General features: G+C 65.8%; 56 protein-coding genes (2 of these 56 running past the window's edge). 30 read left to right on the forward strand and 26 right to left on the reverse strand.

Annotated features, from left to right (window positions below; all coding sequences use genetic code 11):
* From BS38_RS24115 to BS38_RS0101685, 4 genes are all read right to left on the reverse strand, one after another.
* Window positions 1-557, reverse strand: the 5' portion of a protein-coding gene (locus tag BS38_RS24115; RefSeq protein ID WP_197024871.1) for a hypothetical protein. Its footprint begins 82 nt before the window's first position; the window shows 557 of its 639 coding nt (coding positions 1-557); it begins with the start codon at window positions 555-557; its stop codon lies off the left edge, out of view.
* Window positions 547-738 (reverse strand): hypothetical protein, encoded by a 192-nt coding sequence (locus BS38_RS0101675; protein WP_156037036.1) that lies wholly within the window; start codon window positions 736-738, stop codon window positions 547-549. The genes BS38_RS24115 and BS38_RS0101675 overlap by 11 nt, the downstream gene beginning before the upstream one ends.
* Before the next feature lie 75 nt (window positions 739-813).
* On the reverse strand, window positions 814-1,566 hold the full coding sequence (locus BS38_RS24120) for an HNH endonuclease family protein (RefSeq protein ID WP_043437354.1): 753 nt from the start codon (window positions 1,564-1,566) through the stop codon (window positions 814-816).
* 123 nt (window positions 1,567-1,689) lie between these two features.
* On the reverse strand, window positions 1,690-2,196 hold the full coding sequence (locus tag BS38_RS0101685; protein WP_156037037.1) for a hypothetical protein: 507 nt from the start codon (window positions 2,194-2,196) through the stop codon (window positions 1,690-1,692).
* 113 nt (window positions 2,197-2,309) lie between these two features.
* Here BS38_RS0101685 and BS38_RS0101690 point away from each other — a divergent pair, with 113 nt between their 5' ends.
* Both BS38_RS0101690 and BS38_RS0101695 read left to right on the forward strand, forming a co-directional pair.
* Window positions 2,310-2,783 (forward strand): hypothetical protein, encoded by a 474-nt coding sequence (locus BS38_RS0101690; protein WP_028269232.1) that lies wholly within the window; start codon window positions 2,310-2,312, stop codon window positions 2,781-2,783.
* Window positions 2,780-2,971: a hypothetical protein gene (locus BS38_RS0101695; RefSeq protein ID WP_028269233.1), complete on the forward strand. Its 192-nt coding sequence runs from the start codon at window positions 2,780-2,782 to the stop codon at window positions 2,969-2,971. Before BS38_RS0101690 ends, BS38_RS0101695 begins: the two co-directional genes overlap by 4 nt.
* 75 nt (window positions 2,972-3,046) lie before the next feature.
* On the opposite strand, the gene BS38_RS0101700 is transcribed toward BS38_RS0101695, so the two are convergent.
* Window positions 3,047-3,229, reverse strand: a complete 183-nt coding sequence (locus BS38_RS0101700; protein ID WP_028269234.1) for a hypothetical protein — start codon at window positions 3,227-3,229, stop codon at window positions 3,047-3,049.
* Window positions 3,230-3,454: 225 nt separating this feature from the next.
* Between BS38_RS0101700 and BS38_RS0101705 the strand changes: the two genes are divergently transcribed.
* The 4 genes from BS38_RS0101705 (at window position 3,455) to BS38_RS0101720 (ending at window position 7,468) form a co-directional block, all read left to right on the forward strand.
* Window positions 3,455-4,756, forward strand: a complete 1,302-nt coding sequence (locus BS38_RS0101705; RefSeq protein ID WP_028269235.1) for an SAM-dependent methyltransferase — start codon at window positions 3,455-3,457, stop codon at window positions 4,754-4,756.
* Between the two features lie 43 nt (window positions 4,757-4,799).
* Window positions 4,800-5,999: an L-2-hydroxyglutarate oxidase gene (lhgO, locus tag BS38_RS0101710; RefSeq protein WP_028269236.1), complete on the forward strand. Its 1,200-nt coding sequence runs from the start codon at window positions 4,800-4,802 to the stop codon at window positions 5,997-5,999.
* A 142-nt stretch (window positions 6,000-6,141) separates the two neighbouring features.
* Window positions 6,142-6,513, forward strand: coding sequence for an STAS/SEC14 domain-containing protein (locus BS38_RS24125; RefSeq protein WP_051628660.1), 372 nt, complete (start codon window positions 6,142-6,144; stop codon window positions 6,511-6,513).
* A 58-nt stretch (window positions 6,514-6,571) separates the two neighbouring features.
* A complete protein-coding gene (locus BS38_RS0101720; protein ID WP_028269237.1) occupies window positions 6,572-7,468 on the forward strand; it encodes an HNH endonuclease in 897 nt (298 codons plus the stop codon).
* A 54-nt stretch (window positions 7,469-7,522) separates the two neighbouring features.
* On the opposite strand, the gene malQ is transcribed toward BS38_RS0101720, so the two are convergent.
* A complete protein-coding gene (gene malQ, locus BS38_RS0101725; RefSeq protein ID WP_081818775.1) occupies window positions 7,523-9,676 on the reverse strand; it encodes a 4-alpha-glucanotransferase in 2,154 nt (717 codons plus the stop codon).
* A gap of 78 nt (window positions 9,677-9,754) precedes the next feature.
* Complete coding sequence (locus BS38_RS0101730) at window positions 9,755-10,273, reverse strand: hemerythrin domain-containing protein (RefSeq protein WP_028269239.1); 519 nt, start codon at window positions 10,271-10,273, stop codon at window positions 9,755-9,757.
* A gap of 175 nt (window positions 10,274-10,448) precedes the next feature.
* Here BS38_RS0101730 and BS38_RS0101735 point away from each other — a divergent pair, with 175 nt between their 5' ends.
* From BS38_RS0101735 to BS38_RS0101755, 5 genes are read left to right on the forward strand one after another with little or no spacing between them, the layout of a single operon-like run.
* Complete coding sequence (locus BS38_RS0101735; RefSeq protein WP_028269240.1) at window positions 10,449-10,814, forward strand: TraR/DksA family transcriptional regulator; 366 nt, start codon at window positions 10,449-10,451, stop codon at window positions 10,812-10,814.
* Window positions 10,811-11,560 carry a M50 family metallopeptidase gene (locus BS38_RS0101740; RefSeq protein ID WP_028269241.1) on the forward strand — a complete coding sequence of 250 codons (750 nt, stop codon included), beginning with the start codon at window positions 10,811-10,813 and terminating at the stop codon, window positions 11,558-11,560. The genes BS38_RS0101735 and BS38_RS0101740 overlap by 4 nt, the downstream gene beginning before the upstream one ends.
* Window positions 11,561-11,569: 9 nt before the next feature.
* Window positions 11,570-12,652, forward strand: coding sequence for a glutathione S-transferase family protein (locus BS38_RS0101745; protein ID WP_028269242.1), 1,083 nt, complete (start codon window positions 11,570-11,572; stop codon window positions 12,650-12,652).
* A 36-nt stretch (window positions 12,653-12,688) separates the two neighbouring features.
* Complete coding sequence (locus tag BS38_RS0101750; protein ID WP_028269243.1) at window positions 12,689-13,828, forward strand: EstA family serine hydrolase; 1,140 nt, start codon at window positions 12,689-12,691, stop codon at window positions 13,826-13,828.
* 47 nt (window positions 13,829-13,875) lie between these two features.
* Window positions 13,876-14,997: an FUSC family protein gene (locus BS38_RS0101755; RefSeq protein ID WP_028269244.1), complete on the forward strand. Its 1,122-nt coding sequence runs from the start codon at window positions 13,876-13,878 to the stop codon at window positions 14,995-14,997.
* A 1-nt stretch (window position 14,998) separates the two neighbouring features.
* Here the strand turns inward: BS38_RS0101755 and BS38_RS0101760 are convergent, their stop codons facing one another.
* The 3 genes from BS38_RS0101760 to BS38_RS0101770 are packed head-to-tail and all read right to left on the reverse strand — an operon-like array spanning window position 14,999 to window position 18,628.
* Window positions 14,999-15,910, reverse strand: a complete 912-nt coding sequence (locus BS38_RS0101760; RefSeq protein ID WP_028269245.1) for a MaoC family dehydratase — start codon at window positions 15,908-15,910, stop codon at window positions 14,999-15,001.
* On the reverse strand, window positions 15,907-17,247 hold the full coding sequence (locus tag BS38_RS0101765) for a 3-oxoacyl-ACP reductase (RefSeq protein WP_028269246.1): 1,341 nt from the start codon (window positions 17,245-17,247) through the stop codon (window positions 15,907-15,909). The genes BS38_RS0101760 and BS38_RS0101765 overlap by 4 nt, the downstream gene beginning before the upstream one ends.
* Window positions 17,248-17,257: 10 nt before the next feature.
* On the reverse strand, window positions 17,258-18,628 hold the full coding sequence (locus BS38_RS0101770; RefSeq protein ID WP_028269247.1) for an acetyl-CoA C-acetyltransferase: 1,371 nt from the start codon (window positions 18,626-18,628) through the stop codon (window positions 17,258-17,260).
* 63 nt (window positions 18,629-18,691) lie between these two features.
* Between BS38_RS0101770 and BS38_RS24130 the strand changes: the two genes are divergently transcribed.
* Together BS38_RS24130 and BS38_RS0101780 are read left to right on the forward strand one after the other, a co-directional pair.
* Window positions 18,692-19,459 carry a TetR/AcrR family transcriptional regulator gene (locus BS38_RS24130; RefSeq protein ID WP_081818776.1) on the forward strand — a complete coding sequence of 256 codons (768 nt, stop codon included), beginning with the start codon at window positions 18,692-18,694 and terminating at the stop codon, window positions 19,457-19,459.
* Entirely contained in the window at window positions 19,456-21,570 is a 2,115-nt protein-coding gene (locus BS38_RS0101780; protein ID WP_028269248.1) for an acyl-CoA dehydrogenase family protein, read from the forward strand. Before BS38_RS24130 ends, BS38_RS0101780 begins: the two co-directional genes overlap by 4 nt.
* A gap of 96 nt (window positions 21,571-21,666) precedes the next feature.
* On the opposite strand, the gene glgA is transcribed toward BS38_RS0101780, so the two are convergent.
* Window positions 21,667-22,863, reverse strand: a complete 1,197-nt coding sequence (glgA, locus tag BS38_RS0101785; RefSeq protein WP_028269249.1) for a glycogen synthase — start codon at window positions 22,861-22,863, stop codon at window positions 21,667-21,669.
* A 102-nt stretch (window positions 22,864-22,965) separates the two neighbouring features.
* Between glgA and glgC the strand changes: the two genes are divergently transcribed.
* From glgC to BS38_RS0101800, 3 genes are all read left to right on the forward strand, one after another.
* Window positions 22,966-24,363 (forward strand): glucose-1-phosphate adenylyltransferase, encoded by a 1,398-nt coding sequence (gene glgC / locus BS38_RS0101790; protein ID WP_028269250.1) that lies wholly within the window; start codon window positions 22,966-22,968, stop codon window positions 24,361-24,363.
* A gap of 67 nt (window positions 24,364-24,430) precedes the next feature.
* A complete protein-coding gene (locus BS38_RS0101795; RefSeq protein WP_028269251.1) occupies window positions 24,431-25,882 on the forward strand; it encodes an SDR family NAD(P)-dependent oxidoreductase in 1,452 nt (483 codons plus the stop codon).
* Window positions 25,883-26,018: 136 nt separating this feature from the next.
* A complete protein-coding gene (locus BS38_RS0101800; RefSeq protein ID WP_028269252.1) occupies window positions 26,019-26,483 on the forward strand; it encodes a pyridoxamine 5'-phosphate oxidase family protein in 465 nt (154 codons plus the stop codon).
* 21 nt (window positions 26,484-26,504) lie between these two features.
* Here the strand turns inward: BS38_RS0101800 and BS38_RS0101805 are convergent, their stop codons facing one another.
* Entirely contained in the window at window positions 26,505-26,948 is a 444-nt protein-coding gene (locus BS38_RS0101805; RefSeq protein ID WP_028269253.1) for a universal stress protein, read from the reverse strand.
* A gap of 270 nt (window positions 26,949-27,218) precedes the next feature.
* On the opposite strand from BS38_RS0101805, the gene BS38_RS0101810 reads away from it, so the two are divergent.
* Window positions 27,219-27,983 carry a response regulator gene (locus BS38_RS0101810; protein WP_028269254.1) on the forward strand — a complete coding sequence of 255 codons (765 nt, stop codon included), beginning with the start codon at window positions 27,219-27,221 and terminating at the stop codon, window positions 27,981-27,983.
* A gap of 33 nt (window positions 27,984-28,016) precedes the next feature.
* On the opposite strand, the gene BS38_RS0101815 is transcribed toward BS38_RS0101810, so the two are convergent.
* Window positions 28,017-29,597 carry a GAF domain-containing sensor histidine kinase gene (locus BS38_RS0101815; protein WP_231510992.1) on the reverse strand — a complete coding sequence of 527 codons (1,581 nt, stop codon included), beginning with the start codon at window positions 29,595-29,597 and terminating at the stop codon, window positions 28,017-28,019.
* Window positions 29,598-29,866: 269 nt separating this feature from the next.
* Between BS38_RS0101815 and BS38_RS0101820 the strand changes: the two genes are divergently transcribed.
* Window positions 29,867-30,352, forward strand: coding sequence for a pyridoxamine 5'-phosphate oxidase family protein (locus BS38_RS0101820; protein WP_043437359.1), 486 nt, complete (start codon window positions 29,867-29,869; stop codon window positions 30,350-30,352).
* Between the two features lie 19 nt (window positions 30,353-30,371).
* Here BS38_RS0101820 and BS38_RS0101825 read toward each other — a convergent pair whose 3' ends face one another.
* The 3 genes from BS38_RS0101825 to BS38_RS0101835 all read right to left on the reverse strand — a co-directional run bounded on the left by BS38_RS0101825 (window position 30,372) and on the right by BS38_RS0101835 (window position 33,784).
* Window positions 30,372-31,223 carry a transglutaminase family protein gene (locus BS38_RS0101825; protein WP_028269257.1) on the reverse strand — a complete coding sequence of 284 codons (852 nt, stop codon included), beginning with the start codon at window positions 31,221-31,223 and terminating at the stop codon, window positions 30,372-30,374.
* Window positions 31,220-32,146, reverse strand: coding sequence for an alpha-E domain-containing protein (locus BS38_RS0101830; RefSeq protein ID WP_011691978.1), 927 nt, complete (start codon window positions 32,144-32,146; stop codon window positions 31,220-31,222). Before BS38_RS0101830 ends, BS38_RS0101825 begins: the two co-directional genes overlap by 4 nt.
* Before the next feature lie 81 nt (window positions 32,147-32,227).
* The gene (locus BS38_RS0101835) at window positions 32,228-33,784 is read right to left on the reverse strand and encodes a circularly permuted type 2 ATP-grasp protein (RefSeq protein ID WP_028269258.1); all 1,557 of its coding nucleotides are present in this window, start codon (window positions 33,782-33,784) and stop codon (window positions 32,228-32,230) included.
* 233 nt (window positions 33,785-34,017) lie between these two features.
* On the opposite strand from BS38_RS0101835, the gene BS38_RS0101840 reads away from it, so the two are divergent.
* A complete protein-coding gene (locus BS38_RS0101840; protein WP_231510999.1) occupies window positions 34,018-35,028 on the forward strand; it encodes a putative sulfate exporter family transporter in 1,011 nt (336 codons plus the stop codon).
* Window positions 35,029-35,116: 88 nt separating this feature from the next.
* Entirely contained in the window at window positions 35,117-37,744 is a 2,628-nt protein-coding gene (gene pepN / locus BS38_RS0101845; protein ID WP_028269260.1) for an aminopeptidase N, read from the forward strand.
* A gap of 51 nt (window positions 37,745-37,795) precedes the next feature.
* On the opposite strand, the gene BS38_RS0101850 is transcribed toward pepN, so the two are convergent.
* From BS38_RS0101850 to BS38_RS0101870, 5 genes are all read right to left on the reverse strand, one after another.
* Window positions 37,796-38,905, reverse strand: coding sequence for a lipoate--protein ligase family protein (locus BS38_RS0101850; protein WP_028269261.1), 1,110 nt, complete (start codon window positions 38,903-38,905; stop codon window positions 37,796-37,798).
* A gap of 90 nt (window positions 38,906-38,995) precedes the next feature.
* Entirely contained in the window at window positions 38,996-39,253 is a 258-nt protein-coding gene (locus BS38_RS0101855; protein ID WP_011691973.1) for a type B 50S ribosomal protein L31, read from the reverse strand.
* A 141-nt stretch (window positions 39,254-39,394) separates the two neighbouring features.
* A complete protein-coding gene (locus tag BS38_RS0101860) occupies window positions 39,395-40,204 on the reverse strand; it encodes a TrmH family RNA methyltransferase (RefSeq protein WP_028269262.1) in 810 nt (269 codons plus the stop codon).
* 47 nt (window positions 40,205-40,251) lie between these two features.
* Complete coding sequence (locus BS38_RS0101865; RefSeq protein WP_028269263.1) at window positions 40,252-41,037, reverse strand: sulfite exporter TauE/SafE family protein; 786 nt, start codon at window positions 41,035-41,037, stop codon at window positions 40,252-40,254.
* A 19-nt stretch (window positions 41,038-41,056) separates the two neighbouring features.
* Window positions 41,057-41,842 (reverse strand): ABC transporter ATP-binding protein, encoded by a 786-nt coding sequence (locus BS38_RS0101870; RefSeq protein ID WP_028269264.1) that lies wholly within the window; start codon window positions 41,840-41,842, stop codon window positions 41,057-41,059.
* 122 nt (window positions 41,843-41,964) lie between these two features.
* Between BS38_RS0101870 and serB the strand changes: the two genes are divergently transcribed.
* Window positions 41,965-42,858 (forward strand): phosphoserine phosphatase SerB, encoded by an 894-nt coding sequence (gene serB / locus BS38_RS0101875; protein WP_028269265.1) that lies wholly within the window; start codon window positions 41,965-41,967, stop codon window positions 42,856-42,858.
* 119 nt (window positions 42,859-42,977) lie between these two features.
* On the opposite strand, the gene BS38_RS0101880 is transcribed toward serB, so the two are convergent.
* On the reverse strand, window positions 42,978-43,739 hold the full coding sequence (locus BS38_RS0101880; protein ID WP_028269266.1) for an SDR family oxidoreductase: 762 nt from the start codon (window positions 43,737-43,739) through the stop codon (window positions 42,978-42,980).
* A 202-nt stretch (window positions 43,740-43,941) separates the two neighbouring features.
* Here BS38_RS0101880 and BS38_RS0101885 point away from each other — a divergent pair, with 202 nt between their 5' ends.
* Both BS38_RS0101885 and BS38_RS0101890 read left to right on the forward strand, forming a co-directional pair.
* Window positions 43,942-44,319 (forward strand): DUF5655 domain-containing protein, encoded by a 378-nt coding sequence (locus BS38_RS0101885; protein WP_028269267.1) that lies wholly within the window; start codon window positions 43,942-43,944, stop codon window positions 44,317-44,319.
* 133 nt (window positions 44,320-44,452) lie between these two features.
* Window positions 44,453-47,059: an AMP-binding protein gene (locus tag BS38_RS0101890; RefSeq protein WP_156037038.1), complete on the forward strand. Its 2,607-nt coding sequence runs from the start codon at window positions 44,453-44,455 to the stop codon at window positions 47,057-47,059.
* Window positions 47,060-47,089: 30 nt separating this feature from the next.
* On the opposite strand, the gene BS38_RS0101895 is transcribed toward BS38_RS0101890, so the two are convergent.
* Window positions 47,090-47,506, reverse strand: a complete 417-nt coding sequence (locus BS38_RS0101895) for an Hsp20/alpha crystallin family protein (protein WP_028269269.1) — start codon at window positions 47,504-47,506, stop codon at window positions 47,090-47,092.
* 152 nt (window positions 47,507-47,658) lie between these two features.
* A complete protein-coding gene (gene fabG, locus BS38_RS0101900) occupies window positions 47,659-48,384 on the reverse strand; it encodes a 3-oxoacyl-ACP reductase FabG (RefSeq protein ID WP_028269270.1) in 726 nt (241 codons plus the stop codon).
* A gap of 140 nt (window positions 48,385-48,524) precedes the next feature.
* Here fabG and BS38_RS0101905 point away from each other — a divergent pair, with 140 nt between their 5' ends.
* Genes BS38_RS0101905 through BS38_RS0101920 form a run of 4 tightly spaced genes read left to right on the forward strand, consistent with a single transcriptional unit; the run spans window position 48,525 to window position 50,569 of the window.
* Window positions 48,525-48,962 carry a DUF3099 domain-containing protein gene (locus BS38_RS0101905; protein ID WP_028269271.1) on the forward strand — a complete coding sequence of 146 codons (438 nt, stop codon included), beginning with the start codon at window positions 48,525-48,527 and terminating at the stop codon, window positions 48,960-48,962.
* Window positions 48,959-49,219, forward strand: coding sequence for a hypothetical protein (locus BS38_RS0101910; protein ID WP_028269272.1), 261 nt, complete (start codon window positions 48,959-48,961; stop codon window positions 49,217-49,219). The genes BS38_RS0101905 and BS38_RS0101910 overlap by 4 nt, the downstream gene beginning before the upstream one ends.
* Window positions 49,220-50,086: an SURF1 family cytochrome oxidase biogenesis protein gene (locus BS38_RS0101915; RefSeq protein WP_028269273.1), complete on the forward strand. Its 867-nt coding sequence runs from the start codon at window positions 49,220-49,222 to the stop codon at window positions 50,084-50,086.
* A gap of 3 nt (window positions 50,087-50,089) precedes the next feature.
* Entirely contained in the window at window positions 50,090-50,569 is a 480-nt protein-coding gene (locus BS38_RS0101920; RefSeq protein WP_028269274.1) for a YbaK/EbsC family protein, read from the forward strand.
* A gap of 44 nt (window positions 50,570-50,613) precedes the next feature.
* On the opposite strand, the gene BS38_RS0101925 is transcribed toward BS38_RS0101920, so the two are convergent.
* The gene (locus BS38_RS0101925; RefSeq protein ID WP_028269275.1) at window positions 50,614-52,212 is read right to left on the reverse strand and encodes an ABC-F family ATP-binding cassette domain-containing protein; all 1,599 of its coding nucleotides are present in this window, start codon (window positions 52,210-52,212) and stop codon (window positions 50,614-50,616) included.
* A 327-nt stretch (window positions 52,213-52,539) separates the two neighbouring features.
* On the opposite strand from BS38_RS0101925, the gene BS38_RS0101930 reads away from it, so the two are divergent.
* Genes BS38_RS0101930 through BS38_RS24135 form a run of 3 tightly spaced genes read left to right on the forward strand, consistent with a single transcriptional unit; the run spans window position 52,540 to window position 54,681 of the window.
* Window positions 52,540-53,241 (forward strand): biotin transporter BioY, encoded by a 702-nt coding sequence (locus BS38_RS0101930; protein ID WP_028269276.1) that lies wholly within the window; start codon window positions 52,540-52,542, stop codon window positions 53,239-53,241.
* Between the two features lies 1 nt (window position 53,242).
* Window positions 53,243-53,995: an energy-coupling factor ABC transporter ATP-binding protein gene (locus tag BS38_RS0101935; protein ID WP_028269277.1), complete on the forward strand. Its 753-nt coding sequence runs from the start codon at window positions 53,243-53,245 to the stop codon at window positions 53,993-53,995.
* Window positions 53,992-54,681 carry an energy-coupling factor transporter transmembrane component T family protein gene (locus BS38_RS24135; protein WP_051628661.1) on the forward strand — a complete coding sequence of 230 codons (690 nt, stop codon included), beginning with the start codon at window positions 53,992-53,994 and terminating at the stop codon, window positions 54,679-54,681. Before BS38_RS0101935 ends, BS38_RS24135 begins: the two co-directional genes overlap by 4 nt.
* Window positions 54,682-54,723: 42 nt before the next feature.
* On the opposite strand, the gene BS38_RS0101945 is transcribed toward BS38_RS24135, so the two are convergent.
* A protein-coding gene (locus tag BS38_RS0101945; protein WP_043437450.1) for a thiolase family protein crosses the window boundary here: on the reverse strand, window positions 54,724-55,580 show its 3' portion. Its footprint extends 367 nt past the window's final position; the window shows 857 of its 1,224 coding nt (coding positions 368-1,224); the start codon falls outside the window, past its right edge — the gene reads right to left on this strand; the stop codon is at window positions 54,724-54,726.

The raw sequence follows: 55,580 nt of genomic DNA on the forward strand, positions 1-55,580 counted from the left end.
GAGAGCGCGCGGGCCATCGTGTCGCCGTCCGGGACGCCGGAACCAGGCATGGGCGGTGAAGCCACGTAGGGCATCTCGAGGGTCTCGTTGCCCCGGACAGCCATGAGGACGACGTTCGCGGAGGCGCCACCGGCCTCACCTCGGAAGTATCCCGTCCACTGCAGGCATGCGAAGTCGCCGATGCCGGTGACGGGTGAGCAGTCGGCCGTTGACTTGGCTCTGGAGATGTCGGCGGCCGAAGCGGGGGACGTGAGTGCCACTGACAGTGCCGTCAGGCCTCCCTCCTTTGACTTGCTGGAATAGGTGCACAGGTAGGCCTTGCTGCCGGGCGGCCTTGCCGGGCTGTTCTGGCCCACAGGGATCAGCCCGGGTTCGACCTTCGCCGCGATGTCCGGGGTAATGAGATTGCAGGCCGGGCTGCCCGTGCCGGACGAGGGCGCAGCCGATGACGACGGCCCGCTTTGGCCCGGAGGCCGGGAGCACCCTGCGAGGAGCAGGGCGGACACGGCCACGAGCGTGACCCCGAGTCGAGCCGCCCAGGGCAGGTCACTGGGCATGGGGATCCTTTCCGGGTTCCCGGGCGAGGCCCATCCGTGCCTCGCCGGCCAGATGCACTAGCGCCCCGACTATGAGGAGGGCTGCGAGCACCAGGCGGATCCGGGGACGGTCCGGACGCAAGGCCCGGTTGGCGCCCGCGTTGGGTTCAACCGGGGGAATCAGCGTCAGGACCACACTCATTGCACCAGTGTGGTGCTCAGGGGCAACGATCCCCAGAGTCAAAAGTACCGTGACGGGACAGGCCCATCGCCGGGATCACGCGCAGGCGGCCAGGATGCCTTGGATCGCGTCATGCTCGGGCTGGGTGACCCACAGCTTATATTTTGCCTTTACTGCGGTGATCCGGGCCGTATATTCGCACCTGAAGGCCTTGTTCGGGGGCAGCCAGGTGGCGGCATCCTTGTCGGATTTGGCCATGTTGGAAGGACCGTCGGCGGCCATGAGGTTCAGGGGATCGTTCGCGAACTCCTGGCGCTGGCCGTCGTCGATCTGCTGCGCCCCGGTCTGCCAGGCAAGCGACAGCGGAACGATGTGGTCTATCTGGACCGCCGAACTGGTGTCCGCGCCCCGGACGAACCGAATGGTCTTGCCGGTGTATTTGTCAGCCAGGGTTCCGGTGGCAACGACACAGTCACGAGTGCCGGGTTTGAACGTCTCCCCGGCCAGGTCCCGGGCCAGGATGTCGTTGCGTGTGTCGCAGCCGTTGTGGTCCGTGTCAGCCCAGGCGGGCCCGAACCGGTCGCGGCTGTAGCCGGTCTTCGGTGCGCGCCCCTTCACCGGAAGGGAAGCGAGCCGGGCGAGGGCGGCAGCAATGTCATCGGGGTTCATGGCCGGCTGTGCGGCCGGATTTTTCCCGTCAACAGAAGGTGCGGAGCTGCGGAGGACTTCTGCAATTGCAGTTCCGGCGGATTCCGCTGCGGCGCAGCCGGCCAGGCCTCCCACGAGTAGAACGGCGGTCACAAGGGTCAGTGCTTTGGAACTGCGGCGTGGAATCGTCTTGTCCTTCATTGGTACGGCGTCCAGCTCAGGTTATCTCCGCAGCGGGCACTGACCTTGCAGGAGTGGGGGTGGTGCCCGTCACAGCAGTCAGTCGGCGCAGTGTCGCCGCCCGCGACAAGCCCAGGGCCGACCCTAGGGCGTGCCGTAGGCCGCGCGGGCGCCGTAGAGGTACGCGAGATCGTTGAGTGTCTGCAGGGTCAGCTCCCGCGCCTGTGCAACTGATCCTTCGCCGGCCAGTACCTTCAGGTACTCAAGCTCCAGGCGGCCGCGGACGCCGTCGGCCTTTGAGTGAATGTCCGTGACCGCCAGGAGCGCAAAGGCGACATGTCGCCGCTCCTTCCACAGGCCGGCCCGCAACGCCAGCCTGAACAGTCCGTCCAGCTCCAGACCTGCGGGGGCTTTGGCTTTACCGACGTAGACTTCGGCCGCCGGGCCGGACTTTGAAGCCGTCCATCGGAAACCGACCGGCACGCTGCGGTCCTTCCTGGACAGATACATCGCGGACACGGCCAGGACCTGCTGCCCGTTGTCCAAGGCTTTGTGGTTCAACGTGATGTCGCTCAGGTTCTCCTGCCGGCACGCGGCAATGAACTCCTGCACGGCCTTGTCCCACAGCCGGTCCGTAACGCCGTTCTCCATGTCATCCACCCCCAAAATAACGGTACCGGCCAATGGTGCGACGGATCGTGAGACTCGCGGCGGCAGCTTCCTTAATGCAGGCCCGGCCGGCGTCCAAGGCCTACGCTGAACATGTGACGTTGTCCCCCGCCCCCCTTGAAGCTGCACTTTCTGCCCCTGCCGAGTGGTGGCAGATCGTGGCCGCACTCGGACCGCTGGCGGTCCTGGCCGGTGCCGTCCTTGCCGCCTTCATCGGCTGGCGGACCCTGCGGCAAAAAGCTGTGGCGGACGCGCAGGCATTGAGGCAAAGAACACGGGCTGACGACCGGGCCGAGTGGTGGAAACGGACGCAGTGGGCACTGGACAAGGCCCTCGACGGGGACGAGGATGCCAAGGCCCTTGGCCTGGCCTCACTTGCTGTACTCGCGCGGAGCGACCTCGCGCGGGAAGAAGAACTTGAGCTGCTGGACATTGCGTGGCAATCGGTGACCGAGGCCAACGGCGACGACGGCACGTGGGACGAGGATGCCGACGCCGTGGACTCCGCGGAACCAATCGGCGACAATGGAACAACGAGCACGGACCGAACGGAGGAGGGAGCGCCATGAGTACCAGTACGCCGGAACAAAAGAAATCGCGGACACCCCGTCACGTCTCCGCTGCCCGCGATAGGCAGCTGACCCCTTCGGAGCACAGGGTCCAGGTGGCCGCGGCAAGGCTGCGGGTTGCACTCGACGAACGTTTGGGCCGGTCCACCCCGGCGGAGACCAAGGCGCTCTCCAAGGAAGACCTTTAGGCCGCAGCCCGACGAAACCAGTGCCCACGGAAAAGGCCCCGCAACGCGGGGCCTTTCTTCTTTGCCCAGGTTCCGTTAGACCTTCTCGGGGGTGCGGTCCACCACCGGCTCTGAACCTGTGAACTTCCGTTCCCGGCGGGGGAAGGCCCAGAACTTGAAGTCCTTCGCCTCCACGCGGGGCTCGGGCTGCTTCTCAGGTTCCCGCGAGTCCTCTTTCCGAATGTCCCTCCGGAAGTCCTTGTTATACGGATAGCACATCCCTGACCTCCTCATAGTGACTGCCCTTTAATCCTCCTCCCAATTTGCGCGCAGGTCGACAGTTTTTGGACCCAGGCTCATGGGGTGTCGTTCGGCCCATGACACCGGCGGGGGTTGCACCATAGATTGAACAACCACAGGTGGGTGGGCCCGGCAGGGAGCTCACGCCACCACGGATGAGGAACGGGCAGGCAGCAGTTTCAGTTTGGATGAGAGGCAATGCACATGGCGAAGACAACGGGTGTGGCATCACGGCTGGCCGAAGCACTGGCCGTAGTCCTCGGCACTGAAGGGATCCCGCTGAGGCTGCGCGCCTGGGACGGCTCGGAGGCAGGTCCGCAGGACGCCCCGGTCCTCGAATTCCGCTCCAAACGGGCACTGCGACGCATCCTTTGGTCGCCCGGGCAACTGGGCCTCAGCCGGGCCTATGTAGCCGGGGACATTGACGCGCCGGGGGACGTTTTCGCCAGCTTCGCGGCGCTAAGCTCCGCCGGTAAGTTCGCCGAGCCCGGGCCGTTTCCTCCGCTGACGGTCAAGGAAATGTGGACACTCGCCAAGACTGCGGTCAGGGTCGGCGCAATTGGTCCGAATCCTGCCCCGCCACCGGAGGAATCCAAGATCCACCGACACGGCAGTCGCCACTCCAAGAGCCGGGACGCCGCAGCGATCTCGCATCACTACGACGTGGGCAACGACTTCTATGCCCTCGTCCTGGGTCCCTCAATGGTCTACTCCTGCGCTGTCTGGAATGACCCAACGGACGATCCTGGCGGCCCGGACAGCCTGGAAGCCGCCCAGGAAGCCAAGATCGACCTGGTCTGCCGGAAGCTCGGACTGCAGCCCGGCATGCGAGTACTGGACGTCGGATGCGGCTGGGGCAGCTTCGCCCTCCACGCAGCCCAGCGCTACGGCGTCGATGTCGTGGGCGTTACCCTCTCGAACGAACAGGCGGGGCTGGCCCGCAAACGCGTGGCCGACGCCGGCCTGACTGACCGCGTGGAGATCCGGGTCCAGGATTACCGTGACGTGGACGACGGCCCGTTCGATGCGATCAGCTCCATCGGCATGTCCGAGCACGTGGGCCGTGAACAGATTTCCCGCTACGTATCCCAGCTGCACGGACTGCTGCGTCCCGGCGGTCGGCTCCTGAACCACGCCATCTCCTGGAACGCGGGTCCGACAAGCCCGGACCCGGACTCGTTCATACCCCGCTACGTCTTTCCCGACGGCGAAATGCTCAGCCTCGCGGACATGATCGGTGCGCTGGAGTCCGGCGGACTCGAGGTGCTCGACGTCGAAGCGCTTCGCCGGCACTACGCCCTGACCCTCCGGGCGTGGGTGCGAAACCTGGAGCAGCACTGGGATGAGGCCGTCAGCGCCACCAGCCCCGGGCGGGCACGGATCTGGAGACTCTACATGGCCGCCAGTGCCCTGGGCTTCGAGGACGGCCTGACCGGCGTGAACCAGGTGCTCGTACAACGCCCCGGCGGAACCGAACCGCCGCTGCGGCGGGACGCCTGGATTTGACCGAGCGGGATTCAGTCAGGAAACGTGTCAGAAGGCGGGATCAATGACTGAACGCGTAGGCATCATCGGCGGGGGCATCGTCGGCATCGCGATCGCACGCGCCCTGAGCAGCCGCGGGCTCGCGGACGTCACCGTCCTGGAAAAGGAACAGCGGGTCGCCGCGCACCAGACCGGGCACAATTCCGGAGTAGTGCACGCGGGCCTCTACTACGCGCCGGGCTCCCTGAAGGCCCGGCTGTGCCAACGCGGCCGGGTCCTCACACGTGACTTCTGCCGTGATAGGAATCTCCCCTACCGGGAACTGGGCAAACTGGTCGTTGCCCTCACGGAGGACGAACTTCCCGCCCTGGCAAACATTGAAAGCCGCTCCGTGGCCAACCGCGTGCCCGGGCTGAGGCGTCTCAGTGCCGCCGCGATGCGCGAGGTCGAACCCCACGTCGCGGGGGTTGCGGCACTGCATTCGCCGCACACCGCCGTCGTGGATTTTGTGGCCATCACAGAGGCCATGGCCGATGACATCCGGGCCGCGGGCGGACGGATCATGTTCGGGCATGAAGCTGTCGCCATCACCCCGGGGCGCGGCGAGGTCCGCGTCGCAACAACCCACGGCGACTTTGTGTTCGATCGCCTCATCGTCTGCGCCGGCCTGCAGTCCGACGTCGTCGCCGGACTCGCCGGGGCCTCTCCGGCTCCCAGGATCCTGCCCTTCCGCGGAGAGTACTGGGGATTGTCGGCGGCGAAGCAACACTTCGTCAGGGGGATGATCTACCCGGTCCCGGACCCCCGCTTTCCTTTCCTGGGCGTCCACTTCACCCGCGGCGTCTACGACACCATCCACGTGGGACCCAACGCCGTCCCCGCTCTGGCCCGCGAGGGCTACGGCTGGAACAAGGTGTCCTTCAGGGACACCGCGGCGTCGATCATGTGGCCGGGCGCCCTGGCGCTGGCAAGGCAACACTGGCGAATGGGGGCCAAGGAGATCGCCGCGTCACTGCTCAAGCCGCTCTACTTCCAGCAGGCCCGCAGGTTTATCCCTGAGCTTCAGATGGATGACCTCACGGCGAAGACCGCCGCCGGCGTGCGCGCCCAGGCATGGTCACTCGACGGCAGCCTCCTCGACGACTTTGCCATCCAGAAAGTGGGACTGGTGACGCTCCTTCGGAACGCCCCCTCCCCCGCCGCGACCTCCGCGATGGCGATTGCAGACTACGTACTGGAGCACCACCACCTCCCCCGCACATGATGCGCGGCGGCCACCTGCGTGGTTGATGGACAACGGTGGCCTGCCCCGTTAGATTGACGCCGGGGCAGGTTTCCCGGCCCTGAAACGCCGGGGGAAATGCAGCCGTCCGGCTGCACTCGGGACTGCCCCTTTGGGGGAGTCAATGACACACAACATCGGGGCCAACGTCAGCGTGGGCCGGGTAAGCCAAGGCATATCGCGGATCAGGCTCCGGCCCAGCGCCCGGATTACCGAGGAAGACGGGAGGCGCACCCGCGAGGAACTGCTGGCGCTGACCGGGGGCGTCCGGGGCGGCGTGCTGCTGGAGATCACAGGTGTGGGCTCGGTCAGCAGGGAAGCGATCAGCGTGTACAGCTCGGCGGTAACCGTCAGTGCCTTCGCCATCCTGGGCAGTACTCCCGTGGACCGCGTCATTGCCCACGGACTGCTGGGTCTCCCGCTGCCGGCCTGTCCCAGCGAATATTTCACGGACGAGGAAGAGGCACTGACCTGGCTTCGCACCGTCAGCGGGTGACTTGCCGCTTCGGAGGCCCATCGGGTCCCATCAGCGGTGGCCCTGAAAGAATAGGTGCATGACAGCCATCTTCCTGGTGTGGAACCAGGACCGCGAGGACGACTGGAACTACACGTCCCTCGTCGAGCAGGTGCAGGAAACCGGGCAGTCCCACAAAGAGTGGCGCGTTGCCGGCGCGGCAGGTATCCCCGCCGGATCAGACGCCTGGCTGCTGTTGCGGGGAAAGCACTGGCGGGGCCTGCTCGGGCACGGTGTGGTGATATCAGCAGAGCCCTGCGCCGGGCCGCGCTCCGGAATTGCCGGCGCGCCGTCGTCCCGGCTTATTGTCGCGTTCGACTCCCTTCTTCCGCTCGGCGACCAATTGGGGCCGGAGCTCCTCAGCGTCAACCTTCCCGCAGTGTTGTGGGACGACCTCCGCAACGGCCAGGCCATGGACCCGGCCGCAGAGGCCCGGATCCGCGACCTCTGGCGCCTGGAAGGCCCGGCGCCGATTCCGGAGACGACCTTTCCGCTGCCGGGGAGCTACCCTTCATGGGCCGTCAGTACCGTTGTGGTGAACCGGTACGAACGGGATCCCGAGGCCCGGCGGGCCTGCATCGCCCACTACGGGACGAGCTGCGCGGCCTGCGGCTTTTCCTTTGAAATCGTGTACGGCGAAGCCGGCAGGGACTTCATCGACGTCCACCACACCGTCCCGGTTTCGATGCTGGACAGCAATTACCTGCTGGATCCCGTCACAGACCTGGTGCCGCTCTGCGCCAACTGCCATGCCATGGCGCACATCGGGGTGTCCGCACCCCGGGCGCTTTCGGAATTGCGCCAGATGCTGGCCAGCGCCGGCTTCATGCGCGGACAGACCCTGCGCCCCGCGGAGGTTGAGTCGCAGAATGAGGCACTACGGATCCTGGGACCGGCAAGGGGTGACCCCGGCCATCCGCCGGCCCCGGAACGCTAGGTAAGCCCTGGAACGCTAAGTAAGCTCCGGAACGCTAAGTAATACCTGGCGGGCTTAGCCGGACGGCCTCAGCGCGTTCCGGACCACTCCAACCAAAGAATTGAAGCGGCTGTTTTCCGGAAGGTCGTCGATGAGTACCGGACCGTCCGGCCCCGCAAGCGGGATGCGCCAATTGGGGTGTTCCGCGTCCGTTCCCGGCTGATTCTGCGTACGGGTCTCCCCGACGGCATCCACGAGGGCTACACCCAGCAAGGCGGACGGTGTCAGGGCCGTGAGTGCATACAGCGCCTCGACGGTGCGCTGGACACCGCCCGGCGGATCAGGAAGTAGCCCCCGTTCGCGCACCATGGCGAGCACGGACTCCTGTTCGGCCGCTGCCTCAGCCCGTTCCTCTTCGATGGGGCGCAGCAGCAGGCCCAGTGATTCGCGGAGCGTGACGTGCTCCCCTGCAAGGTAGCCCGCCGTCGGCGGCAGATCGTGGGTGTTGACGCTGGTCAGGCACTGCTGGCGGTATTCCTCCGGGGACAGCGGACCCGAATCATTGTGTTCGAACCACAGGATGGATGTGCCCAGGATCCCCCGCTCCATGAGGTAATCCCGCACCCACGGCTCGAACACGCCGAGGTCCTCCCCGACGACGGTCGCACCAGCCCGCTGGGCCTCAAGGGCCAGGATGCCGATGAGGGCTTCATGGTCGTAGTACACATACGTGCCCTCGGCCGGCCCGGCCCCTTCCGGGATCCACCAGAGACGGAAGAGTCCAAGGATGTGGTCCACGCGGATGCCGCCTGCATGACGGAGTACTGTCCGCAGCATGTCGCGGTACGGCTTGTACCCCGCCGCCGCCAGCCGTCCGGGGTGCCACGGTGGCTGGGTCCAGTTCTGACCCTGCTGGTTGAAGACGTCCGGCGGGGCGCCGACCGTCACACCCTGGGCGAGTACGCCGCGAAGCATCCACGCGTCTGCTCCGGTTGTCTTGACGCCCACGGCCAGGTCATGGACGACGCCGATGGCCATCCCGCATTGTTTCGCCGTCCGCTGGGCGGTGGCCAGCTGCTCGTCGCAGATCCACTGTAACCAGCGGTAAAACTCGAGCCGGTCCGCCTGCTCACGCCGCACGGCGTCGCAGTACGGGGTGTCCGGTGACAGCGCCTCGCCGGACCACTCAGGCGCCGTCGGCGGAAGCCGTTCCGCGAGGGTGCACCACAGGGCGAAGTCATCCAGGCCTTTGCCTTCCGCTGCACAGAAGTTTTCAAACAGGCGGACACGGCCGGGGCTGCGGCGGACCTTGAAAATGAGTTCAAGGGCCTCGAGTTTGGCCTTGTAGCTGGCGTTTCTTTCCAGCAGGCCGTCCGCCGTATTGGCGGTGTGGAGCAACGCCGCGTTCTCCTCAATACCTGCCCGGGATGCACTGTCCAGGTATCCGTACTCGGGCACGTCCTCCACGCGGATGTAGAGCGGGTTGAAGAAACGGCGGGTGGTGGGCAGATACGGCGAATCCTCGATGGGCGGGCATGGTTCCCCGGCATGCAGCGGATTCACCAGGACAAAACCCGCGCCGTCCTTTCCTGCTATCGCGGCCAGGTCCACAAGGTCGGAAAAATCGCCGATGCCCCATGAGCGGGAAGACCGGACTGAATACAGCTGTGCTGTCAGCCCCCACTGCCGTTCGGACGCCAGGCGCCGGGTGGTGTCCAGACGCTCGGGCGTAATGACCAGGGCGCACTCAGCGAGGTCCCCGCCGGCGTCTGCATGCAGGGTGTGCCAGCCCAGGGGCAGATCACCGGGAATGGCAAAGGACGCCTGCCCGGTGAGCGTGCCGTCCACGTCCCGGGGCTCCTCCCAGTTCTCGCGCTGCTCGGCGTCCACGCGGCGCCCCTCCTCGGTTACCGCCCATACGCTGACCGGTGTTCCGTGCGGGACATGGACGGCGACGTGGATTTCGCGGCCTTCCCTCGAAACGACCGACGGCGGGAGGAAACGCCGCCACGGCGCCTGTTCTGCACCGCGCAGGGCGTTCTGGAGGTCATCAACTGTCCCTGTTCGGTCCCCCAGCGCGGCCAGCACGCCGTGCAGCGTGCGGGCAGCGACGGGATGTTCTTGGCCATCCCAGCCGCGGAAGGAAGTGCTCACGCCGCGGGCAGCCGCCAGTTGACGCAGCAGTTCATCGGCCATCCGTGTGGTTTCTTGTCCCGTTCCATCCGCCATGGCCCTTACTCTATTGGGTCGCCGGGCTTCGGCAAGGACACCGCCGCCACGTATTTTCGTGCTGCTGCGTCCGCGGTCCTAGTGATGCGCACTCCCCGGGTGGTGCGCGTGTTCCTCCCCCACGAGCTCGTGCAGCCCGGAGACGGCTTCGGCCAGGGACAGATCGGATGATGACACCACGAATGGCATCAGGAGCCTGTTCTCTTTATCCAGGTGCAGGGCAAAGATGCGTTGAATGGCGCCCGCTGCTACGGCGGCGGCCACGCCCCGGGCGCCGCGGAACTCTTCCACGAGAGCCACGATCACCTGGTGTTCTGCCAGCATGCCTTCAACCAGGAGCCTCGCTTCGGCCGTTTTCCGGGGCCCGCCATAGAGGGGACCTTCTTCGGCAAGGGCATGGGGCACCAGCTCGTTTTCGCACCACTCCAGCAATACCTCGTGCGCATCATGCTCGCCCCCGGCGTCGCGGTTCTCCACCGAGTTCGTCAAAGCGGTAACAAGGGCTGTGAGGCGTTTCAGCATGCCCGCGTGGTGCCTTTCCACAGCCTCCAGGGCTTCGTTCTCCGCAGCCTGGTCCTTCTCTGACGGATGGTTCATGGTCCCTCCCGGTCTCGTGCGCGCCTGCCGTCCGGCGGGCGGCCCCTCACCGGGCGGTTACTGACTATTCGCAATTTCACTCTACGTACGCACGGTCCGGCGGTGACGGGTCTTATGGCCCGAAAAACCTGCGCCCTTTAGGCTCCGCCCCCACGCCGGGCTAGCCTTGAATACTATGGTCGACGTCGAGAGGTTCCGGATCCTGCTTGAATCCGAGCGCGCCCGGAAAACGACATTGCTGCCGGCGCTTCGTGCCGACATCACCGCCGCGAACGCCGCGCGCCAGAACTCGAACGTCGATGACGAGCATGATCCGGAAGGCGCCACCATTGCCTTTGAACTCTCGCAGGCTGCAGCGCTGATGAAGCAAAGCAGCGCCACGCTTGCGCAGGTTGAGGCTGCCCTTGCCCGGATAGCAAACGGCAGCTACGGCCAGTGTGAAATCTGCGGCGTGGCAATTGCCGAAGGCCGGCTCGAAGCCCGCCCCTGGACGCCCTATTGCATCGATCACGCCGGCGGCACGTCAGGTCCGAAGCGATGACGGATGTAGCCGGCCCGTTATGGGAGCGGATCGTTGCGGGCTTCTCCCAGTTGCCCGCGCCGCAGGTGACGGCGACGGAACTATTGATTGTGGTGGTGCTTGCCACGGTGTTGTCGCTCCCCCGGGCTTCCTGGCGCTACTTCGGGCTGCTGGCCACCGTCACCCATGAACTCGGGCATGCGTTTGCTGCCCTCATGTCCGGGCAGCGCCTGGGCGGCATCAGGCTGAGCCTGGACCACTCCGGGACCACCACCACCTACAGCAGGGGTCGTTTCCCCGCGGTCTGGTCCACCTTCTGGGGCTACCCCGTGCCCGGGGTGGTGGGGGCGGCCATGGTGTGGTCGGGTTTCAACGGCTGGGGACCGGCGGCGATGTCCGTCGGCACATTGATCCTGGTGGGTTCGTTCCTGTTCATCCGCAACGCCATGGGACTGCTCATCACATCCGCAGCAGTCGCGGGCAGCGCACTCCTGGTGCTCTTCGTCCCGCCGCAGTTCACCGGCCATGTGGTGATTGCGCTGGGCCTCGCCCTGCTGGTGGCCGCCGTCCGCGACCTGGCCAAACTGTCAAACGTGCACCTGCGGCGGCGGGACAGGCTGCCCACATCCGACGCGCATCTGCTCTACCGGGCCACGTCGGTCCCCGCGGCCGTCTGGATCCTGCTCTTCGCCGCAGTGGTTGCCGGTTCGTGGTGGGTGGCGTGGCAGCCCATGGCCCGGGTGTTTGCGGCACTACTGAGCCAATAGGGTGGACGTATGACTTCAGCTTCCCGCACCGCGGCCGATCACTCTTCCGACCCCGGCTTCAGCACCAAGGGCGCATACGTCACCGGCGGTGAAGAATTCACCCGGGACACCAACTACATCGAGGACCGGATCACCAGGGAGGGCGCGCCGGGCCGGAACGGGGAGCCGGGCTGGCCGGTGGAAGCCGGACGGTACCGCCTGATCGCGGCCCGTGCCTGCCCGTGGGCGAACCGGACAGTCATCGTCCGCAGGCTGCTCGGGCTGGAGGATGCCATCTCCCTGGGACAGCCCGGTCCCACGCATGACGCGCGGTCATGGACCTTTGACCTGGACCCGGGCGGCGTTGATCCAGTCCTCGGGATTGAGCGGATCCAGGACGCCTATTTCAAGAGGTTCCCGGAGTACCCCCGTGGAATTACGGTGCCGGCCGTCGTTGACGTACGCTCAGGCGGCGTGGTCACCAACAACTTCCCGCAGATAACGCTGGACTTCTCCACCGAGTGGACGGCGTTCCACCGGCCCGGAGCCCCGGAGCTCTACCCCGCCCACCTCAGGACCGAGATCGACGAGGTCAACAAGCGGGTGTTTACTGAGGTGAACAACGGCGTCTACCGCTGCGGTTTTGCGGGCTCGCAGGACGCCTACGACGCCGCGTACACGCGCCTGTGGACCGCCTTGGACTGGCTGGAGGAACGCCTTGCCGGCCAGCGGTACCTGGTGGGCGACACCATCACCGAAGCGGACGTGCGGCTGTTCACCACACTGGTCCGTTTCGACGCCGTCTACCACGGCCACTTCAAGTGCAACCGGCAGAAACTCAGCGAGATGCCGGCTCTGTGGGCCTACTCACGGGATCTGTTCCAGACACCAGGATTCGGCGACACAATCGATTTCGTGCAGATCAAGCAGCACTATTACATCGTCCACGAGGACATCAACCCCACCGGAATCGTCCCGCAGGGGCCGGACCTGGCAGGATGGCTGACAGCCCACGGCCGCGAGGCCCTTGGCGGCCGCCCGTTCGGTGCCGGCACGGCTCCCGGTCCCGTCCGCCGCGGCGAGGAAGTTGCCGCGGGACACGGTGCACGCTGACCGGGAGTGATCCTGGCGCGCCGCTAGGGTTGTCCCATGCAACTTTCGTCAGGCTTTGCCGCGCCCGAATACCAAGCCGTCCGGGACCTGTTTGATTCGTTCCTCCGCGATGACCCGCAGTACAGCGCGCAGCTTGCCGCCTACCGTTCAGGCACGAAAGTGCTCGACCTCAGCGGCGGGCCGCGCCTGGCAGCGGACTCGATCACGGGCACCTACTCCTGCTCGAAGGGTGCGGGTGCGTTCGTCATCGCCCTCCTGGTCCAGGACGGACTGCTGGACCTTGACCGCACGGTGGCGCACTACTGGCCCGAATTCGCCGCCCACGGAAAGGACACCATCACGGTCCGCGAGGCGCTCTCCCACAGGGCCGGGCTGCTTGGGGTGGAAGGAGGATTCGCGCTCAGTGAATTCACGACGGCGGATGCGGCCGGAAAGCTGGCGGCATCGCCGCCGCTGTGGCGGCCGGGCTCCACGTTCGGATACCACGCCCTGACCATAGGCATCATCATGGAGGAACTCTGCCGCCGCGTCGCCGGCAGTACCCTCCAGGAGCTGTACGCTTCACGCATCCGGCTGCCGTTCGGCGTCGACTTTTTCCTTGGGCTCCCGGCGGAGCAGGAGCCCCGTTACCGGGACGTGATGTACACCGTCGATCCCGGCCAGCCGTGGCTGGATCCCCTGGGAATTGAAGGCCTCAACGGGAATGCGGCGGTGAGCATGGTGATGGAACTGCCCAACCAGAGAGTCATTCGCGAACATGGCATGAGCAGTGCCGGAGGGGTGGGATCGGCTGAGGGCCTGGCGCGGCTATACGCCGCCGCCACCACAGGCCTCGAGGGCCGTCCGGCCTTCCTGTCACCGGAAACCATCAGGACCATGTCCGAAGAACAGGTCTGGGGGCTGGACCGTGCGTCCGGGCTCGACAATGCCTTTGCTGTTGTCTTTATGAAGCCGCACCCCAGCCGCAACTTCGGCAGCCACCGCGCGTTCGGCCACGAAGGTGCCAGTGCCGCGCTGGGCTTTGCGGATCCCGCCTACGACCTCGCCTTCGGCTACGTGCCTGGAACCCAGGAGGAAGGCAGGACCCCGGGCCGCGCACACCGGCTGGCCCACGCGGCCCGTCAGGCGGCCGCCTCCACCGATCGGGCCACGGCCCCAGTGCCTACCCGTGAGTAGGTTTATCCACTTGTAGCAGTCTCCGGACACCTTTATGGTGGGGCCAGATGGCTACTTCAAAACAGCAGGACGAGGCCACCCCTTCGCGGGTCGGCAATATACGGCAATCCCTGACGGACAGCGTTGCCGTTGCCTTGTCAGGTCCGCGGCTTCAGCTGGCCGCCAAGGCAGGCCTTGCAGCCGGCCTCGCCTTCCTCATTGCTCCGCTGATGCCCGGCGCCGCGGCCCAGTACCCGTATTACGCCCCGCTCGGCGCGCTGGTCGCCATGTACGAGAACGTGTCGGGGTCCATGAAGCAGGGCGTCCAGACGCTGGTGGGGCTCGCGATGGGCATCGGCCTGGCCTTCCTGCTGGTCAGCGTCAGCGATCCCTCGCCAATCACCGTGGCCATTTTCATGGGGCTCGGGGTCCTGTTGGCCGGGCTGCCCCGTCTTGGGGCCGGCCGGGACTGGATTCCGACGGCGGCCCTGCTCGTCCTGTTGGTGGGCGGAAACAACCCGGACGACTTCTCCTTCGGCTACCTGGTTCAGATGGGAGTCGGAGTCGCCGTGGGTATCGCGGTCAACATGCTTGTTTTCCCGCCGCTGCACTTCAAAGCCGCAGCCCTCAGCCTCGCCGAACTCCGCTGGGCGCTCGCCAAGCAGCTGTCGGACATGGGCGAAGCGCTGAGGGAAAAATGGCCGCCCGAACACGCCGACTGGGCAGTGCGTTCGGAGGAGCTCGCCCAATCCGCCCGGGCCGTCAGGGCCGCCGTCCAGAAGGCCGATGCAAGCCGGCAGGTCAATCCACGACGCCGGCTCCACCCGCACGATCTGGACCGTGACTACAAAAACGTCCGGGGCCTCGAGAGCGTGACCTTCCACATTCAGGACATGACCGAAGTGCTGTCCGATGTCATCTGGGACAAGGACGTGCCCTTCGTCATCCCGCTGCCCTACAGCGAGCCGCTGGCCGATGCGCTGGCCGCGGTCAGCGAGGTCCTGCGGTCCATGGAAGACGAGCATCCGGAAAAGCAAAACGAGCTGATTGAGGCAGCCAAAACGGCCGTGGACGCACTGGCAGAGCGGATGGCATCCGATGACGTCAACCCGGATGCCCCCAGCGCCGCCGAATCAATCGTGTTGAATCTCCACCGGATCCTCCGGGTGGTCGCGGCCGGGCAGTCCTGAGCTATAGCGCACTTACGCTGCCCGTGAAATGCCTGCGGCCGGACCGCGGATTCCATGCGGCGTAGCCGGAGCGCAGCCAGGCCCCCGAAGGGGAATTGACCGAACTGATGTCCAGTGCGACGCGTGCCGGCAGGAACACCGGCGCTTCAAACGCAACATCCCAGCGGAAGGACTCCCCCTTCACGGCGCCCACGTCGGCAAGTGCCCGCGAGGCCAGGTACATGCCGTGCGCTATGGAACGCCGTAGACCCAGGGCTTTGGCCGAGAGCACGCTCAGGTGGATGGGGTTGAAGTCGCCGGACACGGCCGCGTAGGCCCTTCCCGTGTCAACCCCCAACTGCCACAGCGCCGTGGGATCCGGCGCTGAGAACGTCGCAGGTGCAGCCGGTGCTGAGGGCTTGTCGATGCCGGGGAGGAAGACGCCCTTGGCCAGGTATGTGGAAGTTCCCCTCCAAAGGACCATGGATTCACCGGCTCGCCGGACCACCGCGACGATATCAACCTGCGTGCCGGCACGGTGGCCGCCCAGGTTCTCGGCCCAGGACGTGATGTCCAGGGCTTCAGTGAACAGGATGGCTCCGTGCTGCTCCACTCTGTTGCCCAGGTGCACCATTCCCAGCAGCGGCAGCGGAAAATCGTCGCGGTTCATGACGCTCATGGATACCGGAAACGCCAGGGCGTGAATGAATCCGGCCGGCAGAATGTCGCTTGCCGTCTCGCCCACCAGATGCTGGTAGGCGGTGAGGTTTCCTACCTCGGCCGTCACCCCCCTCACTTCATGCCCGCAGGGTGGAAGCGTGATCCCCGCGTCAGTGCCCAGCACCCGGCGCCGTGCGGCGGTGGCCGCGGCATTCACATAGAGCTTGGATAACGACGGCATGTCCCCGAGGATCACGGGCTGGGCACCGGTCATGCGCCCACCAGGTTCTGTCCGCACACCCGCAGCACGTCGCCGGTAATGCCGCCGGCGGCATCGCTCGCCAGGAAAGCGATCGCCTCTGCGACGTCTCCGGGCCGGCCGCCCTGCTGGAGGGAGTTCAGGCGCCGGGCAACTTCGCGGGTGGCAAACGGAATCCGGGCAGTCATTTCGGTTTCGATGAAGCCCGGAGCAACGGCATTGATGGATCCGTGGCATTCCGCCAGGAGGGGTGCCGTGGCGCGCACCATGCCCATCACGCCGCCTTTCGACGCCGCGTAATTCGTTTGACCGCGGTTGCCTGCGATACCGCTGGTGGAGGCAACCGAAACAATCCGTGGAGAGTTGCGGAAATGCTCGGAGGCCAGCAGGGCCTCATTGATGCGCAGCTGGGCGGCGATGTTGACGGCAAGGACGGAATTCCAGCGGTCCGGATCCATGTTGGCCAGCAACTTGTCCCGGGTAATGCCTGCGTTGTGCACAACAATGTCCAGGCGCCCGTGCCTGCCCACGGCGTGGTCGATGATCCGCTGCCCGGCGTCCTCCCGGGTGATGTCGAGCTGCAGTGCCGTGCCGCGGACCTCGTTGGCCACGGCGGCCAGGTGGTCGCCGGCGGCAGGAATGTCAACAACCACCAGGGTGGCGCCGTCCCGGTGGAGCGTGCGTGCAATTGCCGCGCCGATGCCGCGGGCGGCACCGGTCACGACTGCGACCTTTCCGGCCAGCGGCTTGTCCGGATCGGCCGGCAGTGTCCCCTCCCCGGAGGCGACGGTCAGGAACTGGCCGTCGACGAAAGCCGACCGGCCGGAGAGGAAGAACCGCAGTGCTCCCAGGGCGCTGGGACTGGTGGTGGTTACCCCGTCCGCAAGGACGATGCCGTTTGCCGTGGCGCCGGCGCGCAACTCCTTGGCCAGGGATCGCAGTAGCCCGTCCACACCCTGGCGCGCTGCGGCAGACGCCGGACCCGGCGCACCAGCCGCAGTCCGGGACACCGTCACGACCCGGGCGCTGGGTGACAAATCCCGGATGGACGCCGCTGCGGCGAGGACCGGCCGTTCCAGATCCTCCGGGCGGGACAGTTCGTCCAGAACCAGGATGATGGCGCCCAGCTTTTCCCGGGGCACCGCATGCCGGCGGACGTCGAGGTCCCAGGACAAAAGGGCGGCCGCCAGTTCGTCGGCGCCGTCACTGGAGCCCTGGATCAGGATCGGACCTGGGACCAGGGGCTGTCCCGGCTGGTGACGCCGGAGGACTACCGGCTGCGGCAGGCCCAGCTTCCTGGCAACATCCTTGCCGATTCCATGGCTTACGAATTGGGTGTATTTGTCCGTCACGCCGGCCTCCTTAGAATCCTTCAAGAATGGCGACGACGCCCTGGCCGCCGGCAGCGCAGATGGAAATCAGGCCGCGGGCCGGACGTCCGTCCACCCGGCCCTTGTCGTGGAGCATCTTCGCCAGGGAGGCCACGATCCGGCCGCCGGTCGCAGCGAACGGGTGCCCCGCTGCCAGTGACGAACCGTTGACGTTCAGGGTGGACCGGTCAATGCTGCCCAGCGCCCCGTCCAGGCCCAGGCGAGTGCGCCCGAATTCCTCGTCTTCCCAGGCGGCCAGGGTGCTGAGGACGGTGCCGGCAAACGCTTCGTGGATCTCGAAGAAGTCGATGTCATCGAGCGTCAGGCCGTTGCGGGCCAGGAGGCGCGGCACGGCGAATGCCGGCGCCATCAACAGGCCGTCCTTGCCGTGGACGAAGTCGACGGCGGCCGCCTCGCCGTCGACCACCGTGGCGAGTTTGGGCAGTTCGTGGGCGTCCGCCCATTCCTCCGAGGCAAGCAGGACGGTGGACGCGCCGTCGGTGAGCGGCGTGGAGTTGCCCGCTGTCATGGTTGCCTCGGCTCCGAGGTTCTTGCCGAAGACGGGCTTGAGTGTCGCCAGCTTTTCCAAGGTGGTGTCAGCGCGGAGGTTCGAGTCCCGGGTCAGGCCGCGATAGGGCGTGAGCAGATCGTCGAAAAAGCCTGCATCGTAGGCGGCGGCGAGGTTGCGGTGGCTGTTGTACGCCAGCTGGTCCTGGGCTTCCCGCGTGATCTTCCACTGTGCGGTGGTGAGCGCCTGGTGCTCACCCATGGAGAGTCCGGTCCGGGGCTCCCCCGTGTTGGGTGCGTCGGGTGCCAGGTCCTTGGGACGCAGGCGGCTCAGGACCTGAATCCGCTGGGGCAGTGTTTTGGCCCTGTTGAGGTCCAGCAGCACCTCGCGCAGGCCCTCGCTCACGGCAATCGGCGCATCGGACGCGGAATCGACGCCACCGGCAATCGCCGAATCAATCTGTCCAAGCTTGATCTTGTTGGCCAGGCCCAGGACCGTTTCGAGTCCTGTGGCACATGCCTGCTGGAGGTCGTAGGCGGGAGTTTCCGCGGAGAGGGCCGAGCCCAGAACTGCCTCCCGGGTGAGGTTGAAGTCGCGGGAGTGCTTAAGCACGGCGCCGGCGGCAACCTCGCCGATCCGTTCATCCTGAAGGCCGAAACGGGCAATCAGGCCGTCCAGGGCTGCCGTCAGCATGTCCTGGTTCGAAGACTTGGTGTAGGCGCCGCCGGTCCGCGCGAACGGAATCCGGTTTCCGCCGACCACCACAGCTTTGCGCAACGAGTCCCGTCCATGCTTGGCCGCTTGGCTGGTGGATGATTCCTCTGGTCCGGTGGCGGACTGTCCGGTAAAGGACATGTGCTGTCTCCTTTGGCTGAACTCTGATTACCGATACCCAGCGTACCTGATACGCTGAGTATCGTGAACATTCCCCCCGTTGATCCTCCCGAGCCCCGGGACGGCAACTCCCCCGGCGGTATTTCCGCAAGCGGCACGGCCGTCGACGGACGCGCTGCCCGCTGGCAGTCGCACCGGGAGGAGCGACGGCGCGAACTGATCAAATCGGCTCGAAAGGCGGTCCATGCCCTGGGGAGCGACGCTTCCATGGAGGACATCGCGGCCGCAGCAGGCACGTCAAAGTCCGTGTTCTACCGCTATTTCGGCGACAAGGCCGGGCTGCAGCAGGCAGTCGGCGAGGTAGTGCTCAGCCAGATGCAGCGCCGTATCCAGGAAGCCGCGCAGAGTGCGCAAACGCCGCGGGAAGGGCTTCTGGCCATGGTCTCCGCGTACCTTCAAATGGCCGAAACCAGCCCCCACGTCTACACCTTCGTTACCACCTACTCTGCGGGCGAGCCGGGAACAACCACCGGAGGAATGGCCGCCGCCGGCGCCCTTGGCCACTTCTTCGAAGAAGTCCGCGACATGATCGCCCGGCCCATGCGGGAGCACCTCGGCGCAGGCAAAGAAGCCGTGATCGGGTATTGGCCCACGGCGGCGATCGGTCTCGTCCGGAACGCCGGGGAGCAGTGGCTTGCCACGCCGGAATCAACGAACAAACCCGACCAGGAAACAATGGCCCGCCAGATCACGGCCTGGCTGTGCGTCGGGATAGCCCCGGAACTCGAAGTCCTGGATCCACTCAATCCGACCCCTAGTGAATTGTCAGAACCAAAGAAGGAATCGACATGACTGACGTAGTTGACCGCCCCGCCAGCCAGGCAAGCCGCCCCGCCGCCCGCGCACACCACCGCGCCGACGCGACGCCGTCCGTCGACGTCGCTGCGCTTGGTGAGCAGCTCCTGGGCAAGTGGGCCCGGATCCGCCTGCATTCGCGCGAGCTGGCAGGCCGCCCCGAACTGTACAAGACAGAGGGCCTGACCCATACGGAGCACCGGAAGCGCACATTCGGCCAGCTCAAGTACCTGGTGGACAACGGTGCCGTCCACCGCGCCTTTCCCGCGTCGCTGGGCGGTTCCGATGATCACGGCGGCAACATCGCCGGGTTCGAGGAACTTGTCACGGCCGATCCGTCGCTGCAAATCAAGGCTGGCGTCCAGTGGGGCCTGTTTGGTTCGGCTGTGATGCACCTGGGCACGGCGGAACACCATGCCAAGTGGCTGCCCGGCATCATGAATCTGGACATCCCCGGCTGCTTCGCGATGACGGAAACCGGGCACGGCTCAGATGTTGCCAGCATTGCCACCACGGCGACCTTTGATCCGGCCACGCAGGAATTCGTGGTCAACACACCGTTCCGTGCCGCATGGAAGGACTACATCGGCAACGCCGCCATAGACGGACTTGGCGCCGTGGTGTTCGCCCAGCTGGTCACCGGCGGCGTCAACCACGGAGTCCACGCCTTCTACGTGGACCTGCGGGATCCGGAAACCAAGGAATTCCTGCCGGGCGTCGGCGGTGAGGACGACGGCGTCAAAGGCGGCCTGAACGGCATCGACAACGGCCGGCTGCATTTCAGCAACGTCCGCATCCCCCGGACCAACCTGCTCAACCGCTACGGCAACGTTGACACCGACGGCGCCTACACCTCTCCCATAGCCAGCCCCGGCCGCCGTTTCTTCACCATGCTGGGAACCCTGGTCCAGGGCCGGGTCTCGCTGGACGGTGCTGCGGTGGCTGCCAGCAAGATCGCCCTTAAGACCGCCATCCAGTACGCCACTGAACGCCGCCAGTTCAACGCTTCATCGCACACTGACGAGGAGGTGCTGCTCGACTACCAGCGCCACCAGCGGCGGCTGTTCACCCGTCTTGCCACGACTTACGCCGCAGGCTTTGCCCACGAGCAGTTGCTGCAGAAGTTCGACGACGTGTTCTCAGGCGCCCACGACACCGACGAGGACCGCCAGGACCTCGAGACCCTGGCCGCCGCGCTCAAACCGCTCAGCACCTGGCATGCCCTCGACACGCTCCAGGAATGCCGCGAGGCCTGCGGCGGCGCCGGGTTCCTGATTGAGAACCGCTTTGCATCCCTGCGCGCCGACCTGGACGTCTATGTCACTTTCGAAGGTGACAACACGGTGCTGCTCCAGCTGGTGGCCAAGCGGCTCCTGGCGGACTACGCCAAGGAATTCCGCAACGTCGACGTCGGGGTGTTGGCCCGCTACGTGGTGAGCCAGGCCGCCGGGACCGCAGTCCACCGGACGGGCCTTCGCCAGGTAGCCCAGTTCGTGGCCGACACGGGCTCCGTGCAGAAGGCTGCCATCGCGCTGCGGGACGAGGGCACCCAGCGGTTGCTGCTGACCGACCGGGTGCAGACCATGGTTGCTGAAGCGGGTGCCGCACTGAAGGGGACGAACAAACTGCCGCAGCAGAAGGCTGCCGAAGCGTTCAACCAGCACCAGCACGAACTCATCGAAGCGGCGCAGGCACATGCGGAACTACTGCAGTGGGAGGCCTTCACCGAGGCCCTGGCGAACGTGAAGGACCCGGGCACCAGGCGGGTGCTGACCTGGCTGCGGGACCTGTTCGGACTCTCGCTCATCGAGAAGAACCTGTCCTGGTACCTCATGAACGGGCGGCTGTCGATGCAGCGTGCGCGCACGGTGGGCGACTATATCAACCGGCTTCTGGTCAAGATCCGGCCGCACGCCGTGGATTTGGTGGATGCCTTCGGGTACGGACCGGAACATCTCCGGGCGGCGATTGCGACCGGCGCTGAGCAGATCCGGCAGGACGAAGCACGGGCGTACTTCCGTTCGCAGCGCGCCGACGGCAAGGCCCCCGTTGACGAGAAAGTCCTTCTTGCGAAGAAGGCGCGTGACTCCAAGCCTCCGCGCCGCTAGGTAAAACTCACGCCGGCAGGAAACGACGACGGCGCCGCCCCCCCTTAAGCGGGGGCGGCGCCGTCGTCGTTTAAGTCCTTTTAGGCAAGGACCGCGTTAGGCGAGGACCGAGCGGTACACCTCAAGGGTGGTTTGCGTGATGGAGTCCCAGGAGAAGTGCTCCTCCGCGCGGCGGCGGCCGGCCTGTCCCATGGCGCGGGCGCGCTCCGGATCGGACACCACCTCGGTCAAGGCGGCTGCGAATTCGTTGACGAACTTCTCCGGATCCAGCGGGGTTCCGGTGCCGTCGGTGACCTGCTCGAGATCCACCAGCAGTCCGGTTTCGCCGTGCCGGACAACCTCCGGGATCCCGCCGGTGGCGCTGGCCACCACGGCCGCACCGCAGGCCATGGCCTCCAGGTTCACGATGCCCAGCGGCTCGTAGATGGACGGGCAGGCAAAGGCGGTTGCGTGGCTGAGGACCTGGATCAGTTCGTTGCGGGGAAGCATCCGTTCAATAAGGACAACTCCGCTGCGCTGAGTCTGCAGCTCCTCGATCAGGCGGGCAGTTTCCGCGGCGAGCTCCGGAGTGTCCGCCGCGCCGAGGCACAGGACCAGCTGGACATCGGCCGGCAGCTTGGCTGCGGCACGCAGCAGGTACGGAACGCCCTTCTGGCGGGTGTTGCGGCCTACGAAAACTACGCTGGGCAGCGCCGGATCGATGCCCAGGGCGCGGATGGCGTCATCTGCCTCGTCACGCTGCCAGAGTTCGACGTCGATGCCGTTGTGCACCACGCGGACCTTGGCCGGGTCCACGTCCGGGTAGCTGCGCAGGATGTCCTGCCGCATCCCCTCGGACACGGCGATGATTGCAGCGGCGGCCTCGTAGGCGGTCTTTTCCACCCAGGAGGACAAGGCATAGCCGCCGCCGAGCTGTTCGGCTTTCCACGGCCGGAGCGGCTCCAGGCTATGCGCGCTCAACACGTGCGGAATGCCGTGCAGCAGCGAGGCGAGGTGGCCCGCCATGTTGGCGTACCAGGTGTGCGAATGCACAAGGTCGGCCCCCGCGATGTCCGGCACGATGCGCAGATCGACCCCGAGCGTCTGGACGGCGGCGTTGGCGGCCCCCAGATCCTCCGGAACGGAGTAGGACGTCACCTTCGCCCCGTGATAGTCGGGATCCCGGGGCGCCCCGAAGGCCCGCACCTGCAAATCCACATGCTTGGCCAGCACACGGCTTAGTTCAGCCACATGGACCCCGGCGCCACCGTAAATCTCGGGCGGGAACTCTTTAGTCACAATGTCTATTCGCACGATACCCAAGGTAGTCCTTACGGCGTATCTGTTCTAGTGTGAAGGGGTCCGGGCGTGCCGGACTATTGGGGAAAGATACGAAGGCGTACAGGAGCGACCACCATGCCGTTGAATAAGAAAGTCCTGGCTATTGTCCTCGCAGGCGGCGAGGGCAACCGTCTGATGCCATTGACGGCGGACAGGGCCAAACCCGGCGTGCCTTTTGCCGGGAGCTACCGGCTGATTGACTTTGCACTTTCCAACCTCGTGAATTCCCGCTACTTGCAGATTGTGGTGTTGACGCAATACAAATCCCACAGCCTGGACCGGCACATTTCCGAAACGTGGCGAATGTCCACGCAGCTGGGAAACTACATTGCATCCGTCCCCGCGCAGCAGCGTGTGGGCAAGAGCTGGTTCCTTGGCAGCGCTAATGCCATTTACCAGTCCCTGAACCTGATCCATGACGCCAACCCCGACATTGTGGTCGTTGTTGGCGCGGACCACGTCTACCGCATGGACTTCGCGCAGATGGTGGAGCAGCACGTGGCCAGCGGCGCCAAGGCCACGGTGGCCGCCGTCCGCCAGCCCCTCAACATGGCCGACCAGTTCGGTGTCATCGAAGTGGACCAGAACGATCCCCAGAAGATTGCGGCCTTCGTGGAGAAGCCGTCCTCAACTCCGGGCCTGGCCGCCGATCCGACGCAGTTCCTGGCTTCCATGGGCAACTACGTGTTCGATGCCGATGCCCTGGTGGACGCCCTGCACGTTGATGCCGAGCGCCTGGATACCAAGCACGACATGGGCGGCGACATCATTCCGTACTTCGTCAACAAGGGCGAAGCAGGCGTTTATGACTTCACGCTGAACGACATTCCGGGTTCCACCGAACGGGACCGCACTTACTGGCGCGACGTGGGCACCATCGATTCCTTCTATGATGCGCACATGGACCTTATTTCCCCGATGCCGGTTTTCAACCTGTACAACTCGGAATGGCCCATTTACACCCGGCAGAGCATTTCCCCGCCCGCAAAGTTCGTCCGCGGCAAGGGAAACACCGTGGGTACGGCACTCGATTCGATCGTGGCCAGCGGTGTGGTGATCTCCGGGGGCATCGTGGAGGGTTCAGTCCTGTCCAACGACGTTTACGTGGGAACGTCCAGCCGGGTGGTTGATTCGGTCCTGATGGACAAGGTGCAGATCGGCGAGGGCGCCGTGGTCAACCGCGCCATCATCGACAAAAACGTCAAGGTGCCTGCCGGTGCTGCGATCGGCCTGGACCCGGAGCGCGACCGCGCCCGCGGATTCAAAGTCACCGATTCGGGCATCACCGTGTTGTCCAAGGGCCAGGAAGTTCCTGAACCGGACGAGGCCGAACGCGCACTGTCAGCCGCCAACCTTCACCAGGTGCCCAACGCAGTGAAGGCGGCCACTGAAAACTACCCGGCCGCACGGGAATCCGTGACCCAACTGGGTGAAGCCCACGCAGCGACACTGGGTGTGAGTGTCGCCGACTAGGACCGGATCCCTGTCCCCCGAAACCTGACGGCAGGCCGTAGGATTCCCAGGCTGTAAAATTGGACCAATGAACACCCCCGATTTGACGCCTGAGGACATCCAGGCCTGCCTCAAGGTTCTCAACACCATCCACGCCTACGACGAGGAACACCCTGACTACGTCTCGGTGCGCCGCGCCACCGGCAAGATGTTCAAGGCTGTCAAACGACACCGACGGGTCACCAAACGCGACCTGATCGCGGAGTCGGACCGGGCAGTGATCGCCCAGACGGCCACGGCTGCACCCGACCGGATCGACGACGAAACGCGCGGGAACAAGCTGGAACCCTCAGCGACGGGGAAGGTGGCCGGTCACCTCATCAGGTCCCGCCCCTGCTACATCTGCAAGAACCACTACACGCAGGTTGACGCGTTCTATCACCAGCTGTGCCCTGAATGTGCCGCATTCAGCCACAGCAAGCGTGATGCGCGCACCGACCTCACGGGCCGGCGTGCGCTGCTGACGGGCGGACGCGCGAAAATCGGCATGTACATTGCCCTGCGGCTGCTTCGCGACGGCGCGCACACCACGATCACCACACGGTTCCCGAAGGATGCTGCACGCCGCTTCGCGGCGATGGAGGACAGCGGGGACTGGCTCCACCGGCTCCGGATTGTGGGCATTGACCTCCGTGATCCCTCCCAGGTGATGGCCCTGACCGACTCCCTCGACGCTGCGGGTCCCCTGGACATCATCATCAACAACGCCGCCCAGACAGTCCGCCGGTCCGGGAACGCCTACAAACCCCTGGTTGATGCCGAGGACGAGCCCTTGCCGGCAGCCCTTGAGGCAGCCAATGGCGGCCCGGAACTGGTGACGTTCGGCCATGCCCACGACAAGCACCCGCTCGCCCTTGCCAGCAGCGTCACGGAGCACCCGGTCCTGGCCGGGGACGCCATCACCTCCCTTGCCCTCTCGACAGGCTCGGCATCGCTGGAGCGCATTGCCTCCGGCACGGCCATTGACGCCGGCGGACTGGTCCCGGATCTTGCCACGATCAACAGCTGGACCCAGGTGGTGGACGAAGTGGATCCGCTGGAAATGCTCGAGGTGCAGCTCTGCAACGTCACGGCGCCCTTCCTGCTGGTGAGCCGGCTGCGTGCAGCCATGAAGCGGTCCACCGCGCACCGGAAGTACATCGTGAACGTCTCCGCCATGGAGGGCCAGTTCTCCCGCGCCTACAAGGGCCCGGGCCACCCCCATACGAACATGGCCAAAGCCGCGCTGAACATGATGACCCGGACCAGCGCGCAGGAAATGCTCGACGCCGACGGCATCCTGATGACCGCGGTGGACACCGGCTGGATTACCGATGAGCGGCCCCACTTCACCAAGGTCAGGCTCATGGAGGAAGGCTTCCATGCGCCGCTGGACCTCGTGGACGGTGCAGCCAGGGTCTACGACCCGATTGTCATGGGGGAAAACGGCGAGGACCAGTTCGGCGTCTTCCTTAAGGACTACAAGCCCAGCCCCTGGTAGGCGCCGCAACGACGGTAGCGCCATAACGCCGGCGGGGAGACGCAACGCGCCTGTCCACTATCAGAGGCTGTCGTGGTGCCGCTAGGGGCCCTATGGCCCTAATGGGCATGGCGGCGGGACCGTAACGTGGGTTTACATGAACAACATGACGCCGCCCGAAGGCCAGCTGTCCATTGACCAGTGCTGGGTCATGCTCGACACGGAAACGGTGGGAAGGATCGCCCTCATCGTCGACGGCCACCCCGAGATTTTCCCGGTGAACTTCGTGCTCCAGCGCCGCAGCATCGTCTTCCGAACCGCCGGCGGGACGAAGCTCTGGGCCGCCATGACCGCCAAGCCCGTGGCCTTCGAAATCGACGGCTATGACGCCCATGAAGAGAAGGCCTGGAGCGTCGTAGCCCGCGGCGAAGCCGAACTGATCGAGACCCAGGACGAAAAGGACGAGGTAGATGCCCTCTTCCTGGAACCGTGGCAGCCCGGCGACAAGGACTACTACGTCCGCGTGGCGCCAAAGGCCCTGACCGGCCGGCGGTTCAAGGTCAAGAAGCCGGACCTGTGGAACACCCGGCTCTCCGATCCCCGGCGCGCGGCTTTCGAGTAGGCAGCGCCTGCGTTCGGGGAGTCAATGCTTCGCCGGCGTGTGCACTACCAGGACCGGGCAATGCGCGTGCGCAACGCAGGCCGAACTTACGGACCCGAGTAGCAGGCCGCCGAAGCCGCCGTGGCCGCGACGGCCGACCACCAGCATGTCCGCAGTCCGGCTGGCATCGATGAGGGTATGGCGCGGGCGCCCCTGCACCAGCCGGGCTTCGACGTTCGGCGGCGTCTCCGGCCCGAAAGCCTTGGCTACGGCGTCGTTCAGGATCTCCCCGGCACGGACATCGAAGTCGTTGATTCCCATGGCCACGTAGCCGTCGTATACCGGCGGGTAATCCCAGCACGCCAGCGCCACAACCTGGGCTCCGAGTTGTCCCGCAAGGCCTTGCGCCCGCTTCAGGGCTTCCACCGACGCGTCCGACCCATCCACTCCGACAACGATGGTACGGACGTCCCTGGCCTCATTCATGTCGTTCCCTTTCGCAGGGCTGTCGCGCGTAGAACCCGGCCGCGGAGCGGCAGGGGTTCTTCAAGGATGTGTGCCGGAACCGCCCGGTGCTAGGGCCTAAAGTCATGCCCGCTGTGGGTCCAAGGACCCTTGTTGCGTCCGGAGGCGTCAACGAGAATGGCAGAGCCGGATGAGGGAAACCGGGTCCGGAGAGACATAATGGGATCTGCACAGCACCGCAAGCCGGTTGCGGACCGATGATGGCAGCTCCGGCCGCCGGACAGGAGGACCATGATTCCTCGGGCAGACCAGGTTCCCACCGCACAGGACGTGCATACCGACCTGATCCGTGTGTTCATCCTCGATGACCATGAACTTGTCAGGCGCGGGCTGCAGGAGCTCCTGGAGGGCGAGGGTTTCCAGGTGGTGGGCAGCTCAGGGTCTGCTGTCGAGGCAACGCGGCGGATTCCGGCGCTGCACCCCGACGTCAGCGTGCTCGACGCCCGCCTTCCGGACGGCACGGGGATCGAAGTCTGCCGGGACGTCCGGTCGGTGGACCCGAACCTCAACTGCCTGATCCTGACGAGTTTCGACGATGAGCAGGCACTGCGGGGCGCGGTACTCGCCGGCGCCCGCGGTTACGTCCTGAAGGAAATCGGCGGCACGGACCTCATCGGGGCACTCCGGCGTGCGGCGGCCGGTGAGTCGCTGTTCGACGACGGCGTGGCGGCCAGCGTCGTCGACAGCCTCGTTACTCCCCAGCAGGTGGACCCTAGGATAGCCGGGCTCACACCGCAGGAACGGCGCGTCCTGGAACTCGTGGGCGGCGGCCTGACGAACCGGCAGATTGCCGCTGAAATGTTCCTGGCGGAGAAGACCGTCAAGAATTACGTGTCCTCGCTACTGGCAAAACTTGGCTTTGAACGGCGGACACAGGCTGCGGTGTACATTGCCAACAGCTCCATGCCGGCCCCGTCGCCTTCAGGCCACTCTGCTGCGGCGCATTCGTCCACAGCCCACTCAGCCGGCAGCGAGTCCGACGGGCACAGGCATTAGAGGCAACACGGGCACTACAGACGGGCACAGGCACTAAAGCGGAACCGACCACTCAAGGCTTGTCCCGCTGCCCGGTGCGCCGGTGATGGTGCAGGTTCCCTCCAATATCCTGGCGCGCTCCTCCATGTTGTTGAGGCCGTTGCGCTTCGTGGAACCATTGAACCCGCTGCCGTTGTCCGTGACCAGGACAGTCATCATGCCGTCCAGGGCAGAAACGGACACCTCGATCGAGTCTGCTCCCGAATGGCGGATGGCATTGCTCAGCCCTTCCGAAACAACGGCCACCACATGTTCGGCCTTGTCAGGAAGGACTGAGTCAACCGGTCCTTCCAGGATGAGACCGGGTGTAAAGTGCATGGACTTGGCCGCGCTCCGGGTGACGCGGCGGAGGCGCGCGCTGAGCGACTCTGTGTCGCCGTTGCCGGTCCTGAGCGAGTAGATGGTGTCCCTGAGGCTGCGAATGGCCTCATCGAGCTCCCCCGTGATGGCGCGGATCCGGTCCAGCGCAAGCCCTTCCTTCGTGAAGCGGTTCAGGCTTTGGACGCTCAGGCCGGCGGCGAAGAGCCGCTGGATCACGAGGTCATGAAGGTCGCGGGCAATACGGTCGCGATCCGAATACACCAACAATTCTTCCCGCAGCCGGTGGACCCTGGCGAGTTCCAGCGCCAGCGCCACATGGGACCCGAAAACAGCACCCATCTCCACATCTATCCGGCCATACGGGCCCGCCCCGGAGTCCCGGACGAGGAGGAGCAGGCCATGGTGGGCGCCCTGGGTGCTGAGTGCCACTGCAAGCAGCGGTCCGGCAACGGTATCCCCCAGCACTTCGAGCACGTCGGCGGCGTTGTCCACGAGAAGGGGGTCGCCGCCTTCGAGCACGCCCCGGAGGGCATCCGAGTCCAAGGACAGCGGGAGGCCGGAAAACAGCTCTGCACCTTCGCCGTCGGCCCCGGCGACGACGTAGCCGTCGCCGCCCGCAGCGGGCTCCACGATCAGGGCCAGCTTGGATCCGGACTCCCGAAGGGCCCTTCCGGCGATGGGACCAAGTCCGGCGGAGTGGGCCGGATCGGTCCCCAGCATCAGCCCGGCAACATCCATGCACGCCTCAAGCCATTGGGCACGCCGCCTGGCGTCGTCGTAGAGCCGGGCGTTCTCAATGGCGACGCCGGCAGCGGCCGCCAGGGCAACGGCCAGCTCTTCATCCTCCACCGTGAAGTCGCCGCCGCCCACTTTTTCCGTTAGATACAGGTTTCCGAAGACGACGTCCCGCACCCGGACCGGAACGCCAAGGAATGACTGCATCGGCGGGTGGTGCTCGGGAAAGCCGTAGGCCTCGGGATGGGTCCGCAGGTCATGAAGCCGTAGCGGCCGGGGGTCGGAGATCAGCAATCCCAGGACGCCATGGCCGGTGGGGAGGGGGCCGATGTGCTTTGCGAGTTCGCCGTCGATCCCGACCGTGATGAAGTGGCTGAGGGCGCGGTCATCCCCGATGACACCCAGGGCCCCGTAACGGGCGCGCAATAGCTGGCAGGCGGACTGGACAACCCGTTCCAGAACGGCGTCGAGGCTCAAGTCCTCGGCAACGGCCACGACCGCTTCGAGCAGGCCACCCATGCGCTCCTGGAACTGGAGGAGCTCACCGGCCCGGGACACAAAGTCCTTGAGCAGGTCTTCGATCCTGGTGCCGCTTGCCGCGGTGTATCGCTCGGGGCCGTCGCCATCGGCATGCTTATCCACAAACCACTCCTGACCGCGTCCGTCCGCTCCGGCGTCGTGAGGCCAGAATACCGTTAAGGCATTCAACATGGCGTGAGGCTGTCGATTTGGCGGCAGGGACCTTGGGCCCTAGCTTTCCGGACGTTCCCTCGCCTAGGCTCGGCGTCATGAGCACTGATCCTAAACCGGGCGCTGACCATCCGCACGAAGTCGAAAACCTTGACAATCACGAATGCTGGCGCTTGCTGCGGAGCGTCTCAGTGGGCCGGCTGGCCGTCTGGGTGGACGACCACCCGGACATCTTCCCCATCAACTACAAAGTGGACCACGGAACCCTCGTCTTCCGCACGGCGGACGGCACCAAGCTGCAGGCAGCCACCGGTGACACTGCCGTGGCCGTGGAGGCCGACGGCGTGGACGCGGACAGCGGCATCGCCTGGAGCGTGGTGATCAAGGGACAGGCCGCCCCGGTCAAGAACCAGCAGGAGGTTCTGGACACCGTGGGACTGCTTCTTTTCCCCTGGCAGGCCGGCAAGAAAGAGCACTTCGTCCGGATTACGCCGGACACAGTCACGGGCCGCCGTTTCAAGGTCACTCCCCCGTTGACCTGGTGGACGCCGCTGGATGACGCCACCCGGTCCGGGTACGAATAGGCCCGCAAGGGGTGCCTGGCTAGGCCAGGCGGGTGATTTCCACGCTCACGTTCAACGCGGACCCTCCGCCGCCTGACAGGATGCCCTTGAGCGGCGGCACATCCCGGTAATCGCGTCCGCGTGCCACGGTGACGTGGAAGTCGCCTGCCGGTTTGTGGTTGGTCGGGTCCCAGCTGCGCCATTCGCCGTCCCACCACTCCAGCCACGCGTGCGACTGGCCGGCAACTGTTTCGCCGATGTCCGCCGTCGAACGCGGGTGAAGGTAACCGGAGACGTACCGCGCGGGAATACCGCAGCTGCGCAGCGCCCCGATCGCGAGGTGCGCCAGGTCCTGGCACACGCCCTGGCGCTGCCCCCAGGCCTGCGCGGCGTTGGTGGTGACTCCGGTGGAGCCTTTCATGTACGTCATCTCGCCGCGCATCCATTCGAAGATGGCCATGGCGGACCCGTGCGGGTTCCTGCCTTCGACGATTCCCGGAATGATGCCGAGGACTTCGTCTCCGGGACCACTCAGCCGGGACTGCGGGACCCAGTCACTGAACTGGTTGAGCGTCTCAGGCGCCTGCAGCACGTCCCAGGAGACGATGTCACCCTCCGCCGGGACGCGCTCAGCACGGTGGACTTCAACCGTCGTGGTGGAGACCACCTCCAGGTACTCATGCGGCATCTGCATGTCGAAGGCCGTAACGCGCGTGCCCCAGTAGTCGCGGTAGCTGCTGATGGCAGCCTGCGACGGCGCAACTTTCATGGACGATTCCAGCACCACCTGCTGCGGATCCGTCAACGGCGTCATGCGGGCTTCGTTGTACGAGAGCGTGACGCGTTTGTTGTATTTGTAGCCGGTTTTATGGATGATGCTCAGCCGGGTCATGAAACTTCTCCCACCCAGGCCAGTTCGTCCGCCTGATTGAAGTACTTACGGGAAATGGCGTCGGACGCCTGCGACACAGCCTTCTGGACGCGCTCCATGTGCTCCGGCAGTTCGGACATGAGGTCGTCCGTCCGGTGGAACTCGAGGAAGGTGCGGGCCTGGCCCACGATCCGGCGTGCGTCGTTGATGAAACCGACACGCTGGGCGGAAGGGTCGAGCTTCGCCAGGCACTCGTCAGCATCACGCAGGGCGTAGACAATGGAACGCGGGAACAGGCGGTCCAGCAGCAGGAACTCTGCGGCATGCTGGTCCCCGAAGGCGGCCCTGCGGGTCCGGAGGAAAGACTCATATGCCCCCGCGCAACGGAGCATATTGACCCATGACATGCCGGCGGAGAGCACGTCGCGGGTTGAAAGCATGCGTGCCGTCATGTCGGCACGCTCCAGGGAACGACCCAGGGCCAGGAACAACCAGCTGTCGTCGTGGCTGACGGTGGTGTCCGCCAGGCCGCTGACCATGGCCGTGCGCTCCAGCACCCAGTGGCAGAACCGGTAGGTGCCGACGACGTCCTTGCGGTGCTGGTTCAGGCCGTAGTACGTGGTGTTCAGGCTTTCCCAAAGCCCGGAGGAAACCGTTTCGCGGGCACGGCGCGCGTTTTCGCGGGCAGCCCCCAGCGACCCGGCGATCGATGTGGCGCTCTGCTTATCGTAGGCGAGGGCGTGGAGCAGCTCCTCGAGGCCGAATTCGTCGCTCTCGGGCCGGGCTCCCATAACAGCCAGGAGTTCCCGGGCCACATTGTCCCGTTCCTCCGTGGGCAGGTGGTTGAGGCGCTCGAGGTGGACGTCCAGGATGCGGGCGGTACCGTCAGCCCGCTCCACATAGCGGCCGATCCAAAATAGGGACTCAGCAATACGGCTAAGCATTCGCGGCTACCTCCTGCGGGTCCGAAATCTGCATGTACATAAATAGGGAAACTGGTGCGGTGAGCTCCCGACGGCGGCGGCTCACTGCTGCTGCTCCGTCTGGCGGTCGCGCCAGTTGCTTTCGACCGGCCACACCGAAACCCGCTCGCGGACGGTGATGGACGGCCTGGGCAGGAGCTCCACCGGAACCTCGGGAGAGTCCGAGAGCACCCACGTGTCCTTGGACCCGCCTCCCTGGCTGGAGTTGACGATCAGCGAACCCTCCTTGAGGGCCACGCGGGTCAGTCCGCCCGGGAGCACCCAGACTTCGTCGCCGTCGTTGACGGCGAACGGCCGCAGGTCGACGTGCCGAGGGCCAAACTTATCACCGCTGAGGGTGGGAACCGTAGACAGCTGCAGGACCGGCTGCGCAATCCAGCCACGGGGATCGGCGATGACGCGCTTACGCAGCGCCTCGAGTTCTTCCTTCGATGCGTCGGGGCCGATGACCAGGCCCTTGCCGCCGGAGCCGTCCACCGGTTTTACCACCAGTTCATCCAGCCTGTCCAGGACGTGCTCGCGCGCTTCCTTCTCCTCCAGCCGGAAGGTGTCCACGTTGGCGATCACGGGCTCTTCGTTGAGGTAGTAGCGGATGAGGTCGGGCACGTAACTGTAGACGAGCTTGTCGTCGGCCACGCCGTTGCCCACCGCGTTGGCAATGGTCACGCCTCCGGCGCGGGCCGCATTGACCAGTCCGGGGCAGCCGAGCATGGAATCGGCGCGGAACTGCAGCGGATCGAGGAAGTCGTCGTCGATGCGCTTGTAGATGACGTCAACGCGCTGTTCGCCGGCGGTAGTACGCATGTAGACCCGGTTGCCGCGGCAGATGAGGTCGCGGCCTTCCACGAGCTCCACGCCCATAAGGCCGGCCAGCAGGGTGTGCTCGAAATACGCGCTGTTGAACACGCCGGGCGTGAGGACCACTACGGTGGGGTCGTCCACGCCTGACGGTGCCGTCTTGCGGAGTGCGGACAGGAGACGGCGGGGGTATTCCTCCACCGGGCGGATCAGTTGCTGGCCGAAGGCCTCCGGCAGGCCCTTGGCCATGGCGCGGCGGTTTTCCAGCACGTAACTCACTCCGGAGGGGACGCGCACGTTGTCTTCGAGCACCCGGAAGGTTCCCGCGGCGTCGCGGACGACGTCGATCCCCGAGATGTGGACGCGGACGCCGCCGGCCGGTTCGAAGCCGTGGACCTGGCGGTGGAAATGGGCGCTGGTGGTGACGAGCTGGCGCGGGATGACGCCGTCGGCCACCACCGTCATTTTGTCGTAAACGTCGTTGAGGAAGGCCTCGAGGGCACGGACCCGCTGGGCCACGCCCTTCTCCAGCACGGTCCACTCATCGGCAGGGATCACCCGGGGGACGATATCCAGGGGAAACGGACGTTCCTCCCCGGCGAAGTCGAAGGTGACACCGCGGTCCAGGAAGGTCCGCGCCATCGAATCGGCACGGGCCGTGACATCGGTGAGGGAAAGTTCCCGGAGGGCACCCGCGACCTGTCCGTAGGACTTCCTGGCTTCTTGGCCGGGGGCAAACATCTCGTCGTAGGCGCCGGTGCGGCCGGCGGCCTCGGAGTAATCCTGGAATAGGTCAGACATGGTCATTAGCCAACCACCTTTTTGTTTCGAATTCATTACTGATGCCCATTGGGGCGTGTTGAAGCCACCCGGCCGGTTCGTGTTTTTCCGCACTGTTCCGGCAAGGTAGGTGAGTGCCATTGCCCAGACTCCCCGCCGCCCCCCACGGGCGGATCTCCGCACGGATCCCACCCCTGTTGCCGGGACTACTCACTGCCGTTTTCGCCGTCGGGGTGGCCTTTACCGTACACGCAATGGTGCCCGCCCTGCCCGCCATGACCGTCGCCGTCGTGCTCGGGCTGCTTTCTGCCAACCTCCCCGGCACCGGAACCTGGACGGCGGGGCGGGCGCGTCCGGGACTCGACTTCGCCGGCAAGCACCTGATGAGGGCCGGGATTGTGCTCCTCGGACTGAAAGTCAGCGTCCTGGACGTCCTGGGCCTCGGCTGGCAGTCGCTGCTGCTCATCACGGGGGTGGTCCTGGTGAGCTTCGCCGGAACCTACGGGATTTCCCGGATGTTCCGCCTGACCCGCGATGCCTCCCTGCTCATCGCCACCGGTTTCTCCATCTGCGGAGCCTCTGCCATTGGCGCGATGGCTGCGGTCCGCAGGATCCGCCACGTGGACACCGTCCTGCCGGTTGCGCTGGTCACGCTGTGCGGCACCCTGGCCATCGGTGTGCTGCCGCTGCTCCTGCATCCGCTGCAGCTCACCCCTGAAGTGTTCGGTGCGTGGACCGGGGCGTCGGTGCACGACGTCGGCCAGGTGGTGGCCACCGCACAGACCGCAGGCACCGGTGCCCTGGCGATCGCCGTCGTCGTGAAGCTGACGCGGGTGATCCTGCTGGCCCCCATGGTGGCCGCCGCAGGGATCCACCAGCGGTCGGCCATCAACCGCGAAACCCGGAACGGCGCCGGACCGAACGGGACCGGACCGGATGGATTGGCAGGTGCGGAGCCGGCCGGCCCGGCCTCCGAAACCGACGGCGCCGAGCTGCGGATGCCGCCCGTCGTCCCGCTGTTCGTCATTGGATTTGTGGCCATGGTGGGTTTGCGGTCCACCGGCTGGCTCTCCCCCGGCTGGCTGGAGGCCGCCGCAGCCGTGCAGGATCTGCTGCTCGGCACGGCGCTCTTCGGCCTGGGTTCGGCGGTCCGGGTGCAAACCCTGCTCCACACCGGCGCCAGGGCCCTGCTGGCAGCCCTCGCGGCGTGGCTCCTGATCGCCGCCCTGGGACTGGGGGCCGCCATGCTGATCGTTCAGCCTTGACGGACCAGGTCCCGCCCGGACAACTGCACCGAAGCCACTGCACCGACGCGGCACCGGTGATCCGCCTGCGCCATGATTCAATAGCTTGGTGTCGAATGAGAACCTGCAACGCGATGAAGCGGCAAATCGCTCAGCCCTGATCACCACCCATAGCTACGACGTTTCACTCGACGTCCGCACGGCGCAGGATCCGGAGGTTACCGGCTACACCAGCCGCAGCGTAATCAACTTCTCCGCCCGGGAACCCGGCGGCTCCACATTCCTGGACTTCATCAGCAGCGACGTGCACAGCGTGTTCCTGAACGGAAAGGGGCTGTCCGTCGCCGACGTCGTGGACGGATCCCGTATCCGGCTTGACAACCTGCAGGCCGAAAACCAGGTCACCGTCACCGGGACGGCGCTGTACAGCACGTCCGGGGAGGGAATGCACCGCTTCTTCGACCCCGCCGACGGCCAGTGCTACCTCTACACACAGTACGAGCCGGCTGATGCCCGGCGCGTGTTCGCCAACTTTGAACAGCCCGACCTCAAGGCGGAATTCACGTTCCATGTGATGGCTCCCTCCGACTGGCAGGTCGCTTCCAACGGCACAGAGGCCAACCGCACCCAGCTGACCAGCGATCCCGCAACGAGCCGCTGGGACTTCGCACCGACCCGGCGGATGTCCACCTACATCACCACCGTGCTGGCTGGGCCGTACTTCAAGGCCGAGGACCACTGGAGCGGAACCGTTGAGGACGGCACAGCGCTGGAAATCCCGCTGGCCCTCTACTGCCGCAAGTCCATGGCGGGATCCTTCGACACCGCGCACCTGTTCCAGCTCACCAAGCAGGGACTCGGATTCTTCAACAACCTCTTCGACTACCCCTACCCCTGGGGCAAGTACGACCAGGCGTTCGTGCCCGAATACAACCTCGGCGCCATGGAAAACCCCGGGCTGGTCACCTTCACCGAAAACTACGTTTTTACGTCCCGCGCCGCTGATTCGCAGTACCAGGCACGCGCCAATACCCTGATGCACGAAATGGCGCACATGTGGTTCGGTGACCTGGTGACCATGCAGTGGTGGAACGATCTCTGGCTCAAAGAGTCCTTCGCCGACTACATGGGCACCCTGGGCGTGGACCGCGCCACGGACTGGGACACGGCCTGGGTGAACTTCGCCAATAACCGCAAGGCGTGGGCCTATGTCCAGGACCAGCTGCCCACCACCCACCCGATCGTCGCCGACATTCCCGACCTTGAAGCGGCCAAGCAGAACTTCGACGGCATCACCTACGCCAAGGGCGCATCCGTGCTGAAGCAGTTGGTGGCCTACGTCGGCTTCGAGGCGTTCATCGCCGGCTCGCGCCGGTATTTCCGGGACCACGAGTACGGCAACACCACGCTCGCGGACCTGCTCGCCGCCCTCGGCGAGGCGTCCGGCCGGGACCTGGCGGCATGGGCCCGCCAGTGGCTGCAGACTTCAGGGATCTCCACCGTCACGGCAGAAATTGATGACCACGACGGCGTGCTGGGCAGGGTTGCCCTCGTCCAGGAGGCAGTGGACCCGGTCACCGGACGGCAGGAACTGCGGCCGCACCGGCTTCGGGTCGGGCTATACGATTTCGACGCCGACGGCTTGCTGGTCCGCACCGACAGCGTGGAGACCGACCTGACCGGCCAGAGCACGGTGGTTCCCGAACTGGAGGGCAAGCCGGTGCCCGCCCTCCTCCTGGTCAACGACGACGACCTCAGCTACGTGAAGGTGCGGCTTGATCCCCGCTCGGAAACCACCGCGCGTGCGTCCCTGGGAGCCCTGCAGGACCCGATGGCCCGGGCGCTCTGCTGGACGGCGCTCTGGGATGCCGCCCGCGACGGTGTGGCACCGGCGGACAGCTACGTTGCGGCAGTGGAGAAATTCAGTCCCGCCGAGAACGGCATCGGCGTCCTGCTGAACGTGCTGGGCAACGCGTCGACTGCCATCGACCGCTATGCACCGGTTTCGGAACGGGATACGGTGCGCCGCCGCTTCCTGGACGCGGCTGCCCGGGAACTTGCCGCAGCCCGGCCGGGTTCGGACCACCAGCTCGCCTGGGCAAGGACCCTCGCCGCCGCCAGTCGGCAGTCGGCAGGCCGCCTGGACCTGCTGAGGGGAATCCTGGACGGCACAACGGTCATCGAAGGCCTTGCCGTGGACCCCGAGCTCCGCTGGAGCCTGTGGCATGCCCTGGCGGCCAACGGTCAGGCAACGGAGGCCGAACTCGACGCCGAACTTTCCCGTGACACCACGGCATCCGGCCGTGCGGGCCATGCCACGGCACTCGCCGCCCGCCCGGTGGCGGCGGTCAAAGCCGCAGCCTGGGATGCCGCCGTCGCAGGCAGCGCCCTCTCCAACCAGCTGCTCAGCGCCACGATTGCCGGATTCAACACGGCCCCGGACGGCCTGCTGGACCCGTTTGTGGAACCGTACTTCGAGTGCCTCGAGAACGTCTGGGCGGAGCGCAGCATCGAGATCGCCAGCCGGATTGTCCGCGGGCTCTATCCGGCAGGCCAGGATTTGGACGGGGGCGATCCGGCCACCCACCCCGTGATCGTCCGGACGGACAACTGGCTGGCCGGCCACCCGGACGCTCCACGGGCGCTTCGCCGGATCGTCATCGAGCAGCGGAGCCACCTGCACCGTTCCCTCACAGCACAGGCAGCAGCCGCGAAAGCACCATCGATTGCTCCGTAACCGCCGTTTAGGCCGCTCATAACGGCAGTTGCGGAGCAATCGACGTCATTACTAGGGCACCCGGTGCAGCCATTCCGAGGTGCCGAATTTGACCGCCACGCGGTCACGGGCGGCGGCAAGTTCGGCCTCGGTGAGGACCGAGGGCGTGGCCCCGTACCGGCCGCTGAACACATCCATCATGGCCTCAACAATTTCCGTCCGGGCCAGCCCGGTCTGGCGGCGCAGCGGATCGACGCGCTTTTTGGCACTGGCGGTCCCCTTATCCGAGAGTTTCTCCTTGCCGATCCGGAGGACCTCCACCATTTTGTCGGCGTCGATGTCATAGCTCATGGTGACGTGGTGGAGCATGCCGCCGTTGGCCAGCCGTTTCTGGGCGGCACCGCCGATCTTGCCCTGCTCCGTGGCAATGTCGTTGAGCGGCACGTAGAAGGCACTGATGCCCAGTTTCTTCAGTGCAGCCATGACCCAGGCGTCCAGGAAGGCGTAGGAATCGGCGAAGCTGATGCCGTCCACAAGGGTCTGGGGCAGGTACAGCGAGTAGGTGATGCAGTTGCCTGCTTCCATGAACATGGCTCCCCCGCCGCTGATCCGCCGGACCACGCTGATGCCGTGGCGGGCCACGCCCTCGGGATGGACCTCGTTGCGGACCGACTGGAAACTGCCGATCACCACGGACGGTTCCTCCCAGTCCCAGAAGCGGAGGGTTGGATTGCGGCGCCCTGCCCCCACTTCCTCGGTGAGCACCTCGTCCAGGGCAACGTTGATGTGGGTCGGAAGGACCGAGGGCGCGATGACATTCCAGTGGTGGTCCGCCCAGCCGGTGGCCTTCGCCAGGGCCCTGCGGACGGCGACGGCCACGGCGTCGGCCGAAAACCCGAAGAGCACGGCGTCGTCGGGGAGGCCATCGGCCACGGCGGCGGAGATGTCCGCCGCCGCAGTCGTTTCCGGTAGTCCCGTCAGGGCGTGGTTGATGTCCAGCAGCGCTTCATCGGGTTCCAGGAAGAAGTCACCGCTGACGGAAACGTGCGCGAGGCGGCCCCCGACGACGTCGAAATCCACCACCACGAGCTTGCCGCCCGGGACCTTGTACTCACCGTGGCGCCGGCCGCCGTCGTCGTGAGTGCCGTCCGCCGCGCCGGTCTCAAAAGAAGGGAATGTCATGCATCCCATCCTGCCCCACCAACGCAAAAACCCGCACCTTCCGGAATTCCGGAGGATGCGGGCTTTTCCAACTGCCTTGGGGAGAAGTTATTACTTCTTGCCGCCGAAGCCCTTGAAGCGAGCGTTGAAGCGCTCGACGCGGCCTGCGGAGTCCATGATGCGCTGCTTGCCCGTGTAGAACGGGTGGGACTCGGAGGAGATTTCGACGTCGATGACCGGGTAGGTGTTTCCGTCTTCCCATTCGATGGTCTTCTTGGAAGACACAGTCGACTTGGTCAGGAACTTGACGCCGGAAGCCAGGTCGTTGAAAACAACAGCTTCGTACTTCGGGTGAGTATTAGACTTCATAATTGGACCTTCGTTCGCACAACTGGATTTTGCCAGCTGCCAGGTATGAATGGGATGAAGGTGCGGAACAACATCAATAACATCAGGTGCCCGGACCAACACTCAATCCTAGCCTAAAGAGGCTCCCGGTACGAACCGGGGTCAGCCCTTCGGGCGGAGTTCCCAGAACGCGACGGCGGAAGCCGCCGCGACGTTGAGCGAATCGACTCCCGCCCGCATGGGAATCTTGACGGCGAGGTCCACGGCGGCGAGGGTCTCCGGGCTCATGCCCGCACCTTCGGTGCCCAGCACCAGGGCGAGTTTGTCCGGGTTGCGGGCGGCCAGTTCATCGAGGTCCACGGCATCTCCCGTGAGTTCCATGGCTGCCACCGTGAAACCCTGCTCCCGGAGGACATTGAGATCGTCCGGCCACGACTCCAGGCGGGCCCACGGAACCTGGAACACGGTACCCATGCTCACGCGGACACTGCGCCGGTACAGGGGGTCCCCGCACCGTGGCGAGACCAGCACGGCGTCCACGCCGAGGGCGGCTGCCGAGCGGAAGATGGCACCCACGTTCGTGTGGTCCACGATGTCTTCGAGGACGGCCACCCGGTGTGCACCGGCCAGGAGTTCGGGCAGCGGCACGGGTGCCGGGCGGTGCATGGCCGCCATGGCGCCGCGATGCAGGTGGAAACCGGTGATGTCTTCCAGCAGCGCGGCGCTGCCGACAAACACCGGGACGTCCGGGAACCGGTCAAAGACGTCGGTCAGGTCCTCCAGCCACTTCTCGGCAAGGAAAAAGGAACGCGGCCGGTGGCCGGCAGCGAGGGCGCGCCGGAGCACGCGCGAGGATTCCGCGATGTACATCCCCTCGGCGGGTTCCCGGACCTTGCGCAAGTGCACGTCCGTGAGCCGGGTGTAGTCGGACACCCGGGGATCATCAGCGGATTCGAGGTAGTGGAAAGTCACTGGAAGTCATTTCATCGGGACGGGTGATGCACCGGGGCAAGTGCCGGTCATTTGAACAGGTTCGCGATCATGAACCCCAGGGCCACGAGGCCCAGTGCGAAGATGACGCCGCGCAGGACCGGCGGGGAAAGCCGCCGGCCCACCTTGGAACCGATGATGCCGCCGATGAGGGAACTCACCGCGATAATGCCCACAACCGGCCAGTTGATGCGCCCGAATGCGAACAGCAGATAAGACGCCGCCGCCACGATGTTCACCCCGAGGACCAGGATGTTCTTCATGGCGTTGGCGTTCTGGATGGTCCCCGTCATGAACACGCCCAGGATGCCCACCAGGAGGATGCCCTGCGCGGCGACGAAGTAGCCGCCGTAGACACCGGCCAGGTACACCAGGACGATCAGGAGCACGCCGTGGCGTTTGTCGTTGATCGCGTGCTCGGGGTTCGCCTCCCGGTTCCGCACCCACTGCTGGAGCCGGGGCTGGAAGACCACCATCAGCAGGGCGAGCACAATCAGGGCAGGTGCGGCGTAGTGGAACACCTTCTCCGGCAGGTGCAGCAGCAGCCAGGCGCCGCTGATGCCGCCCAGCAGGGATGCCGGCAACAGCCGAAGCAACTGCCTGCCGCGCCCCGCGAGCTCTTTCCGGTACCCCCAGGCGCCCGCGGCATTCCCCGCCACGAGCCCCATGGCATTGCTGATGGATGCTGTCACCGGGGCGATGCCCAGGGCAATCAGCACGGGGAACGTGACCAGGGTGCCCGAACCCACAACACTGTTGATGGTTCCGGCCCACAGCCCCGCGAAGAAGATGAAGACGCCGTTGAGTAACTCCACGCTCGGAAGGCCAGCCGGGTCAGCGGCGTGCGGTGGCGGCGTAGCGTCCCGCGTTGACCGTGACGTCGAGCGGCAGGCCGAAGGTCTCGCTGAGGTGCTCGGAAGTCAGGACGTCGGCAATGGGGCCGGCCGCCACAACGCCGGCATCGCGCATCAGCATCGCGTGGGTGAAGCCCGGCGGAACTTCCTCGAGGTGATGGGTCACCAGGACAATGGCCGGGGCAGTTTTGTCGCGTGCCAGTTCACTGAGGCGGTGCACCAGGTCCTCGCGGCCGCCGAGGTCCAGCCCTGCCGCGGGCTCGTCCAGGAGAAGCAGTTCCGGGTCTGTCATCAGGGCGCGGGCAATCTGGACCCGCTTCCGTTCGCCTTCGGACAGGGACGCGAACGCACGGTTGAGGAGCGGACCCATCCCCCACTCGTTCAGGAGCCGGAATGCACGGCGTTCGTCGTCCTTCTCATAGCCTTCGCGCCAGCGTCCGGTCACCCCGTACGCGGCCGTGACCACAACGTTGAGGACTTTCTCCTGCTCGGGAATCTGGTTGGCCAGGGCCGCCGAGGACAGGCCGATGCGGGGCCGGAGTTCAAAGACGTCAACAGCCCCCAGCATCTCTTCCAGGATGCCAGCCATCCCGCTGGTGGGGTGGAGCCGTGCCGCCGCAATCTGGAGCAGAGTGGTCTTGCCCGCGCCGTTGGGTCCGAGGATTACCCAGCGTTCGCCTTCTTTGACCTGCCAGTCCACTTTGTTGAGGAGCGTTTTGGCTCCGCGGACAACGCTGACGGCAGCCATTTCAAGAACATCACTCATAGGAGTAGACACTAGGACAAAACACGGCGCGACTGATAACTGATACACCACGCGCGGAGCCTGCACCAGGGCGGAACGAAACGAATTCGGGTGCCGGGAGTGCGCTGGCTAAGATTGCAGCCATGAGTTCGAACGTGACTGCGGTCAGCTACGGCGTCAAAATGTCCCCTCCGGAACTGGAACACCTCCGTTCCCTGCTGACCGGAGCAGGCGCTTCCTTCGCCGCAGAATCCCGCAGCGGCGACCACCGCTTCGAGGTGTACACGGTGGATTTCTCCGTGGAATCCGGCACCGCTGCCGAGATCGCCGCGCTGCGCCATGACGTGGCGTCTGCCGGCTTCACCGGGATGGACACGGCGATCGTCCCGGCAGCCCTCCGGGAGGCGCCCCGCAAGTTCCTCATCATGGATGTTGATTCCACGCTCATCCAGCAGGAGGTCATCGAACTGCTGGCCGCCTACGCCGGGAAGAAGGAAGAGGTCACGGCGGTCACGGAGGCTGCCATGCGCGGCGAGCTGGACTTCGCCCAGAGCCTGCATGCCCGGGTGGCCGTGCTCGCGGGCCTGCCCGCCGCCGTCGTCGATTCCGTACGGGCCGAGGTGAAACTCAGTGAGGGTGCAGCGGAACTGGTGGCGGCGTTCAAGGCGGCAGGTCACGCCGTGGCAGTCGTTTCGGGCGGTTTCAACCAGATCCTCCGCCCCATCGCGGAAGATCTTGGGATGGATCACTGGATCGCCAACGAGTTGGAAATTGTCGACGGCGCGCTGACGGGCAAAGTGCTGGGCGCGGTCATCGACCGTGCGGCGAAGGAGAAGTACCTCCGCGAGTGGGCTGCGGCCGAGGGCATCCCCCTGGAGCACACCATCGCCGTGGGCGACGGCGCCAACGACCTGGACATGCTTGGAGCCGCCGGGATCGGGGTGGCCTTCAACGCCAAACCGGCGGTGCGCGCAGTCGCGGACGCAGTGGTCAACATGCCCTACCTGGATGCCGTGCGGCACATCGCCGGGGTCTGAGGCATTAACCGGTTGAGGCATTAACCGGTTGAGGCATTAACCGCGAGATGGCACGTCGCGCAATGTTCCTGGGAACAATTGCGGCGACGTGCCATCTCGGCGGACTGGCGCTGAGGGTCCTAGCCTGCCTGGCCGGTGCTCTTGCCGAAGTAGTCGGCGCCGCCGGCGTACTCGGTGTGGCCGGTTTCGACGTCGGCAGTCACCATCTTGGCGATTTCCGCGGCAAACTCGGCCACGGAGTACAGCTTTCCGGCCTCGGCCCGGCGGGCCTCGATGGCGCCCGGGTTGGAGCGGTCAAGCAGCGTGGCCGTAACGGTTCCTTCGATCATGTCGCCGGAAACCACCACGAAGGAAATGCCCTTTTCTGCAAGGTTCGGGATGAGGGCGCGCAGGGCATCCTCTCCGGCGCGCTTGCTGCGTGCCACCGGCTCGTATTCCGGCATCGTGGGGACTGAATCGATGAAGTGGGCCTGGTGGCTGGTGACAAACACCACGCGGGAGCCTTCACGCATCAGCGGCACGGCAGCGTTGAGCATGTTGACCTGGGCATCCCGGTTCAGCTTCAGGGCGTAGCCCTCTTCCATGCCCGACTCCATGCCGCCGGAGGCGTTGAGGACGAGGACATCGAGTGAGCCGAAGTTCTCCATGGCCGCGCTTGCCAGCGCCTGGACGCCTTCCTGCGTGGTGAGGTCGGCGCCGACCGCTGCGGCACGGCCTCCGGCGGCCTCGATCTCGGCCACAACCTTATTGGCGCGCGGCGCCTTCTGACGGTAGTTCACCACGACGGCGGCACCCTCGGCAGCGAGGAGCCTGGCAACATCAGCGCCGATCCCCCTCGATGAACCGGTCACAATGGCAGTCTTGTTGTCCAGCAATCCCATTCGAGCTCCTTTGTTCCAAACGTCCAAAATCTGTCGGTCTGCCATCCATCATGCCAGCGGATGGGAAGAATCCAGTTGTTCAACGTCAACAAAGAAGCGGATCCGGGATAGTTGCGGTGAGGCGCATGCCGTTGCCGGGCCGCGCGGGCCGGCGTAGGCTCGCCGCCATGACAGCCAAGGGCCTCCCGTCCGGTGCCGCGCCATGACCCGGGGCGCTGCCGGTAAGTCCACCCAGGAGGAGGTCTTCCGCGGTTCCCCGCTGGGCCTGGAGATGCTGCGGCGGGTGGAGGGCATCCTGGCGGCGTACCCGCCGTCGACCATGACCGCTACAAAAAGCCAGGTGGCGTTCCGCGGACGGCGCGGTTTTGCCTACCTGTGGTGGCCGGCCAGGTACATCAGGTCCGACGTGCCCGCCGTTCTGTCGATAGCGTTGCCGCGACGCATAGATTCGGCCCGGTTCAAGGAAGTGGTCAGCCCGGCCCCCGGCGTGTGGATGCACCATCTGGAGCTGCGCTTCCTTTCCGACCTCGACGACGAGGTGGCCGAGTGGCTTGGCGAAGCCCGCCGGGAAGCGGGCTGACTGCCTCCTCCGATGTTGCGCGGCCAGCATTAGCCAAGGGTCTGGAGAAATAGGGCATGTTTTAGTTTCTTAATTACCGCTTCAAGGCTGTACAGTTCCGGAGTTAGGTAAGCCTAAATCACCTAGGAAATCCATGGCCCTCATCCATAGTCGGCGCGCTGACGCATATCCGGCCGACGCCGACGTTCTTGCCTCCCTGAGTCTTCGGGCCGACGTTGCGCGGGTGCCCTTCGCTGCTGAACTGGCCCGCCGAGGTGAACGGCCGGCGATCGTTACGGCAGAGTCCGTCATCACCTACCGGGAGCTTGCCGAACGCGTTGAGGCTTTGCTGCTTCGGCTGGGAACCACGCGGCGGCTCGTGGCCCTGACTGCCAGCAACGACGTCGCCTCCGTCGTCGGGTACCTTGCGGCGCTAGCCGGTGGCCATCCTCTGATCCTTCTCCCGGAGGACAAACCTGCTGCCCTCGACTCACTCGTGGCCGCCTACGACCCCGATGTCATCCTCAGATCCGGTGCCGACGGACAGAACGTGCTGGACGAGCGGCGGGAAGGAACCCGGCACCAGCTGCACCCCGACCTGGCGCTGCTGTTGAGTACGTCAGGCTCCACGGGCTCCCCCAAACTTGTCCGGCTTTCCCACGCCAACCTCCAATCCAACGCCGAGTCCATCGCCGGCTACCTCGGCATCGGCGAGGACGACCGCGCCATGACGACGCTGCCCATGTCCTACTGCTACGGGCTGTCCGTGATCAACAGCTACCTGCTGCGCGGAGCCAGCCTTGTCCTGACGGGCCTGTCTGTCGTGGACGCCTGTTTCTGGGAGCTGTTCCGCCGCCACCGCGTCACATCGTTCGCAGCGGTCCCTTACACCTTCGAACTGCTCGACCGCGTGGGGTTCGCCGACATGGAACTGCCCAGCCTCCGCTACATCACGCAGGCAGGCGGCAGGCTGGCGCCCGCCACAGTGGAACGCTATGCCGAGCAGGGCCGGCGGCGCGGCTGGGAGCTCTTCGTAATGTACGGACAGACGGAGGCCACCGCCCGGATGGCATACCTTCCTCCAGGCCTGGCGGCCAGCCGCCCCGGCGCAATCGGAATTCCCGTCCCGGGCGGCAGCTTCCGCATCGTCCCTGTTCCCGGGCTGGAGGAGGGCGAACTTGTCTACACCGGCCCGAACGTGATGCTCGGGTACGCGGAGAGTCCTGAGGATCTCGCGCTGGGCCGGACCGTGCACGAGCTCCGCACGGGCGATCTGGCCAGACTGGATTCCTCGGGCCTGTACGAGGTTGTCGGCCGGCGCAGCCGGTTCGTGAAAATCGTCGGGCTCCGCGTCGACCTGGGGCAGGTCGAACGCATCCTCGCGGACCTCGGTATGGAAGCTGCCTGTGCCGGCACGGACGAAGGACTCGTCGTCGCTGTCAAAGGCTCCAACGACCTGCAGCTAGTGGCCAAAGTCCTGGCGCAGGGCATCGGCCTGCCGCGGGCATCGCTGGAGGTCTGCGGCGTACCGGAGATTCCCCGCTTCGCTTCGGGCAAGGTGGACTATCAGGGAATCCTGGCCATCCCGCACCAGGAGCGCGTCCCGGCGGAGCCGTCCGTCGCTCCGGTGGAGGACACCGGCCGGGACAGCGTCAGGAAGATTTTCGAAGCCACGCTCGAGCGGACAGACGTGACCGGCGGCGACACGTTCGTCTCACTCGGTGGAGACTCACTGTCCTATGTGGCGGCGTCCGTGCGACTCGAGCAGTTGCTCGGACACCTTCCGCCTAACTGGCATGTGACCCCGGTCCTAGACTTGGAACCGCAGGCCCGGACTCCGGATCAGCCCGCACGAAGGCGCTGGTTCGCCCCCACCGATACGAGCATCGTGCTGCGTGCGGTGGCGATCATCCTGATCACCGGTACGCATGTCGGACTGTTCAGCTGGCCCGGCATGGCGCACGTGCTGATGGCGGTCGCCGGATTCAATTTTGCCCGCTTCCAGTTGACGGGAGATCGCGTTCCGCGCATCAAGCGGCAGCTCTGCAGCCTATCCCGCGTGGTGGTCCCGAGCGTTGCCTTCATCACAGTGGCCTACCTGCTCACAGACCGCTATAGCCTGGCGAATATCGTCCTGCTCAACGCCGTCATCGGGCCCGAAGAAGTAACCACCCAGTGGCATTTTTGGTTTGTTGAAGTCCTCGTATACCTGCTGCTGGGGATGACCGCATTGCTCGCGCTCCCCTGGGTGGACAAGGCGGAACGGCGCTTCCCGATCCTCTTTCCGCTGGCCCTCCTGGCGGCAGGACTCACGACGCGCTACGACCTGGTCGATCCCGGAGTCCCCAACACGGCACCGGCATTGTGGCTGTTCGCCCTGGGATGGGCCGTTGCCCGATCCAGGACCTGGGCCCACCGCTGCACGGCATCGGTCATCGCGGCACTCAGCATTCCCGGATTCTTCGAAAACCCGGCCCGCGAAATGACCCTCCTCGCCGGAATCCTCGTGCTGATCTGGCTGCCGAGCATCCCCGTACCGCGCGGAGTTCAACGCCTCACCGGTCTGCTGGCAAGCTCGTCGCTGCACATCTACCTGGTCCACTGGCTGGTCTACCCGGCATTTTCAGACATTAGCCAGGCCCTGGCAGTGGCCGCCTCGCTCTGCGCAGGTGTGGCCTACTGGGCTGTATGCGGCCACCTGCCCCGGCTGCTGACAGGTGCGCTCGGCTTCCGTCGCCGTCGGCCCGGCCATACCCGATAGGCCGACCGGCAACGGAAGCCGCCCGGCTGCTCAGCTGCGGTTGATCTGGATCTTGCGCGTCCCGGTTGCCGGAGCCTGTTCGGCCGCCGGCGCGCGGACTTCCAGGACGCCGTCCTTGTAGGAGGCCGTCACGTCTTCCTCCCGGGCTCCGGGCGGCAGCGAGACGCTGCGCGAGAGTGAGCCGTAGCGAAACTCCGAGCGGTAGCCGCTCTTGCCCTTGTGTTCGGATTTTTCTTCGCGCTCCGCTTTGATGTGGAGCATGCCGTCGGCCACCGAGACGTCCACGTCTTTCTCGGGATCAATGCCGGGCAGCTCCGCCCTCACCACGAGCGCGTTTCCGTCCATGAACTGTTCCACGCGCATTGACGGCATCGTCAGGTCTCCTTCAAGGAACCGCCGGATCGGCTCCAGAACGTCCGACGGCGCCCACTTGTTGAGATCGGCCATGATAGCTCCCTAGTGTTGTTCGCTGCAGATTCTGGCCGGCCGGGAAAGGCCGCGGCCGGTATGCCCATTACACACCCGCGGGAGCGGGGTGTAATGGGCAGAAGGTCCCCTCATGGCCAGGGCTCGGAGCAGCGCCGGAAGGGTGCGAAGGGTCAGTGGCCCATGCCCAGTCCGCCGTCAACAGGAATAACGGCACCGGAGATGTAGGACGCCTCATCACTTGAAATCCATCGCACCACGTTCGCCACTTCAGCGGCTTCGGCGAAACGTCCCGCCGGCACCTTGGACAGGTAGTCCTTCTGGGTAGCTTCCGGGAGTTCCGCCGTCATATCGGTGTTGATGAATCCCGGCGCCACGACGTTGGCCGTAATGCCGCGGCCGCCGAGTTCGCGGGTCAGCGAGCGGGCGATTCCCACCAGGCCGGCCTTGGAGGCGGAGTAGTTGATCTGGCCCGGGGCGCCGTATAGCCCTGAAACTGAGGAAATCAGCACAACCCGGCCTTTGCGCATGCGGATCATGCCCTTGGAAGCCCGCTTGATGACGCGGAAGGCGCCGGTCAGGTTGGTGTCGATGACCGATGTGAAGTCGTCTTCGCTCATGCGCATCAGCAGGGTGTCCTTGGTGATTCCAGCGTTGGCCACCAGCACCTCGACCGGACCGTGTGCAGCCTCCACCGTTGCGAACGCCGCGTCCACGGACGCCTCATCCGTGACATCGGCCTTGACGCCCAGGATGCCCTCCGGGAGTGCCGACTCGCTGCGATAAGTCACGGCAACCTTGTCACCGTTGGCCAGGAAGGCCTCGGCAATGGCCAGTCCGATGCCGCGGTTTCCACCGGTAATCAGGACGCTGCGGCCGGTCGATGCTACTTCAGTCATAGTTTGCTCCGGGATTCTGCGGCATGGGGCACCGCGGTGAGGGGCGGGATTTTTACTGCCTCCGATCTTAGCCTCCGTTTGGGCGGCACTGGTGAGGGTGAGAGAATTGGGTTAAGCCTTGGGAGCGTGAAGAAACAGCCGTGACACTTGCAAAACGACCCGGACCTTCGACGTCCGGTGAACCGGACGCCGTCTCCGGTGACGCCGAGGTTCACAGCATCACGGATGCCGCCAGTGCCCACTCGGAAGAGATGCGCGTGCGGATGATCAAGTACGCCGTGGCAATGGGCATCCGCATGGTGTGCCTGATCCTGGTGTTTGTTGTCGATGGCTGGTTCAAAGTCCTCCCGATTGCCGGCGCTGTGTTCCTGCCGTGGATTGCCGTGGTCATCGCCAACGGGAGCGACAAAGCCGAGGTTCACAGCGACCACCTGCTTGACGCCGCCCCGCTGGCGGAGCTCGAAGCACCGGAATTCCCGGCCGTTGACGCGGACGAAGGGCCCACGGTGCTGCAGGGCGAACTCATCGAGGACGAGGATGAAGACGATAACGACGGCCAGGAACGGGCAGCTTCATGAACATTTTTGACCTTGCCGGCGGCGATGCCGGGCCTGCGGAATCGGCTGCACCCATGTGCTCGAGGAAGGCCTGCCGGACCCGCGCCGCCTGGCAGTTGCTGTGGAACAATCCGAAGATCCACACGCCCGAACGCCGCAAGGTCTGGCTGGCCTGCGAGGAGCACCGGCTGTGGCTGGAAGATTACCTGCAGACCCGCGGCCTCTGGAAAGAGACCCTGCCGCTCGATCTTGCCGCTGTGCCTGGCAAGGACAGCTGAATGTACCGTTTCCTCTTCTCCAGCAAATGGCTGGGTTACCTCCTGCTGGCTGCGATCTTTGCCACTGCCTGCGTGTTCCTGGGCCGCTGGCAGATGGACCGCAGGGCGGAGACCCTTGCGGAGATCAACCGGGTCACGTCGAACTACTCGGCCACTCCCCTGCCCTTCGCAGCTGCCGAAGCACAGTTCTCCCGGCTGGACGCCGACAAGGAGTGGACGCAGGTGGAGCTGAAGGGCCGCTACGACGTGGGCGGCCAGCGAGTGGTGCGGAACCGCCCGCTGAACGGCCAGCCCGGCTACGAAGTGGTGGTCCCTTTCAGGCTCACCACCGGACAGACGGTTGTTGTGGACCGCGGTTGGCTCCCGATCGGGAACAACACTCCAGGACGTCCTGATTCGATTCCGGAACCGCCGTCGGGCGATGTCACCGTGGTGGTCCGCCTCAAACCCGGTGAGCCGGAGCTGCAGCGCGGCGCTCCCGACGGGCAGCTGGCCTCCATCGATCTTCCGGCCTACGCCGCCCAGCTGGGCTACCCGGTGCTAACCGGCGCGTACGGGCAGCTGGCCTCCGAAACGCCGGCCGTTGCCACCATGCCGTACCCCTTCCCGAAGCCCTCTGTGGAAGAAGGAACACACCTGTCCTATTCGCTGCAGTGGTTCGCTTTCGGCGTGCTGATGTTTATTGGCTTCGGGTACGCGGCCCGTCAGCAGGCACGCAATGCGGAGATTGACGCGCAGGACGCTGCCGAGGACGGGACGCCCGAGTACGCCATGGCCGCGAACCGGCGTCGCCCGGCACCTCGCAAGCGGAAGAACCCGACGGCGGAGGAAGAGGAAGACGCGATCCTGGACGCCCAGGGGTACTAACCGATGAGTTTCGACACGATTCCCGAACCGGTGGCCAACGTCAAGCGCACCCTCACCGCGCTGGGCGCCGACGACACCGTGACGGTGTTCGACTCGAAGGTCCCGACGGCGGCAGCTGCCGCCGCCACACTGGGCTGCGACGTCGCGGCGATCACCAACAGCCTGGTGTTCGACGTCGACGGCGCCCCGCTGCTCATTCTGGCCAGCGGCGCCGCCAGGGTGGACGTCCGCAAGGTCGCCGAGCAACTGGGCACCGGCAGGATCCGCCGGGCCTCCCCCGAGTTCGTCCTGCAGCACACAGGGCAGGAAGTCGGTGGAGTGGCCCCGGTTGGCCACCCGGAGAAGATCAAAACCCTGCTGGACGAGTCGCTCAAAACGCACGAGCTGCTTTGGGCAGGTGCGGGAGACCACAACTCGATGTTCTCCATCACCTACCAGGACCTGCGCAGGATCACCGGCGCAGAAGAGATGCCGGTCCGCTGAGGCCCGGGGTCACCAGGCGCAGCAGAGCGGACGCACCCACCGGCCTAAGCCAGCGTAATGAGGTCCAGGTAGTCTTCGTTCCAGTGGTCCTCGACGCCGTCGGGCAGCAGGACAACCCGTTCGGGATTCAGCGCTTCGACGGCACCTTCATCGTGGCTTACCAGGACGACGGCGCCGGTGTAGTTGCGCAACGCGCCCAGGATCTCGGAGCGGCTGGCAGGGTCCAGGTTGTTGGTGGGCTCATCGAGGAGCAGCACATTCGCGCTTGACGCGACGATGGTTGCCAGGGCCAGGCGGGTCTTCTCGCCGCCCGAGAGCACGCCGGCAGGCTTGTCGACATCGTCACCGGAGAACAGGAACGAACCAAGGATGCCGCGCACCTCTGCGTCATTCATGTCCGGCGCGGAGGAGCGCATGTTCTGCAGGACGGTGCGGTCGACGTCGAGCGTCTCGTGTTCCTGGGCGTAGTAACCCACCTTCAGCCCGTGCCCGGCGATCACTTCGCCGGTGTCGGGCTTGTCGACGCCGGCCAGCATCCGCAGCAGGGTGGTCTTGCCGGCGCCGTTGAGGCCAAGGATGACCACCTTGGAGCCGCGGTCGATCGCCAGGTCCACATCGGTGAAGATTTCCAGCGATCCGTAGGACTTGCTGAGGCCGTCCGCAGTGAGCGGGGTCTTGCCGCAGGGAGACGGATCCGGGAAGCGCAGGGCTGCCACGCGGTCGTTTTCGCGAACGGCCTCCAGCCCGCTGAGCAGGCGTTCGGCGCGCTTGGCCATGTTCTGCGCGGCCACGGCCTTGGTGGCCTTTGCCCGCATCTTGTTGGCCTGGTCGAAGAGGACCTGGGCCTTCTTTTCGGCGTTGGCGCGTTCCCGCTTGCGGGCGCGTTCGTCCGTTTCGCGCTGCTGGAGGTAGCGCTTCCAGTCCATGTTGTAGAAGTCGATCTGGGCGCGGTTGGCGTCCAGCAGGAAGACCTTGTTGACGGTTGCTTCGAGCAGTTCCGTGTCGTGGCTGATCACGATCAGGCCGCCCTGGTGGTTCTTCAGGAAGTCGCGCAGCCAGGCGATGGAGTCCGCATCGAGGTGGTTGGTGGGCTCATCGAGGAGCATGGTCTCCGCATCCGAATAGAGGATGCGGGCGAGCTCGACGCGGCGACGCTGTCCACCGGAGAGTGTCTTCAGGGGCTGGTTCAGCAGGCGGTCCGGAAGCGCCAGGTTCGAGCAGATCGCTGCCGCCTCGGCTTCGGCGGCATAACCGCCGGCAGCCAGGAACTCCGATTCCAGCCGGTCGTAGCGGTTCATCGCCTTGCGCTGTACGGCGGCGTCATCGCTGGCCATTTCTTCATGGGCCAGGCGGAGTTTGCCGACGGCAACGTCCAGGCCGCGGACGGACAGGATCCGGTCGCGGGCGAGCTGCTCCATGTCCGGCGTGCGGGGGTCCTGCGGAAGGTAGCCGATCTCGCCGCTGCGGGTGACCTTGCCGCCGGCGGGCAGTCCCTCACCGGCCAGTACGCGGGTGAGCGTGGTCTTGCCTGCACCGTTACGGCCTACGAGGCCGATCTTGTCTCCCTTGTCGATCCGGAAGCTCACCTGATCCATGAGGAGGCGGGCGCCGGCGCGCAATTCGAGATCCTGGACGGTAATCAATGCAGCTAAGGCCTTTCACAACAGGGAACGCCACGGCACAGCGGATGGAGTCTGGGCGGGGCCGGGGCAGTGTGGCCGAGAGAACGGCCTCTACCAGTCTACCGGCACCGCACGTCCCGGAAGACCTGCAGCGCATAGCCCGCCCGGCGCCCGCCGCACCGCTGCGTTGGCCACCCCGTCCAGAGCCGGCGCCTTCCATTAGTGGATCCCCTACAAAAAAGGGCTGCGGCCGGAGACGTATCGTCGGAATTGAGGGGAAAAGGCTGCCCCCCGGGCAGTTGCCCCTCCCCGTTGCATCGCACTTGCACTGACCGACAGGACTTCCCCATGACCCACACTGACAAGGCCGTCACCAACCAGGCTGCTTCCGGCACTAATCCAGGCCATGAACCCGACGCCACATCAGCCCGGAACCGCTGGAACGCCACCGACCTGGGCCTCATCGCCGTTTTTGCCGCCCTCGTGGCCGGCTCCGCGCTCATTGCGGCCATCCCCGTGGGCGGCCTCGGCGTGCCCATCACCTTGCAGACCCTCGCGGTGATGCTGACGGGCATGGCGCTTGGCCCGGGACGGGCGTTCGCCGCCGTCGGCCTGTACACGCTGCTTGGGCTCGCCGGACTGCCGATCTTCAGCGGCGGCCGGAGCGGCCTGGGGATCCTCGCCGGCCCCTCTGCCGGCTACATCATCGCCTTCCCGCTGGCCGCCCTGGCCGTCGGCTGGCTGACCACCATCGTCCTCCGCCGCACCGTGAAGTACCGGGGCCTGTTCCTCTTCGCCGCGGCCATGGCCAGCAGCATCGTGCTGGTCCACAGCCTGGGCGTGCTGGGCATGATGGTCAACGGCAAGCTGGACCTTTCCAAAGCCTTCCTCCTTGACCTTGCGTACTACCCCGGCGACATCATCAAGAATGTCCTCGCCGTCACCATTGCACTCGCCCTGCACAAAGCGTTCCCCGATCTCCTGATCCGCCGTGCCGGTGTCCGGAACAACGGGGCGGTTTCGGCACGGAAGGGCAAGGCCGGCAACTAGCATGGGCAGCATTCTTCTGGACGGAGTCAACGTTCGGGTGGCGGTGGACGGACATCCTGAGCCGAAAACGCTACTGGACGGAATCTCGCTGAACCTCACCGAACAGCGGATCGGCGTGATCGGCGCGAACGGGTCAGGGAAGTCCACCCTCCTGCGGCTCCTGAACGGACTGGTCGCGCCGAGCCATGGAACGGTGACGGTTGACGGCGACGATACCGTCAGATCGGTCCGCGCCGTGCGCCGGAAAGTCGGTTTTGTGTTCACGGACCCGCTCTCCCAGCTGGTGATGCCCACCGGCCGGGAGGACGTGGAACTCTCCCTGCGGCGTTCCGTCCGGAACCCGAAGGAACGCCGGGACGCCGCCACGGCGATCCTCAACCGCTTCGGGCTGCTGGCCCTGGCCGACCAGAGCATCTACGAGCTTTCGGGCGGCGAACGGCAGCTGATGGCCCTCGCTGCCGTGTTGGCAGTGGAGCCGTCGGTCCTGGTGCTGGACGAGCCGTCCACCCTCCTGGACCTCCGGAACCGCGAACTCCTCCGCCGGACCATCGCGGGCCTCAGCCAGCAGATCGTGATGTCCACCCACGACCTCGAGCTGGCCAGGGACATGGACCGTGTCCTGGTGGTGGAATCAGGACAGGTGGTGTTCGACGGCGGTGCTGACGCCGCCGTCGAACACTACCGGGCACTGTCCGCCGCCGGCCTGCCGCCGGTGGGCGCCGCGTCCTGGCCACACACTACGGAGTCAGCGTGAGCGGCCACGGATTCCTGCTGGTCAATTACGTTCCGGGTACGTCGCTGGTCCACCGGGTGCCCCTCTGGCTGAAGTTCCTCCTGGTGGTGGGTTGCGGCATGGCGTCGTTCCTGGTGGTGGACTGGGTGGTTGCCGCGGGGGCGCTGGCCCTGATGTGCCTGGCGTTCCTCGCCAGCGGTGCCGGCCCGGCACGCCTGTTCAGGGCAGTCAGGCCCATCCTGCCGGTGCTGGCGGCCATCGGGTTGTTCCAGTGGTGGCAACTGGGTGGTCCGGTTGCGGCGCGGATCGTCCTGAACGTCCTGGTCTGCGTGGTGGCCGCGTCGATACTTACCGCCACCACGCCGATGCAGCGCCTGCTCGACGGCGTCGTCTCCTTGGCGGTCCCGTTCCGGCGTTTTGGTGCGGACCCCGAACGGTTCGCGCTGACGATTGCGATTATGCTCCGCAGCATTCCGTTCATCGCCGGAGCCTACTCGGACGTTAGGGATTCAGCCCGTGCCCGCGGACTTGAACGCAACCCCCGGGCACTGGTGTTGCCGGTCTTCATCACCACGGTGGCCTATGCGCGCCAGACGGGCGACGCCCTTGCGGCCCGGGGCCTCGGCGAACCCGGCCCGGAGGACGACAACGAAGAAGACGAGGGCACGCAGGATAACGGCACGCCGGGCGACGCCGGGCGACGCTAGCTGCCGGCCCGTCGGCCGGCGGCCTGTCTTACAGGCGGCGTGTTACTCGCGGCGGGTCTCGTCCAGCCGTTCATACCGGAACAGGGCGGCGGTGCCCATTCCCCCGGCAATGCTGATCATGGCCAGAGCCAGGGAGCCGGCCCGGCTGCCGGCGGGCGATGGTTCCCGGGCCTGGGCCAGGAGCCTGGTGACCAGAACGGCGCCCGACGCTCCGTACGCATGGCCCAGGGCCAGCGCACCACCGTCGAGGTTGGCCCGTTCCGGGTCGATACCGAGGGCAGCCAGGCACGCGAGGGTCTGAGACGCGAAAGCCTCATTGAAATCCACCAGGTCAATATCCGCGGCCGTAACACCCTGCTGCGCCAGCAGGCGGCCGGCCGCCGCGGCTGCACCCATGCCCAGAACGCGGGGGTCCACGCCCGCGGTATCGGTGCCCAGCACCAGGAGTCCGTCCGCTGCCCCGAGTTCCCGTGCGCGCTCCACGGAAGTAATAACGACGGCGGCGGCGGCATCCGCGTCGAAACAGGAGTTACCGGCGGTGACGGTGCCGCCCTCGGCGAAAACGGGTGGGAACCGGGACATCAGGGCGGCCGTCAGGCGTGCCCGCGGGCCGTCGTCGGACGCCACGGTTCCGGACACGGCCTGCACCGGAACCGTCTCGCCGGTGAAGCTGCCGGCCGCTGCTGCGGCCAGCGCGCGCCGGTGGCTTTCCAGGGAAAACCGGTCCTGGCGGTCGCGGCTGATGCCGAAAGCGGCAGCCACATTGTCCGCTGCGGCGCCCATGTCCGGATCACCGTAACTAAGGGGCACGAACTGCGCCCGGCGGAAGAACTCGGGGCTGCCGTCGGCGGCCCTGTTCGCGCGGAGCGGAGCGGTGCTGATGCTTTCGACCCCGCCCG

The organism is Arthrobacter sp. UNC362MFTsu5.1 (assembly GCF_000685965.1).
Lineage (GTDB): Bacteria > Actinomycetota > Actinomycetes > Actinomycetales > Micrococcaceae > Arthrobacter.

Coding starts and splice junctions, on each gene's coding strand:
- BS38_RS0101675 (WP_156037036.1), bottom strand. CDS start 738: ATGAGTGTGGTCCTGACGCTGATTCCCCCGGTTGAACCCAACGCGGGC.
- BS38_RS24120 (WP_043437354.1), bottom strand. CDS start 1,566: ATGAAGGACAAGACGATTCCACGCCGCAGTTCCAAAGCACTGACCCTT.
- BS38_RS0101685 (WP_156037037.1), bottom strand. CDS start 2,196: ATGGAGAACGGCGTTACGGACCGGCTGTGGGACAAGGCCGTGCAGGAG.
- BS38_RS0101695 (WP_028269233.1), top strand. CDS start 2,780: ATGAGTACCAGTACGCCGGAACAAAAGAAATCGCGGACACCCCGTCAC.
- BS38_RS0101700 (WP_028269234.1), bottom strand. CDS start 3,229: ATGTGCTATCCGTATAACAAGGACTTCCGGAGGGACATTCGGAAAGAG.
- BS38_RS0101705 (WP_028269235.1), top strand. CDS start 3,455: ATGGCGAAGACAACGGGTGTGGCATCACGGCTGGCCGAAGCACTGGCC.
- lhgO (WP_028269236.1), top strand. CDS start 4,800: ATGACTGAACGCGTAGGCATCATCGGCGGGGGCATCGTCGGCATCGCG.
- BS38_RS24125 (WP_051628660.1), top strand. CDS start 6,142: ATGACACACAACATCGGGGCCAACGTCAGCGTGGGCCGGGTAAGCCAA.
- BS38_RS0101720 (WP_028269237.1), top strand. CDS start 6,572: ATGACAGCCATCTTCCTGGTGTGGAACCAGGACCGCGAGGACGACTGG.
- malQ (WP_081818775.1), bottom strand. CDS start 9,676: ATGGCGGATGGAACGGGACAAGAAACCACACGGATGGCCGATGAACTG.
- BS38_RS0101730 (WP_028269239.1), bottom strand. CDS start 10,273: ATGAACCATCCGTCAGAGAAGGACCAGGCTGCGGAGAACGAAGCCCTG.
- BS38_RS0101735 (WP_028269240.1), top strand. CDS start 10,449: ATGGTCGACGTCGAGAGGTTCCGGATCCTGCTTGAATCCGAGCGCGCC.
- BS38_RS0101740 (WP_028269241.1), top strand. CDS start 10,811: ATGACGGATGTAGCCGGCCCGTTATGGGAGCGGATCGTTGCGGGCTTC.
- BS38_RS0101745 (WP_028269242.1), top strand. CDS start 11,570: ATGACTTCAGCTTCCCGCACCGCGGCCGATCACTCTTCCGACCCCGGC.
- BS38_RS0101750 (WP_028269243.1), top strand. CDS start 12,689: ATGCAACTTTCGTCAGGCTTTGCCGCGCCCGAATACCAAGCCGTCCGG.
- BS38_RS0101755 (WP_028269244.1), top strand. CDS start 13,876: ATGGCTACTTCAAAACAGCAGGACGAGGCCACCCCTTCGCGGGTCGGC.
- BS38_RS0101760 (WP_028269245.1), bottom strand. CDS start 15,910: ATGACCGGTGCCCAGCCCGTGATCCTCGGGGACATGCCGTCGTTATCC.
- BS38_RS0101770 (WP_028269247.1), bottom strand. CDS start 18,628: ATGTCCTTTACCGGACAGTCCGCCACCGGACCAGAGGAATCATCCACC.
- BS38_RS0101780 (WP_028269248.1), top strand. CDS start 19,456: ATGACTGACGTAGTTGACCGCCCCGCCAGCCAGGCAAGCCGCCCCGCC.
- glgC (WP_028269250.1), top strand. CDS start 22,966: ATGCCGTTGAATAAGAAAGTCCTGGCTATTGTCCTCGCAGGCGGCGAG.
- BS38_RS0101795 (WP_028269251.1), top strand. CDS start 24,431: ATGAACACCCCCGATTTGACGCCTGAGGACATCCAGGCCTGCCTCAAG.
- BS38_RS0101800 (WP_028269252.1), top strand. CDS start 26,019: ATGAACAACATGACGCCGCCCGAAGGCCAGCTGTCCATTGACCAGTGC.
- BS38_RS0101805 (WP_028269253.1), bottom strand. CDS start 26,948: ATGAATGAGGCCAGGGACGTCCGTACCATCGTTGTCGGAGTGGATGGG.
- BS38_RS0101810 (WP_028269254.1), top strand. CDS start 27,219: ATGATTCCTCGGGCAGACCAGGTTCCCACCGCACAGGACGTGCATACC.
- BS38_RS0101815 (WP_231510992.1), bottom strand. CDS start 29,597: ATGGGTGGCCTGCTCGAAGCGGTCGTGGCCGTTGCCGAGGACTTGAGC.
- BS38_RS0101820 (WP_043437359.1), top strand. CDS start 29,867: ATGAGCACTGATCCTAAACCGGGCGCTGACCATCCGCACGAAGTCGAA.
- BS38_RS0101825 (WP_028269257.1), bottom strand. CDS start 31,223: ATGACCCGGCTGAGCATCATCCATAAAACCGGCTACAAATACAACAAA.
- BS38_RS0101830 (WP_011691978.1), bottom strand. CDS start 32,146: ATGCTTAGCCGTATTGCTGAGTCCCTATTTTGGATCGGCCGCTATGTG.
- BS38_RS0101835 (WP_028269258.1), bottom strand. CDS start 33,784: ATGTCTGACCTATTCCAGGATTACTCCGAGGCCGCCGGCCGCACCGGC.
- BS38_RS0101840 (WP_231510999.1), top strand. CDS start 34,018: ATGGTGCCCGCCCTGCCCGCCATGACCGTCGCCGTCGTGCTCGGGCTG.
- BS38_RS0101850 (WP_028269261.1), bottom strand. CDS start 38,905: ATGACATTCCCTTCTTTTGAGACCGGCGCGGCGGACGGCACTCACGAC.
- BS38_RS0101855 (WP_011691973.1), bottom strand. CDS start 39,253: ATGAAGTCTAATACTCACCCGAAGTACGAAGCTGTTGTTTTCAACGAC.
- BS38_RS0101870 (WP_028269264.1), bottom strand. CDS start 41,842: ATGAGTGATGTTCTTGAAATGGCTGCCGTCAGCGTTGTCCGCGGAGCC.
- serB (WP_028269265.1), top strand. CDS start 41,965: ATGAGTTCGAACGTGACTGCGGTCAGCTACGGCGTCAAAATGTCCCCT.
- BS38_RS0101880 (WP_028269266.1), bottom strand. CDS start 43,739: ATGGGATTGCTGGACAACAAGACTGCCATTGTGACCGGTTCATCGAGG.
- BS38_RS0101885 (WP_028269267.1), top strand. CDS start 43,942: ATGACCCGGGGCGCTGCCGGTAAGTCCACCCAGGAGGAGGTCTTCCGC.
- BS38_RS0101890 (WP_156037038.1), top strand. CDS start 44,453: ATGGCCCTCATCCATAGTCGGCGCGCTGACGCATATCCGGCCGACGCC.
- BS38_RS0101895 (WP_028269269.1), bottom strand. CDS start 47,506: ATGGCCGATCTCAACAAGTGGGCGCCGTCGGACGTTCTGGAGCCGATC.
- fabG (WP_028269270.1), bottom strand. CDS start 48,384: ATGACTGAAGTAGCATCGACCGGCCGCAGCGTCCTGATTACCGGTGGA.
- BS38_RS0101910 (WP_028269272.1), top strand. CDS start 48,959: ATGAACATTTTTGACCTTGCCGGCGGCGATGCCGGGCCTGCGGAATCG.
- BS38_RS0101915 (WP_028269273.1), top strand. CDS start 49,220: ATGTACCGTTTCCTCTTCTCCAGCAAATGGCTGGGTTACCTCCTGCTG.
- BS38_RS0101920 (WP_028269274.1), top strand. CDS start 50,090: ATGAGTTTCGACACGATTCCCGAACCGGTGGCCAACGTCAAGCGCACC.
- BS38_RS0101930 (WP_028269276.1), top strand. CDS start 52,540: ATGACCCACACTGACAAGGCCGTCACCAACCAGGCTGCTTCCGGCACT.
- BS38_RS0101935 (WP_028269277.1), top strand. CDS start 53,243: ATGGGCAGCATTCTTCTGGACGGAGTCAACGTTCGGGTGGCGGTGGAC.